Origin of the sequence: Pseudoduganella rhizocola (assembly GCF_045984285.3) — a bacterium.
In the GTDB taxonomy this organism is placed as follows: domain Bacteria; phylum Pseudomonadota; class Gammaproteobacteria; order Burkholderiales; family Burkholderiaceae_D; genus Rugamonas.
Window position 1 is genome coordinate 1 of record NZ_JBJQIK030000016.1, and the last position, 55,803, is coordinate 55,803.

Here is a 55,803-nt window from a genome sequence, read left to right on the forward strand (position 1 = left end):
GCCCGTATGCGGATGCCGGCAAGTTCCAGCCCTTCGAAGGCAGCACCGAGCTGGTGCCCGGCATCAAGGCCAGCTCCAGCTTCGGCCACACACCCGGCCACACCAGCTACGTGGTGGAAAGCAAGGGCCAGAAGCTGGTGCTGATCGGCGACCTGATGCACGTCGCCTCGGTGCAGTTTGACGACCCTTCGGTGACGATCGACTTCGACAGCGACAGCAAGGCCGCGCTCGCGCAACGCAAGGCCGCCTTCGCCGATGCTGCCAAGCAGGGCTACCTGATCGGCGCCGCCCACCTGCCGTTCCCGGCCCTGGGCCACTTGCGCGCCACCGGCAAGTCCTACCAGTTCGTCCCCGTCAACTACAGCATCCCCCGCTAACGGCACACCCTGACACCTTGGGGTCAGGCACCACGTGTCAGTTGCTGCGTATTGCTGCTCGATACTGACACCAGGTGCCTGACCCCATGGTGTCAGGCGAGGGCGGGGTAGTCGGTGTAGCCTTCGGCGCCGCCGCCGTAGAACAGCTCGCTGCGCTGGGGGTTCAGCGCGGCCTTCTGGCGCAGGCGCTCCGGCAGGTCGGGGTTGGCGATGAAGTCCTTGCCCCAGGCGATGGCGTCGGCGCGGCCGTCGGCCAGCGCTTGCTGTGCGCTCTCCAGCGTGAATTTCTCATTGGCGATGTAGACGCCGCCGAATTCTTTCTTCAGCAGCGGGCCCAGGCTGTCCTCGCCAATCGCTTCGCGCGCGGCGATGAAGGCGATCTTGCGCTTGCCCAGCTCGCGCGCCACATAGCCGAAGGTCTCGGCCGGCGTGGAATCGCCCATGTCGTGCGAGTCGCGGCGCGGCGCCAGGTGCATGCCGACACGGTCGGCGCCCCACACCGAAATCACGGCGTCCGTTGCTTCCAGCATCAGGCGGGCGCGGTTCTCGATCGAGCCGCCGTACTGGTCGGTGCGCTGGTTGGTGCTGTCCTGCAGGAACTGGTCGAGCAGGTAGCCGTTGGCGCCGTGCAGCTGCACGCCGTCGAAACCGGCTTTCTTCGCGTTCTCGGCGCCCTTGCGGTAGGCCTCGATCACGCCCGGAATCTCGGACAGCTCCAGCGCGCGCGGCGTGCTGTAGGGACGCACCGGCCGCAGCAGGCTGACATTGCCCTTCGCCGCAATCGCGCTCGGCGCCACCGGCGCGTCGCCATTCAGCAGGCTGGGATCGGAAATACGGCCCACATGCCACAGCTGCAGGAAGATCTTGCCGCCCTTGTCGTGCACAGCCTTCGTCACCAGCTTCCAGCCTTCCACCTGTTCGTCCGACCAGATGCCCGGCGTGTTCTCATAGCCCACGCCCTGCGGCGTAACCGAGGTGGCCTCCGTCAGGATCATGCCGGCCGAAGCGCGCTGCGCATAGTATTCAGCCATCAGCGCGTTCGGCACGCGGCCGCCGCCAATAGCGCGCGAACGGGTGAGGGGCGCCATCACAACGCGGTTTTTCAGGGTCACCGCACCAATGGTGAGCGGGTCGAACAGGTTTGCCATGTCATTTCCTTTGTTTGTGCCAGCTAGAGGCTGGCGTTCATGTGGTCGAGATATGCCCGGATCACTTCTTCATTGCGTTTGAAGAAGGTCCACTGACCGGCCCGCTGCGTCACCACCAGCCCCGCCTTGGATAGCACGGCAAGGTGGCCGGAAACCGTCGACTGCGACAGTCCGCTGCGGCGATCGATCAAGCCCGCACATACCCCCATCGAGAGCGGATGCGTCTGCTCCGAGAAGTAGGCCTCCGGTTCCTTCAGCCAGCTGAGAATCTGCCGGCGTACTGGATTGGCGAGGGCTTTATGGATGGCGTCAAAGTCGATCGTTTCGGTCATATCGGTAACTTCCGATTTATACATTGGGATTCTACGATATAAAAACAAGTCCTGCAGGGGACCACATGAAAAACAGGAAAATCAGGCCAGTTGCAGCAATACCAGGCCCAGCACAGCGGGCAGCGTCTGCACGAAAATGATGCGGCGGCTTACCGTCACGCCGCCCCATATGCCGGCCACGGCCACGCACAGCAGGCCGTATACGGCAAAGGCGCGCGCCACGTCGGGATGGGGATGGAGGAAAAATACGGCCAGCGCCGCCGCCAGGAAGCCGTTATAGCAGCCCTGGTTGGACATGGCCGGCTTCACGACCGCGGCCTTCTCGGCGCTGAGCCCGAACACGCGGCGCCCGCGCGTATCGAACAGCACCGTTTCCAGCAGCACGATGTAGACATGGATCAGCAGGACAATGCCCACCACGATCTGAGCCAGCAAGAGCATGAAGACCTCCGGAGTTGATATGGCAGCAATAATATACCGCTGCCATCGTTCTCAGAAGGAATCGTTAACGCGGGCCAGGTAGTACCACTCATTATTGGCTTTGGCTCCCGTATCCGGGAACAGGATGATGGCATCGAAGGGCGCCAGCACCGGCGTGCCGTCGGCGCGGCGGCCGATCTCCTCGCCGGCGGACACGCGGTCGAAGCTGGCCCACACGCGGCTGAAATGATCGCCGTCGTGCAGCTTGTCGTGCACTTCCATCATGCTCAGGTATTCCATCTCCTCGCGCGCAATCGGCGCCGGCGCCGGCGCATCGATCAGCCCCAGGTGCCCCAGCGTGTTCATGATGGCGCGGTAGGCCACTTCCGGCGCCTGCGGATCCGCATGCTGGCCGCATTCCAGCGTCAGCGCATAGCCGCCGGTGCTGCGCATGAATTCCGTGGTGCCCACGCCATAGCGCAGCACCGTCTGCAGCTCGCTGGTATCGCGCATGCGGCGCTGCACTCCGTCGCCATAGGTACGCAGCCAGCCATCGACAAAACGCTTCACGCCCAGGATGCGGGCCAGGGCGCGCTCTTGTTCTTCATGCTGGAATGGCTCGAGCGGCCCATCGTTATTGCGCGGGCCCACCATCACGAAAGGCTGGCTCTGTGCATTGAAGGAGTGCAGGTCCAGCAGCACATCGTGCGCGGCGAGCAGGGGACACAGCCAGTTGGCGATGCGGTCCTCGAAATCCTTCGGATCGTCCTTCGGGAACAGGTCGCGGTTCAGGTTGCGGTCGCCCGCGCGCTCGCCTTTCGCATACGCCAGCGGATTCGCCACCGGCACAAAGGTCACGCTGCCGTTCAGGATGCGCAGTTCGCCCTTGTCCAGCTGCTCCATCACGCGCACAATGCCCCTGGTGCCCGCCGTTTCATTGCCATGCACGGCGCCCATGATGATCAGGCGCGGTCCCTTGCCCTGGCCGGTGTAATTGACGGATTTGAAATGCAATTCGCTCGCTACGGTCATGCTGGATGTCCTCGGTGAAAAAACGGTGCCGGTATTCTAGCGGTAATCCGCCTGTCCAAAGGTAAAATGGCCGGATGAAGACCCAACGCATCCACGGACTCGATACGCTGCGCGCGCTCGCCATCATGCTGGTGTTCACCAACCACTACATGGGCTTTGTCAGCAACCGTCCGACCTTCGGCGTGGTCAGCGAACTGGGATGGATGGGCGTGGACCTGTTCTTCGCGCTATCCGGCTACCTGATCGGCAACCAGATCTTCGCGGGCCTGCGCCAGGACAGCTTCTCGCTGAAGAATTTCTACGCGCGCCGCCTGCTGCGCACGCTGCCCAACTATTACGTGGTGCTGGCGCTGTATGCTTTCTGGCCCTTGTGGGCGGGCGGCACCCAGCATGCGCCGTGGTGGCAGTACTGGACCTTCACGCTGAACCTGGAACTGATTCCCGGCACGCGCTTCTCGCACGCCTGGTCGCTGTGCGTGGAGGAGCAGTTCTACATGCTGCTGCCCGCCGCCGTGCTGCTGATTGCGGCCTGCCGCGGATCGCTGGCGCTGGGCTGGTGCGCTATCGCAGCCAGCGTCGCTGCGGGCATGGCGTTCCGCGCGCTGGCCTGGCAGGATGTCCAGCCTCCGGCGGGCGGCAACGCGCGTGCCTACACGGAGATATATTACGCCACCTGGTGCCGTTTCGACGAACTGCTGGCCGGCGTGGCGCTGGCCATGGTGAAGAACTATCACGCCGCCTTGTGGGCGCGCCTCACCTCCGCCGGCAACTGGATGCTGGCGGGCGGCCTGCTGCTGTTCAGCGCTTGCGCATGGTTCTTCCTCGACGCGCATTTCGGCTATGCGATCAGTGTGGTGGGCTATCCGCTGCTGGGCGTGGCGTTCGGCATGCTGCTGCTGGCCGCGCTCAGTCCGGGTTCGCTGCTGTCGCGCATGCGGGTACCCGGCGCCGCCAGCATTGCCATCTGGTCCTATGCGATCTACCTGACGCACAAGCAGCTGTGCATCATCCTCGCCAAGGAGCTGCAGGAGCGCTACCGCCTCGGCGCCGAGCATCCGCTGACGATCGCCATCCTGATTGCAGCCTCGCTGCTGGCGGGCTTCCTGCTTTACCTGCTGGTGGAAACGCCGTTCATGAAGCTGCGCGAGCGCTTTGTTCCCGCAAGCCGCGCAGATAATTCAGCGTCCACGTCTCGCGAACAATCGACATCCCCATCCCCGCATCCTGCCGCGCAATGACCGCTTCGTTATGCGCGGCGGCGCGGGCCAGCGGCACCCATTCCGGCGCCATGCCGTTGCTGATCTCGTAGTGCTCCATCTGCGCCTCGCCCAGCTCGCGGCTGGCGCTGCAGCGGTAGATGTAAGAGCGCATGAAGAGGTGGTCGTAGCCCGGCTCGGGGCTGGGCCGGTATTCGTCGATATAGCCGATCGCATCCAGCACCTGCACGTCCTGCGCGCCCGTTTCCTCGGCCAGTTCGCGCTGCAGGCCTGCGATCATGTCTTCGCCCGCATCGAGGCCGCCGCCGGGCAGGCTGTAGTCGTCGTAGCGGCGCGTGTAGAGCAGCAGGATATCGTCACCGTGCATGATGACGGCACGCACCGCATCGCGCCGTAAAGCGCGGCCTTCGGTGGAGTGGACCGTGGGGTGAACCAGTTTGAGCAGCAATTCCATCAGTGGCGCATCTCGATCACATCGAACGGCGATTGCACGCTGTTCAGGAAATCCAGCACGGCCTGGATGCGTACGCCGGCTTCCTCATTGGCGGTATCGGCAATCACATTGCGCAGGCCGGGCATGGCCTCCGGAATATCGCGGCTGGCGTAGGCCTTGATCAGCAGCGCGGCCAGCTGGGCGGCATCGCGCTGGTGGCGGTGGCGCAGGCGCTGCTCGATCACGCCGAACAGGGCGCGCTGCATGCGCGGGGTAGGGTTGCTGATGTGCGCGAACACGAGGGGCGTGTTGGCAATGGCGTCGCAGATGCGGCGCTCAATCTCGTCCGGCTTCACGTCGGAAGCGATATCGAAATATGCGGCATTCCACCGGGTGCGCGCATAGGCGTGCCCCGGCGGGAAGGAATCGACGGTTTCGAAGCCGAGCGCGCGGCTCACGCGCCTGAGCAAATCAATCAGTGGGCTGGTCATCCGCGCATTGTAGCGCGGCCCGCCTTATGCCGTCTGCGCCTCTTCACCCAGCAGGCCGGCGCGGAAGTCGTTCACGGCCTGGAAGATCTCTTCCTGCGTGTTCATCACGAAGGGGCCGTACTGCGCGATCGGCTCGTTCAGGGGCTGGCCTGCGATCAGGATGAAGCGGCTGGCTTCCGCCGCTTCGACCTGCACACCGTCCGCGCCGGCGGTGTTGGCGAGGATCGCCATGCTGCGCGCCGGCACCGCCTTGCCGCCGATGCTCACTTCACCGCGATAGGTGTAGAGGAAGGCGTTGTGCCCGGCCGGCAGCAGCTGGCTGAAGCTGGCGCCCGCCGGCAGCTCCACGTCGATATATACCGGCTCCGTCACCTCGCGCTGCACCGCGCCCGCCACACCGTGGCTGGCGCCCGCTATCACGCGCACCAGCGCGCCGGAAGGCGTGGTGAATGCAGGAATTTCATCGGCCTTGAAGTCCTTGTACCAGGGCTTGCGCATCTTGTCTTTCGCGGGCAGGTTGAGCCACAGCTGGAAGCCTTCCATCAGGCCCGCTTCCTGTTCCGGCATCTCGGAGTGGATCACGCCACGGCCTGCGGTCATCCATTGCACGCCGCCGTTTTCCAGCAGGCCTTCATTGCCCGCACTGTCGCGGTGGCGCATGCGGCCGGTGAGCATATAGGTCACGGTCTCGAAGCCGCGGTGCGGGTGGTCGGGGAAGCCGGCGATGTAGTCGTTGGCTTCGTCCGAACCGAAATTGTCCAGCATCAGGAAAGGATCGAGGCGGCGCTGCAGCGGCTGCGTGAGGACACGGTTGATCTTCACGCCCGCCCCATCCATCACGGCCTGGCCGTGGATGATGCGTTCCACACTACGCGGCGACACGAGCTGTTCGCCGCTTGCTACGCGAGTGATGTTTGCCATGCTGTTCTCCTGTTCCTGATTGGTGCTTACACCAGTACTGCGTTGATCTGTTCTTCCGCTTCGGCGCGCGCTTTCGCAACGGCTTCCGGACCCATGCCGTGGCCTTCCGAGAACACGAACTGTACATCATTGAGGCCGACGAAGTTCAGGAAGGTTTTCAGGTGCGGCAGCTGGGTGTCGCTCGGCGCGTCCTTGTGCAGGCCGCCGCGGGTCACGGCGACATATACTTTTTTGCCGGTCAGCAGGCCAACCGGACCGGTAGGGCCGTATTTGAAGGTGACGCCGGCACGTGCAATCGCGTCGAACCAGCTTTTCAGCTGCACGGTGATGCCGAAGTTGTACATTGGGGCGCCGATCACGATCACGTCCGCCGCTTGCACCTGGGCGATCAGGGCGTCGTCCAGCGCCACGCGGGCCGCCTGTTCGGGAGTGCGCTGGTCTGCCGGAGTGAACAGCGCTTGCAGCGCGGCTTCGTCCAGCACTGGGTGAGGGTTGGCGGCCAAGTCGCGGCGCACTACGGTGGCGCCGGCGCCGATTTTGGCTACGATGGCGTCCGCCAGGCGGGTGGATTCGGAACCGGTGCTGCGGGCGCTGGAGTTGATCTGCAAGATGTTCATGGTATTGCTCCTGTATTGGTTTGGTGTTGCGATGGAGTTACTTTACTCGTTCCAATATCGAAGAAAAAGCCGGTAAAATGGATAGCATTAATCCACTGGTGGAACAATCTCATGCATATTGACCCTTCGGACCTGCTGCTGTTTGCCCGTATCGTGGAGTGCGGCAGCTTCAGCCAGGCGGCGGAGCAGCTGCAGTTGCCGAAATCGACGGTTTCGCGCCGCCTGTCCCTGCTGGAAGCGCAACTGGGCGAACGCCTCCTGCAGCGCACCACGCGCAAGCTGGTGCTGACCGAGCTGGGCGCGAGCCTGCTGGCGCATGCGCGCAAGGTGGCGGAAGAGACGGAGGCCGCGGGCGCGCTGGCCCAGCACCGCCAGCAGGCGCCGAACGGCCTGCTGCGCGTATCGATGCCGGCCGATTACGCAAACCTGGAGCTGGCGGCAATGCTGCCTGCCTTCATGGGCAAGTATCCGAACGTCTCGCTGCAGCTGGACCTGTCGCCGCGCCGCGTGGACATCCTGGCGGAGGGCTTCGACCTGGCCATCCGCATGGGCGCGCTGCCGGACGATGCGGCGCTGGCGGCGCGGCCGGTGGCGCACAGCGTCTGGGCGCTGTTCGCTTCACCCAGCTATATCGCGCGGCGCGGCCTGCCGGAGCATCCGGACGACCTGTTCCGCCATGACCTGCTCGCGCTGGGACGCTCGCATGAAGGGCTGGCCAGCTGGAAGCTGGAGAAGGGCAAAACGGTATGGGAGCGCGATGTGCCGGTGCGCCTCACCGGCAATTCGCCCGAGCTGCTGGCGCGGCTGGCGCAGACCGGCGTCGGCATCGCGAGTTGCACGGACCGTTTCTCGGCGCCGCTGCTGAAAGTGGGGGCGCTGGTGCGGGTGCTGCCGGAGTGGAGTTTCCCGTCCGTGACGGGCTGGGCGGTGTTTCCAGGGCGGCGGCTGATGCCGGCCAAAACGCGGGTATTCCTGGATATGCTGGAAGAGCACTTCGACCGCAGCCGGCCCAAGCCTCAGGGTTTGGGCGCCTGAACCAGCGCGGCGGGGGGAATCACGATGACAATCGGTGCTGGCGCGGCCTGGGCCGTAGCAGCCGGCACGGTGCGTGGCACGGCGTTGTTCATGACGAAAGCTACCAGCGTCACGAACAATGCCAGCGTGGCGGACGCGATGCCGGCCGACCATTTTACGGTTTGCGCAATCGTCTGGTGCAGCTCGGCCTTGAGTTCTGCAAAGCGTGCATCGCTGTATTGCCGTTCGCTCTGGAAGCGGGCATCGATATATTCGCGCATGCCCTCAAAGCGTGCGTCAAAGTATTCGTGATCGGCAGTGGTCATGAAGGCCTCCTTCGATCCAGTGTAGTCCAAAACCGAAGGAGGCGAAGCTGATGTGGATCAGGCGGACTTGAGGCCGGCCATCATCTCGCCCAGCCGCACCGGGCCGGCCGGTTGCCATGCTGGATTGAACTGCAGCGTGTCTTTCGGGAACAGCATCACTACGGTGGAGCCCAGCAGGAAGCGGCCCAGTTCCTCGCCTTTTTTCAGCACGATATTCTGGTCGGCATAAGTCCACTCGGCGATATTCGGCTGGCGCGGCGGGTTCACCACCCCGTGCCATACGGTGGCCATGCTGCCCACGATCGTCGCGCCCACCAGCGTCATCACGAAGGGGCCGGACGCCGTATCGAACACGCACACCACGCGCTCATTGCGCGCAAACAGGCCGGGAATGCCGCGCGCCGTGGTCGGGTTCACGGAGAACAGCTCGCCCGGAATATAGATCATGCGCGTCAGCTTGCCGTCGCAGGGCATGTGGATGCGGTGGTAGTCGCGCGGGCTCAGGTAGAGATTCGCGAAACTGCCATGGCGGAACTGTTCGGCCAGCGCGCGGTCGCCGCCCACCAGCGCGGTGGTGCTGAACTTGTGGCCCTTGGCCTGGAAAATCTGGTCGTCCTCGATGGCGCCGAACTGGCTGATGCGGCCATCCACCGGACAGATGAAGTCCGCATCGGCCAGCGGGCGCACGCCCGGCTTCAGGGCGCGCGTGAAGAATTCGTTGAAGCTGTGGTAGCTGGCGATATCCGGATTCTCGGCCTCGTCCATATTCACATCGTACTTGCCCACGAACCAACGGATCAGGCGGGTGGTCATGGCGCCGCCTTTGTGCCCGGCCACGCGGCCGGCAAAATTGGTCAGCGCTCCCTTGGGAAGCAGGTACTGGGGCAGAACGGCCAAACGAGACACGATATGGTTTTCCTGTTAACACGGCGAACCGGCATTATAGCTGGCGCCATAGGGGAAGGAGGTCTAGAAAATATTTTCTAGAAAAGTGAACAAATTTTCCTGAAAGTAAGGGACAATACCGCTCCCTGACCAACTCATAGAAGTTAGCCATGAACCGCCATACCCTGTTTCGCCTGACGCTCGCCGCAGCCGCGGTGGCCTCGGCATTCCAGTCGCACGCCCAAACGGTAAAGCCCGAAGACACTCCCAAGCCCGAAGCGAAAGCCCCGGCAAAGGAAATACAGAAGGTGGAAATCAAGGGCTCCACCGAAGCTTACGATCCGCGCCGCGATGACACGGCCAGCAAGATCGTCATCACCAACGAAGAGATCCTGCGTTACGGCGACACCTCCGTCAACGATGTGCTCAAGCGCGTGCCCGGCGTGACCGTGGGCGGCGCGGCAGGACGGGGCGGCGGCGAGATCCGCATGCGCGGCCTGGGCAGCGGCTATACGCAGATCCTGCTGAACGGCGAACGCGCGCCGGCCGGCTTCTCCATCGACAGCCTGTCGCCGGATGTCATCGAGCGCATCGAAGTGCTGCGCGCGGCCAGCGCCGAGTTCAGCACGCAATCGATCGCGGGCACCATCAACATCGTGCTCAAGAAAGCGATCAAGACCCAGCAGCGCGAAATCAAGGTCGGTGCAGGCAAGAGCCACGAGCAGTTCACGCCGAACGTCAGCCTGCAGATGTCGGACAAGATGGGCAAGATGTCGTATTCGCTGGGCGCCAATTTCTACCGGGGCATCTTCGAGCGCTCGTCGCCCGTGGTGGAAACTTTCGTGGATGCCGGCGGCGTGCTGCGTTCGCAGCGCAACACGCAGCAGATCGACCACGCCAATCCGGAAGGCTTCAACCTGTCGCCGCGCCTGAACTGGACGCTGGAGAACGGCGATACGCTGACCTCGCAAACCTTCGTCAACCTGAATAAATTCATCGGCAGCGCCGATGCGGATATCGACACGCCGGTCGGCCTGCCGCCGCGCTACCAGATCCGCGACGAGGACTTCAGCAACCACAACTTCTTTGCCCGCACGGACCTGAACTGGGTGCACAAGCTGTCCGGCGGCGGCAAGCTGGATACCAAGATCGGCATCAACGGCCTGCGCAATACCGGCACCTGGCACCAGTTCGGCTATAACCAGAATGTGCTGCAGCGCGATGCCACGGTGCTCAGCAAGACGACGGAGAAGGGCTTCTCCACCACCGGCAAATATTCCTCGCCCCTGATTCCCAACCACGCGCTGGCGATGGGCTGGGACGGCGGCATCAACTGGCGCGAGGATTCGCGCATCGAGCGCGATGTGGACCTGCCGGGCAGCAGCCCCGAAAATACCGACGAAGGCTATGAGGCCAAGGTCAGCCGCATGGCGCTGTATGCCCAGGATGAATGGAACATCACGCCGCGCTGGTCCATGTATGTGGGCCTGCGCTGGGAAGGACTGTTCACGGAAAGCGAAGGCAATACCTTCGACAAGGTGAAGCAGAACAACAGCGTGTGGAGTCCCATCGCGCAAACCCTGTACAAGCTCCCGAACAGCAAGGACCAGCTGCGCCTGGCGCTCACGCGCACCTACAAGGCGCCGCAGGCCAGCAGCCTGATTCCGCGCCGCTTCACCTCCACCAACAACTCGCAGACCGATCCGGACCGCCGCGGCAACCCGGACCTGAAGCCGGAGCTGGCATCCGGCATCGACGCCTCCTATGAACACTACTGGGCCGAGAATGCGCTGTTCAGCGTGGCCGCATCGATGCGCCGCATCAATGGCTACACGCGTCCGGGCGTCTTCCTCGAAAACGGCCGCTGGGTGCTGACGCCGATGAACGATGGCCACGCCACCACGCGCAGCATCGAGCTGGAAACGAAGTTCCCGCTCAGCGCCATCATGAAGGATGCGCCGTCGCTGGACCTGCGTGCGAGCGCCAACCGCAACTGGTCCAAGGTGGATTCGGTGCCCGGTCCGGACAACCGCCTGGACCAGCAGGTGCCATTCTCGGCCACGCTGGGCGCGGACTACAAAACGAAGGACGGCAAGCTGTCGCTGGGCGGCAGCTACGCCTTCAAGACCGGCGGCTACGTGCAGACCACCGTGCAGCAGTCCACCTACCAGACCGTGCGCCGCGACCTCGATGTCTACGCGCTGTGGAAGTTCAATCCCAAGCTGCAGCTGCGGGTGGCGGCATCGAACCTGCTGGCGCAGGAGTTTGTGGCCGATTACGCCTACGCGGACGTCAGCGGCGTGCAGCGCCGGACCACGATCTTCCCCGGTTACGTGACGACGCGGGTAACGCTGGAAATGCGTTACTGATTTCATAACAGGTGATATCATCTGCGCATGAGCCAACATAGTTTCACGCCAGCTGATTCACCGAATGAAGTCCTGAACCAGGCGCTAGCCGAGGTGCGCGATCTGCAGCGCACCGTCGTCGCGCTGCGCGCCGAGCTGGAATCGGTGCATGCCGAACGCCAGCGCATGGCGCAGGACGCGGTATCGGGCGCCCAGTCCGAAATCGTCCAGCTGCGGGAAACCATCGTGGCCCTGCGCGCGGAACTGGAGCGGCTCACGCTGGAGAAGGGCGAAGCCCTGCAGCAGGCCGCAGCCGCCCACCGCGCCGAAAACCTGCAGCTGCACGACACCATCCGCGCCCTGCGCGACGCACTGGAAGCCCAGGCTTCCGCGAAAGCCTGAGACCATGGACGGTATGGCCGATCCTGCCCCACAAGCCCAGAGCCGCCGGCTGCGCCAGGTCGAGCTGCTGCTCGAAGTGTCGCGCCGCATGGCGTCCTACGATACGCTCGACGAAATCCTGAATGCCCTGGTCGAGGTCACGACCGAGCAGCTGGGCGCGGAACGGGGCACGCTGTTCCTGAACGATGCGGAGACCAATGAGCTGTTCTCGCGCGTCGCCCAGGGCAATATCCAGCGCGAGATCCGCTTCCTGAACCATGTGGGTATCGCCGGCCATGTGTTCACCACCGGCGAGCCGCTGCTGATTCCGGACGCCTATGCCGACCCGCGCTTCAACCGTTCGGTGGATGAACAGACCGGCTTCGTTACGCGCAATATCCTGTGCGTGCCGATCCGCACCGTGAAGGGCGAGATCATCGGCGTGGCGCAGACGCTGAACAAGCTCAAGGGCAAGTTCACGAAGGCCGACCTGGAAATGCTGGGCGCGCTGACCACCCAGGGCACGCTGGCGCTGCAAAGCGCGCGCTTCCTGGAGAGCATGAAAAAGGTGCGCCAGCAGGAGATGGAGTTCATCGACGTGGTCTCCGAAGTCACGGCCGACATCAAGCTCGGCTCCCTGCTGCAGCGCGTAATGGGAGAGGCCACGCGCCTGCTGAATGCCGACCGTTCCACGCTGTTCCTGAATGACGAGAAAACGGGCGAGCTGTGGTCGCAGGTGGGGCAGGGGCTGGAGTCCATGCAGATCCGCCTGCCGAATACGGCGGGCATCGCGGGCGCCGTGTTCACCTCCAGCAAAACGATCAATATCCCCTACGCCTACGCGGACCTGCGCTTCAACCCGGCCTTCGACAAGCGCACCGGCTATTTCACGCGCTCCATCCTGTGCGTCCCCATCATCAACAAGAACGGAAAGACCATCGGCGTTACGCAGGTGCTGAACAAGCGCGGCGGCCCGTTCACGGCGGAAGACGAGTCCCGCCTGCGCGCCTTCACCGCGCAGATCTCGATTGCGCTGGAAAACGCCAAGCTGTTCGCGGACGTGCAGCAGATGAAGAACTATAACGAGGCCATGCTGGAGTCCATGTCCAACGGCGTGATCACGATGGACGGCGACGGCAAGATCGTCACCTGCAACGCCGCCGGCCTGCGCATCTTCCGCGCCGGCAGCGCGGACGTGATCGGGCGCAGCGCTGCGGACTTCTTCAACGGCCCCAATGCCTGGCTGCTGGAGCGCATCAAACAGGTGGAAAGCTCGCAGGAGACCGAGCAGCTGATGGATGCGGAACTGATCGTCGGCGAGGACAGGATCTCGGCCAATGTGTCGATGCAGCCCTTGCTGTCGGTGGAGAAGAAGAGCATCGGCTCGATGATCATGATCGAGGACATCTCCAGCGAGAAGCGCCTGCGCGCCACCATGTCGCGCTACATGGATCCCGGCATCGCCAGCCAGATGATTAATGAAGGCGCCGATATGCTGGGCGGGAAGAACGTGCTGGCAACCGTGCTGTTCTCCGATATCCGCAGCTTCACCACCATTACCGAGCAGTTGGGCGCGCAGGGCACGGTGGCCATGCTGAACGAGTACTTCACGCTGATGGTGGACTGCATCCAGCGCGAAGAGGGCATGCTGGACAAGTTCATCGGCGACGCCATCATGGCCGCCTTCGGCATCCCGGTCGGCCATGAAGACGATGCCGACCGCGCCGTGCGTACCTCCATTGCCATGATCCGCGCGCTGCAGGCCTGGAACGCCCAGCGTGCGGGCGAGGGCAAGCCGCCGGTCGATATCGGCATCGGCCTGAATACCGACCAGGTAGTGTCCGGCAATATCGGGTCCAAGAAGCGCATGGACTACACCATCATCGGCGACGGCGTTAACCTTGCCGCGCGCCTGGAGTCGGCCTGCAAGCAGTATGGCGCGCGCATCCTGATCAGTGAATTCACCTACCGCGCCCTGCGCGGCACCTACCGCACCCGCGAACTGGATATCGTGGTGGTGCAGGGCAAGACCAAACCGGTGTCGATTTACGAAGTGCTGGACTTCCACACCGCCGACAGCTATCCGCACCTGGTGGACGCCATGGGCCTGTTCCGCGACGGGCTGGATGCCTACCGCAACCGGCGCTGGATGCAGGCCTGGGAGCTGTTCACGCGTGTGCTGTCGCTGAACCCGAACGACAAGGCTGCCCTCATGTATGTCGAGCGCTGCGACGAGCTTGCCGCGAAGCCGCCGCCCGATGACTGGGACGGCACCTACGTCATGCGCAGCAAATAAGGCCATGAAGATCCCGCGCAGCACGCTCGAGCAATGGCAGGTTCTGCAAGCCATCGTGGAGTGCGGGGGCTACGCGCAGGCGGCGGAGGCGCTGCACCGCAGCCAGTCTTCCGTCAGCTATATGGTGGCCAGGCTGCAGGAGCAGCTGGGCGTGGAGCTGCTGGAAATCGACGGCCGCCGTGCGAAGCTCACCAGCACCGGCGAAACCCTGCTGCGGCGCGCACGCGAACTGCTGGACGACGCCTTTGCGCTGGAAGACCTGGCCGGCCGCCTCAATGCCGGCTGGGAGGCCGAGCTGCGCTTCGCGGTGGACAGCCTGTTCCCCAGCCCCTTGCTGATCGAGATCCTGCGCGAGTTCGAACCACTGGCCCGCCATACCCGCGTCAATATGGAAGAGGTGATCCTGTCCGAAGCGGAGGATGTGCTGATCGGGAAGCGTGCCGATATCGTCATCGCGCACCGGGTGCCGGCCGGCTTCCTCTCCGATCCGCTGCTGGATGTGGAGTTCATCGCCGTGGCGCATCCCGCCCATCCGCTGCATGCCCTGAACCGCAGGCTGGGCGAGGAAGACCTGATGCGCCACCTGCACATGGTGGTGCGCGACACGGGCGTGAACAACCCGCGCGACCTGGGCTGGCTGGGAAGCACGCAGCGCTGGACCGTCACCAGTCCCGCCACCCGCCTTGAAATGATCTGCGGCGGCCTTGGCTTCGGCTGGCTGGCCGCGCACAAGGTGCAGGAGCACCTCGCCTCGGGCAGCCTGAAGGAGCTGCCGCTGGGTTCCGGCGGCCGGCGCCGCGTGCCGCTGCAGCTGGTGGTGGCCAACGCCGAGCGTCCCGGCCCCGCCGCCTGCCAGCTGGTGGCCATCATCCGCGAGGTCGTGGCCCGCCATGCAAGGCCGACGGGCGGCTGTCCCGAGATTTAATATTCCGGCCTTAATGCCCGGATTGTTGCTTTCATATCGCGCCGATAAGAAATTTAATGTGAATTAAGAATATTGGAAAATATCTGGAGTATTTTGGAAATCTTATGGTAAATTGACGTCTTTCTGAATTCTCACACATTCTCACACGCCGTAATACCCATAAAGGATATAAGAGATGACGACCTACCAGGAAATCCAGTCCAAGATCGCTGAACTGCAGAAGCAGGCTGAATCGGCGCGCAAGAATGAAATCACCCAGGCCAAGGAAAAAATTGCGGCCATCATGCGCGAATATAACCTGACGCTGGCCGATCTGGGCCCGGCCGTGAAGAGCGCGAAACCGGTCAAGCCGCGCGCGCCGGTGCCGATGAAATACCGCGACGATAAGACCGGCCAGACCTGGACCGGCCGCGGCCGCGCACCGAAGTGGCTGGAAGGCCGCAACAAGGAAGACTTCCTGATTAAATAAGCAGGCCTTGCGGGACGGGCGGGATATTAGTTCCCGTTGATACTGAGGATATTCCCGTCCGGATCCCGGAACCAGGCGACTTTCATTGTATCCGCCACATGAATGTCGCCTTTCAGTTGTAATCCCGGCAGCTCATAGCGCTCGAATGCCACGCCCCGCGCTTTGAGCGCCGCCACGATTTCCTCTATCTCATCGCCCACACTCCACGTGGCGCTGGTCGCCTTATTGCTGGAGGCGTACTGCGAGCGGTACACGATTATCTGTGAACTGCCGCTCAAATAAGTGACGGCTTCTTCGCCTTCACGCCCATTCTCCTGTAGTCCCAGCGTGCCGCCATAAAAGGCATGCGCCCTGGCCAGGTCGCTGACGGCAATAGTCGCCATGGCTTCGTTATTTGCAAGCATGGAAAGCTCCTGATTAAAAGTGGCTCACCCGCGCAGGCTAACAATGATTTTCTTGCCGCAGCGCCGCTTTGCTCCTTATCATGCCTGCTTGCCAAATAAGAAGGGAGATCAGATGTCCTCATGGATCCGGGCTGCGCTGGCGCTGCTGGCCGCCATCACCACGGCGGCTTCCGCCGAAACCCTGCTGCTGGCGCCGGAGCGCGTGTGGACGGGCGAAGGCAAGCCGCATACCGGCTGGCTGGTGCTGGTCGCCGACGGCAAGATCGAGGCCGCGGGGCCCGCCGCGCAGGTCAGCCCGCCCGCCGGCACGCGCCGCATCGAACTGCCGGGCCGCACCCTGATTCCCGGCCTGATGGACCTGCACTCGCACGTGCTGCTGCATCCCTACAATGAAACCAGCTGGGACGACCAGGTACTGAAGGAATCGGTCGAATACCGCGTGCTGCGGGCCGCGCGCCATGCCCGCGCACAGCTGCAGTCCGGTTTCACCACCTTGCGCGACCTCGGCACCGAAGGCGCCAACTACGCCGACGTCGCCATCAAGCGCGCCATCGAGGAAGGCATTACCGAAGGTCCGCGCCTGTTCGTGGCGACACGGGCCATCGTGGCCAGCAGCAGTTACGGCCCGAACGTGCGCGCCTACCGCCCGGATATGGACCTGCCGGGCGGCGCCCAGGAAGCCACCGGCGTGGACGAGGTGGTGAAAGCGGTGCGCGAACAGTCCTTCCGCGGCGCGGACTGGATCAAGGTCTATTCGGACTACCGCACCGGTCCCGATAACGCCCCGCACGCCACCTTCACGCAGGAGGAGCTGAATGCGCTGGTGCGCACGGCCCACGAATCCGGCCGCAAGGTGGCCGCCCACGCCAGCACGGACGAGGGCATGCGCCGCTCGGTGCTGGCCGGCGTGGACACGATAGAACACGGCTACGGCGGCAGCGAAGCCACCTTCCGCCTGATGGCCGAGCGCAAGGTCGCCTACTTCCCCACGCTGGCGGCTCCCGAAGCGACCAGTGAATACTTCCAGAAGCATGTACGCGGCGGCACGCCGACACCTTCCATGCAGGCTGCCGCGCATGCCTTCCAGCTGGCGCGCAAGCTCGGCGTGCAGATCGGCCTTGGCAGCGACGTAGGCGTGTTTGCCCATGGCGAAAGCGCGCGCGAGGCGGAATGGATGGTGAAGCTGGGCATGACGCCAACCGAGGCGCTGCGCGCCGCCACCGTCGTCAATGCTGCTGTACTGGACCGCGCGGCTTCGCTGGGCCAGGTCAAGCCCGGCTTCCTGGCCGACCTGGTGGCGGTGGAGGGCGACCCGACGGCCGATATCGGGGCCTTGCGCAAGGTGAGCTTCGTGATGAAAGGCGGGGTGGTGTTCCGCCAGCCCTGAGCGGCGGCAGGGCGGCGCGATTCGTGCGAAGATGGGGGCATGGCTACCATCCCGCTCTTCCCGCTGAATACCGTCCTGTTCCCGGACGGGCGCCTGCCGCTGCAGGTGTTCGAGGTGCGCTATCTCGACATGGTGAAGCGCTGTATCGAAGAGGCGGAGGAATTCGGCGTCGTGCCTTTGCTGGAGGGCGATGAGGTGCGCAAGCCCGGCCAGCAGGAGGCCATCGGCACCGTCGGCACGCTGGCGCGCATCGTCGAGTGGAGCGCGCCGATGCCGGGGCTGATGCATATTACCTGCCTGGGCACCCAGCGTTTCCGCCTGCTGTCGGCAGGCCAGACCAAACTTGGGCTATGGGTGGGCGATATCGAGCGCGTGGAGGACGATATGGCCGTGCCGGTGCCCGGCGAACAGCAGGACGTGGCGAACGCGCTGGGCTCCGTCATCCGCGCCTTGCAGCAGCGCCACGTGGCGCCGGACAAAATGCCGCTGCAGCCGCCATACCGCCTGGACGAAAGCGGCTGGGTAGCCAACCGCTGGTGCGAGCTGCTCAACATCGAAACCCCGCAAAAACAGCTGCTGCTGGCCCAGGACAATCCCGTGCTCCGCCTGGAACTGGTGCAGGACATGCTGGCCGATGCCGGCCTGCTCAGCTGACCCTGGCTCCAATTTTCCCGCCAGCGATGGTTCTGTGCCGGAGCCGGCTGCCGCGCTACACTGGACTTTTCAGCCAGCCCGGAGCCGCGCCATGTACCTGCCACCTGCCTTCGCCGAAGACCGCCTTGAGGTCAAGCACGGACTGATCCGCGCTTATCCGCTCGGTGCGCTGATCGTGCATAGCGGCGCGGGCCTGAGTGCGGACAATATTCCCTTCATGCTGTACGAGGATGGCGAACATGGCACCTTGCGTGCCCACGTGGCGCGCGCCAATCCCGTATGGCAGCTGCTGGCGCAGGGCGCCGCCTTCATGCTGCAGTTCCAGGGCCCGGAGGCCTATATCAGCCCGAGCTGGTATGCGGCCAAGCAGGCCGACCACAAGGTGGTGCCGACCTGGAACTACGCCGTGGTACAGGTGCGCGGCACGGCAACGGTGCACAGCGACGCCGCCTGGCTGCGCCGCCTGCTGGATGACCTGACGGCCTTCCATGAAAAGGAACTGCCGCAGCCCTGGGCGCCATCGGACGCGCCGCCCGAATACATCGCCACGCTCTCGAAAGCCATCGTCGGCATCGAAATCCGGATCAGCGAGATCACCGGAAAATGGAAGGTCAGCCAGAACCGCCCGGCGGCCGACCAGAAGCTGGTGGTGCAGGGACTGGAAGGCCGCGCCGACGATATGGCGGCGCTGGTGGGGGCCCGTATCAAGCCGGAGTAAGTTCGTCTTCCAGTGCGTGCACCCGCACCGACCAGGCCACGCCCGTAACCAGCAGCACAATCGCGGCCCATTCCAGCGGCCGTGGCCAGGCCTGCTTGTAGACGAAACCGTACAGCAGCGCAAACAGCGTTTCGAACAGGATAAGCTGGCCGGACAGCGTGACAGGCACGCGCCGGCTGGCGATATTCCACAGCTGGTTGCCGATGACCGACGCGCACAGCGCGAGCAGCACGTTCACGGTCCAGAACAGGCCCCAGTCACGGCCGCTGGCGGCGCCCGCCGTCCCGGTGATGTCCGCATGCCAGACGGCGAAGGCCGCGCCGCCGATCAGCAGGGCGATCACGCCGGTGGACAGGCCATACAGCGCCGACCATTCGGCGCTGGAGAAATGGGGATTGCGTTTCAGGTAGCGCGCATTGTCCACCGCATACCAGCTCCAGCACAGCAGGGCGCCGGTGGCGCACAGCACGCCCACCAGCGTCATGCCCAGCGGCTTGCCGCTGCCCGCCGCGTGCATGAAGGTGTCGATATTGATGCAGGCGATGCCTGCGCCGACCACCAGCAGCGGCAGGGCCAGCTGGCGCAGCGGGACGGAGCCGTGGTCCTTGTGGCCCATCAGCGTGACTACGATGGGCAGCACGCCGATGATCAGCGAAGTGGGCGCCACGCCCGCCAGCTTCACACCGAGCACCAGCAGCATGTAATAGACGATGTTCCCGGCCAGCGCATGGCGCAGCATGGCGGCGAAGTCGCTGCGTTCAAGGCGGCGCAGCAGGCCGCCGAGGCGCGGCGCCATCAGTCCCAGCGCCATGGCGCCATAGGCCGTGTAGCGGCCCACCGCCAGTTCCACCGGCGAGAAGGCCGACAGCCACTCCGGCGCGATAAACACCATGCCCCACATTGCGCCGGCCGCCAGGCCGCACAGCACTCCATTCCACATCGACGTCTTTCCTATGATTAAGCTGCGACAGTGTCGCACGGCTTGCGCTATGGTGTCATCAATGGATTTTACGGAGGGTGTCCCATGGCGGACCAGGCCATCATCAGCGCGCTGCGGCGCGAGGCGCAGCCCCTGGCGGCTGGCGAAGAATTCGATTCCCTGCTGGAGCACATCGGCGACGCATCCATCGTGCTGCTGGGCGAGGCCACCCACGGCACGCGCGAGTTCTACCAGCTGCGCGCGGAAATCAGCAAGCGGCTCATCGTGGAAAAGGGCTTCGATGCGATTGCCGTGGAAGCCGACTGGCCCGATGCGCTGCGCGTAAGCTGCTTCGTGCAGCATGGCGGCAGCGACATGACGGCGGAGCAGGCGCTGTCCGGCTTCAAACGCTTTCCGCAATGGATGTGGCGCAACCACGAGATCGTGGAGCTGGTGAACTGGCTGCGCGCGCACAACACGCATGTGGCCAGTGCGGCGCGCCGTATCGGCTTCTATGGCCTGGATCTATACAGCCTGCAGGCATCCATGCATGCGGTGGTGGCGTATCTGGACAAGGCCGATCCGCAGGCCGCGCAGCGTGCGCGCGAGCGCTACGCCTGCATCGACCACATGGCCGAAGATCCGCAGCGCTATGGCTACGCCACCACCTTCGGCATGAAGGAGGACTGCGAGCAGGAAGTGCTGCGGCAGTTGCTGGAACTTTCGCGCCAGGCGGCCGAGTATGCCGAAGCAAGCGGCGGCACGGTGCCGGACGAACTGTTTTATGCCGAGCAGAACGCGCGCGTGGCGCGCAATGCCGAAATCTACTACCGCGCCATGTTCCAGGGGCGCGACGAGTCCTGGAATGTACGCGACTCGCATATGGCGGAAACGCTGGAGGCATTGCGCGAGCATATCGGCCAGCGCACGGCGCGTCCGGCCAAGGTGGTGGTGTGGGCCCACAACTCCCACCTGGGGGACTGCCGCGCCACCGAGATGGGCGAGCACGGCCAGCTCAACCTGGGGCAACTGGTGCGCGAACGCTACCGCCCGGAAGATACCTTCCTGCTCGGTTTCACCACGCACACCGGCACGGTGACGGCGGCCACGGAATGGGACGGCCCGGCGGAACTCAAGCGCATCGTGCCCTCACGCCAGGGCAGCCTGGAACGGCTGCTGCATGAAGTGGGCATCCCGCGCTTCCTGCTGCCGGTCCGCGGCCGGCAAAGCGTGCTGGCGCAGCTGCACGAGCGCTACCTGGAACGCGCCATCGGCGTGATCTACCGGCCGGATACGGAGCGCATGAGCCACTACTTCCACGCCGATGCGGCGCGCCAGTTCGATGCACTGATCCACGTGGACACCAGCACGGCGCTGCAGCCGCTGGAACGTTCAGCCCTGTGGCCGCAGGATGAAGTGCCCGAGACTTACCCCAGCGGCCTGTAAGCACCACAGCAGGGCCGCCAGCAGCGCGAGGTTCAGCGCCACGGTGGCCCAGAACTTCAGGCGGAACGAGGTTTTGATGGATTTGTGGCGCAGCCATTGCTGCGCAAGCAGGCCGCCCGGCCAGCCGCAGGCCAGTCCAAGCAGCAGGAGCGTGCGCTCCGGGGTGCGGCGCCGGCCCTTGCGGGCGGCGGATTTGTCGATCGCGTAAGCGAAGAAGCAGATGACGCTTGCCGTCCCGTAGACGGCAAGGAGGGCGGCGAGGATCAGAAGTAGCTCAGGCCGAGGGCGGCCTTCACTTCATCCGCGGTGCGGGCCGCCACCTCGCGCGCCCGCGCGGTGCCATCCTTCAGCAGCTGCATCACGTAGCCCTTGTCCTTCGCGTATTCCTCGCGGCGGGCGCGGATCGGCGCCAGCATTTCCTGCAGCACGCCTTCCAGGCGTTTCTTGACGACGGTATCGCCCAGTCCGCCGCGCACATAATGCGCTTTCATCTCTTCCAGCGAGGCCTTGTCGGTGTCGAATGCGTCAAGGTAGATGAAAGCCACATTGCCTTCCAGGTGGCCGGGATCCTGCACACGCAGGTGCAGCGGGTCGGTGTAGACTTTCTTCACGGCGGCGGTGATTTCGTCGGCCGAGGCGCCGAGGTTAATGGTGTTGCCCAGCGACTTGCTCATCTTGGCCTTGCCGTCGGTGCCTGGCAGGCGGCCGATTTCCGGCACCAGGGCGCGGCATTCCACCAGGATGTCGCGGTTGGCGATGCGGTTGAAGCGGCGCACGATCTCGTTGGTCTGCTCGATCATCGGGATCTGGTCTTCGCCCACCGGCACGATGGAGGCCTTGAAGGCCGAGATATCGGCGGCCTGGGACGCGGGGTAGGTAAGGAAGCCAGCCGGAATATCGCGCTCGAAGCCGCGCAGCTGGATTTCAGCCTTCACCGTCGGATTGCGCTCCAGTCGCGCCACCGTCACCATATTCAGGTAATAGAAAGTCAATTCCGCCAGCTCCGGGATCTGGGACTGGATCAGGATGGTGGATTTGGCCGGGTCGATGCCGACTGCGAGGTAATCCAGGGCAACTTCAACAACATTGCGGTGGACTTTCTCGGTGTCGTCCATATTGTCGGTCAGCGCCTGCGAGTCGGCCAGCATGATGAACTGCTTGTATTCATGCTGATAAGCAACACGATTGCGCAAACTGCCGACGAAATGGCCAAGGTGCAGCGGACCGGTAGGACGGTCGCCGGTCAGGATGACGGCAGGGGAGGACGACGGGGACTGGCTCATGAGAATTCCTGGATGACAGCAAAGAGGCGGCGGTATGGTTGCAGTTTGCTGCCTTGCTGTCAAGTTTTGCCCCCGCTGTCCCACCTTGGGGTCAGGCCCCACGGTGGGACAGTGCCGCTTTAGCGGCGGTTCGGATTGTTCGGCGCGTCGTCGTAGCGGTTCGGCACGCCGTCGTTGTCGCGGTCGCGATCCATACGGTTGGGCACGCCGTCATTGTCGCGGTCGCGGTCGTAGCGGTTCGGGATGCCGTCGCGGTCACGGTCGCCACGGCGCCATTCGCCGCGCTGGAATTCCCAGCGGCCGTCCCTTTCCATCCACACCGGTTCGCTCCACGCATAGCCGGCGCGGGCTTTCACATACTTGCCCTTGATCCACACGTAGCGGTGGCCGTTCCAGTTCCAGTAGCCCGGCGTCCACACATAGCCGCGGCGGGCAGGCGGGATGTTTTCATGGCGCGGCTGCGGCGGCGCGGTGCGCACCACGATAACATCGGCGCTGGCGATCATAGGCACAGCCATCGAGCCCACAGAACCGGCAATCATTGCAGCGATCAACAGTTTTTTCATGATGTGTACTCCTTCGTTCTGATGTGTGAGCTCATTATTGCCGAGACCCCTTGTAAGGAATGTGCGCGCACGCTCTTAGCTTGTAAGGAATTGTTCCGTTGCTCCGGAGACATCATCGGAGTAGACTGGGCGGATTGACCAAACCGGAGAACACCCCATGCGCTTGCGGCTTGCATTGTTGACTTGCCTGATCAGTACTTCTGTTTTTGCCCAGACGGCACCGATGGCGCCCGATATTCCGTCGGAGCGCTTCGTGGCGCCCACCGAAGACGCCGACTACATCAAACGCGTGGTGATGGTGCCGATGCGCGACGGGGTCAAGCTGTACACCGTGATCGTGATTCCGAAAGGCGCCAGCAAGGCGCCCATGCTGCTGACCCGCACGCCCTATAATGCGGCAGGCCGTGCGAGCCGTGCCGTCAGCCCCAGCATGCTGGCCATGCTGCCGCAGGGCGACGAAACCTTTGTACAGGAAGGCTACATCCGCGTGTTCCAGGACGTGCGCGGCAAATACGGTTCCGAAGGCGACTATGTGATGACGCGCCCCTTGCGCGGCCCGCTGAACGGCACGAAAACCGATCATGCCACCGATGCCTGGGACACCATTGACTGGCTGGTGAAGAACGTACCGGAATCGAACGGCAAGGTAGGCATGCTCGGTTCCTCCTACGAAGGCTTTACCGTGCTGATGGCGCTTGCCGACCCGCATCCGGCGCTCAAAGCGGCGGTCCCAATGAGCCCGATGGTGGATGGCTGGCGCGGCGATGACTGGTTCCATAACGGCGCCTTCCGCGTCAACACGCTGGCCTACATCGCCAGCCAGACCACGGTGAAAGGCCGCGGCGAAGCCATGGCCACCGGCTGGTATGACGATTACGACGGCATCCTGCGCCAGGGGGCGGTGGCCAGCTACGCGCGCCGCTTCGGCCTCGACAAGCTGAATTTCACGAAGAAGCTGTTCGAGCATCCCGCCTACGACAGCTACTGGCAGGAACAGGCGCTGGACCGCCTGCTCGCCAAACGCAAGCCGACGGTGCCGACCATGACGGTGGTCGGCCAGTGGGACCAGGAGGATATCTACGGCGCCTACGCCGTCTACTCGGCGCTGGAGCCGATGGACAAGGACAACAAGCTGAATTACCTGGTGGTTGGCCCGTGGCGGCATAGCGGCGTAAATTACGACGGCTACAGCCTCGGCGACCTGAAGTTCGAAGGCGACACGGCCCTGCAGTTCCGCCGCGATACCATGCAGCCTTTCCTGAACCAGTACCTGAAAGACGATGCGCCGGTGGCGGACACGCCGCCGGTGCTGTTCTACCAGTCCGGCAGCAACCGCTGGCAGAAACTGAAGCAGTGGCCGCTGGCCTGCGCGTCCGGCTGCCCCGCGGCATCGAAAGCGGTATACCTGAAAGACGGCTTCAAGCTCGATTTCACCGCGCAGAAGGGCGGCGAGGAATTTGACGAATACGTTTCCGATCCGGCCAAGCCGGTGCCCTTCGTACCGCGCCCGGTGCGCATGGGGGATCCCGAAGTGTGGCGCCCATGGCTGGTGAAGGACCAGCGCTTCGTGTCCGACCGTCCGGATGTGCTGAGCTATGTGAGCGAACCGCTGAAGGCGCCGCTCACGCTGTCCGGCGCACCGCAGGTCAAGCTGTTCGCGTCCACCACCGGCAGCGACGCCGACTGGGTGGTGAAGGTGATCGACGTCTATCCGGACCAGGTGCCGGGCCAGCCGGAAATGGGCGGCTTCCAGCTGCCGCTGTCGATGGACATCTTCCGCGGCCGCTACCGCAACAGCATGGAGAAACCGGAAGCGGCCACGCCGGGCAAGGTGGAGCAGTACAGCTTCGCGCTGCCCAACGTGAACCACGTGATCAAGGCCGGCCACCGGGTGATGATCCAGATCCAGTCCAGCTGGTTCCCGCTGTACGACCGCAATCCGCAGAGCTGGGTGCCGAACATCTTCTACGCCAAGCCCGCGGACTACCGCAAAGCCACCCACCGCATCTACCATTCCGGCGCGCACAGCAGCTCGGTGGAACTGCCGATCGTTCCTACTGCACGGTGACGTAGCCGCCGGCTGAATCGCCGCGCTGCTGGGCGAGCAGCTGGCGCATTTCACGCGCTTCTTCGACCGGTGTGCGGCCGAAGAAGCGTTTGAATTCGCGGCTGAACTGGGACGTGCTCTCGTAACCCACCTTGCTGCAGGCCGTGGCGGCGGTAAGCCCGTCCTGCACCATCAGCAGCCGCGCCTTGTGCAGGCGCGTGGTCTTCAGGTACTGGATCGGCGAGGTCGTGGTCACTTCCTTGAAGCTCGCGTGGAAGGCCGCGAGGCTCATGCCCGCCTCGCGCGCCAGCGTGGCCACATCGATCGGCAGGCTGTAGTCGCTGTGGATGCGCCGCAGTGCCTTGCCGATCTTGCCGAAATGGCTCTGGTGGGCCAGCGCCGCCCGCAGCGCCGCGCCCTGCGGCCCGGTGAGCACGCGGTAGATGATTTCGCGCAGCAGGCCGGGACCGATCAGGTCCGCCTCCAGCGGCGATGCCAGGGCTTCCAGCAGCCGCAGCACCGAATCGCATAAGCGCTCGTCCACCGGCGAGGACATGAAGGCGCGCGGCGCCGACGCCATCGGCACGCCCGCCGCATCCAGCGCCATCGCCAGCTCCGCCGTGATCTTGAGATCGACCGGTATCTTGATGGCCAGCATGGGCTCCGCCTCGCTGGCGCTGACCGTCTCGCCTTCAAAGGGCAGGGGAACCGACATCACCAGGAAATGCTGGGCATCGTAATCGAAGCTTTCATCGCCCACATAACCGCGTTTGCAGCCCTGCGCCACGATGACGATGCACGGTTCGTATAGCACCTGCATGCGCTGGGTGCGGCAGTTCGTGCGCATGAATTTCACGCCCTCCAGCCGCGCCAGCGTATAGCCTTCGCGCGGCGCCAGCATGTTGAGCAGCTCCACCATGCGTGCCTTGCGGTTCATGACATCTCCTCCGGTTAAAGCAGATCAGGCACTCATTATGCGCCATTCCGGCGAATTTCCGCCAGTGCGTAGAGGATTAGGCAATAAGTCCGCAGTTTCCAGCAAACCAAATCTGGTCTCGCTCCCTACACTTCTCTCATCGCAGTTTCACCTACAGGAGAGAAAATCATGACGCAGAAAATTGTACTGATCACCGGCGCAAGCAGCGGTATTGGCGAAGCAACTGCCCGTCTGCTGGCCTCCGAAGGCCACCATGTCGTTCTCGGCGCGCGCCGCAAGGAACGCCTGGAAATCCTGGTGGGCGACATCCGCGCCAATGGCGGTTCCGCCGAGTTCAGCGCGCTCGATGTGACCGACGCCGATGATGTGCAGAGCTTTGTGCTGGCCGCGCACAGGAAGCACGGGCGGGTCGACGTGTTGATCAATAACGCCGGCGTCATGCCGCTGTCCCGCCTCGACGCCCTGAAGCTGAAGGAATGGGACCGCATGATCGACGTCAACGTGCGCGGCGTGCTGTACGGGATTGCCGCCGTGCTGCCGCTGATGCAGGGCCAGCGTTCGGGCCAGATCATCAACATCGCATCGATCGGCGCCTATGCCGTGAGCCCGACGGCAGCCGTCTACTGCGCCACCAAGTTCGCAGTGGCGGCGATTTCGGAAGGATTGCGGCAGGAAGTGGGCGGCGATATCCGCGTGACCGTGGTGTCGCCGGGCGTCACCGAGTCCGAGCTGGCCGAGTCCATTTCCGATGAAGGCGGGCGCGCCGAGATGAAGGAGTTCCGCAAGGTGGCCATCGGCGCGGACGCCATCGCGCGCACCATCTCTTTCGCCATGGCGCAGCCGGCAGATGTGGACGTGAGCGAAATCATCGTGCGCCCGACCGCCAGCATCCACTGAGCCGGTCAGCGCGGCCGGATGCTTTCCTTCAGCACCTCGGCCGGGTGGTAGCGGCGGTACGCTTCGAGCACGGTCTCGCTGCGTGCCGCCTTCTCGAATATATCGCGCAGGGCGGCACGGTCTTCGGGCCCAAGCGCCAGTCTGGAGATGTAGACGCCGTCCTGCACCCATGGCAGTTCCGGCAGCGGTTCGATGCGCAGGCGCGCCGCCAATCCAGGCACGCGGTCCGGGAAGGCATGCGCCAGCGCCGAGATAATGGTCGGGCTCATGATGGTCAGCTCGGCCGCACCGGCCTGCATCAGGCGGGCGACGGCCATTGCATCCACCTCGCGGTACAGGCGGCCCTGCTTCTCCAGCGCCTGCAGCAGCTGTTCGTAGGCCTCGCCGTAGTTATAGCCGCGCACCACCACCACGCGCAGCTCCTGCCGTGCCAGCAGTTCGGCGGCATTGGCCAGCGGCGGACGGCTGCCGCCCAGTGAAATGACGGTGGGCCGGTTGCTGATCATCGGCACGAAGATGCCGGCGCGGTCGCGCGCCGGCGTGCGGCTGGCAGGCATCAGCAGGTCCGACTGGCCGTTCTCGAACAGCCATTCCAGCCGGGCGCGCGGCACCGCCTGCATGGCGATATCGCAGCCGGCCTTCGCTGCGCCGCGCAGGATGTCCGGATAGGCGCCGGTGAACACGCCGTCCTTCACGCGCACCGTGGCGCCGGTGGGCGACAGGGGCGCAATGATCTCGCGCGAGCAGCCGGCCCAGGCGCCCTGGGCGGCCAGCAGCGTCGCCGCTGCGGCCAGAATGCGAAGTGGGGCGCTCATTTCAGGTGATGGTCCTTGAAGTAGCGGCGCGCGACGAGGATGGCGATGAACTGCATTGCCGCGGACACGAAGAAGGTGGCGCCGATGCGCCAGTCGCTCGGCGGCAGGTGGCTCACTTCCGCCAGCAGGAAGCCGCCGAACAGCGGCATGACGATAATGCCCACGCTGCTGATCGACTGCAGGGCGCCCATCAGCTCTCCCTGTTCGGTGGCTGGTACGGACTTCGAAATAATGCCCTGCAGCGCAGGCATGGCGCCGAAGGCCAGCAGGTTGCAAAGGATGAAGACGTACATCATCCAGCCCTGCGTGGCCAGGCCGTACAGCATATAGGTAATGCAGCCGGAGCCGAGCCCCAGCAGCGACAGCCGCACTTCGCCGAACAGCTTGATGAATTTGCCCAGCAGGCCGGCCTGCACCACCACCGAGGCGACGCCCACGCAGAACAGGGCCAGTCCGTTCTGCGCCGGTGTCCAGTTGAAGCGGAAGTGCGTGTAGAGCACCCAGGTACTGTGCAGCATCATCTGGGCGCAGGTGGCGAGCGCGAAAACGATCACCAGGCCGCGGATCTCGGTGCGCCGGATCAGGCGGGACAGGGTGCTCAGCGGGTTCACGCGCACCAGCTTGAAGTCGCGGCGCTGGCTTGCGGGCAGCGACTCCGGCACATAGAAATAACCGTAGATGAAATTCAGCGCCGACAGGCCCGCCGCCACGTAGAAGGGCAGGTGCAGGTCGATGCCGCCGAGGATGCCGCCCAGCATGGGCCCGGCGATGAATCCCAGTCCGAAAGCAGCGCCGATCTTGCCGAAGCTCTTGGCGCGGTTCTCGTGCGTGGAAATGTCGGACGCATAGGCCGATGCCACCGACATATTGGCCGATGACGCGCCGCCGATGATGCGGCCGATGAACAGGCAGGCCAGGTTGGGCGCCCAGGCCGTGGTCAGGAAGTTGAGGCCCATGCCGGCCAGGGAATAGAGCAGCACCGGACGGCGTCCCACGCGGTCGCTGATGGCGCCCAGCATGGGCATGAAGATGAACTGCATCAGGCCGAAGGTGGCGCCCAGTATGCCGTACCACATGGTCTGCTGGTCGCGGCTGGGCACGAACTCGCCCACCAGGATCGGCAGCACCGGCACGATCAGGCCCACACCGAGCATGTCGATGAAGATGCAGATGAGGATGAAGTTAAGGTTTCCGCTGGAGGCAGTGGCCGCATTGGCCGGGGTGTCGAGGCTTTGCTGTGTCATGGGGTACCAGGTGTGACGGGCAGGCCCGCCATTTCGGTTTCATTCAATACGAATACCAGCCTGCCGTTCATGGCCTTGCTGATGCGGTTCATTGCAGGGCGCAGCGCAAGATATTCCTGCGGGGAGCACCACGCGCGCGGATTTTCGGAACGCACGCGGCGGTTCAGCCGGTAGCGGTTGCCGTCGCGCGTGTAGTGGGCATCGAAGAAGATGCTGTCCTGCCGGATGCTGAGGTTCTTCGGCACATACAGCACATGCATGGCAGGCGGCAGTTCGATCTCCATTTCATCATCGACGTTGAAGGCTTCGCACAGCGTATCGTTGAGCCGCGCCGGTTCCGTGAAGCGCGATACGATCGCGTTCAGCGGCACCGGCCCGCCCATGCCGGGCATGAAGGACAGCACGCCGGCTTCGGGCTGGCTGACGTAATTGCGGATCCGTTCCACATAGCGCAGGCCCAGCGCATCGGCGCGGGTCTGGGGCAGCAGTTCCAGGTCGCCTTCACCTTCGTAGCCGCCGCTGGCCATGGTGCGGCGCACCCAGTCTTTCTCACCGCCGCGCCCGATGCTGTTGACGAACTGGCGCACCGCCACGGCGCTCTGGCCGTAGCCCGTAATTTCCGTGGTCCGCTCGGCCGAGCCGTCCAGCGCAACCTTGAGCCGCACCTTGCGTTCCACGCGCATGCTGTCCGGCGCGGGAAGGGGAGTGTATTGCACCTGCCTGAAGTCGCGCGTTACCAGCACCGGCTTGCCCGCATCGTTTTCGGGCAGCAGGCCGAAGGTGGTTGGCGTGTCGGTCGAATCGAGGAACAGGCCGAGCGAAGGAATATAGGTGATGGCGTGGTTGAACCACATCACCGGAATTTCCGGCAGCTTGTAGTTCTCGCGGTCGGCCAGCAGCAGCACCTGCGAGGCCGTGATGCCGCGCGCGGCCAGCAGCGCCTCCAGCAGCGCGGCGTGGTCCTTGCAATCGCCGTAGCGGCGCTGCAGGACGGTGATGGCGTCGTTCGGCACCCAGCCGCCGTCGCCCACATAGCTCGCCACATAGCGGATATTCTTGCGCACCCAGTCGTACAGCCGTTCCGCAACCTCGCGCTCGTTGCGGGCGCCTGCGCTGGCCTCCGTCGCCAGCGCGCGGATCTCCGGTGTTACCGCCGCCTTGCCTGCAGCCTGGCGCTGGTAGCCGTCGGCGATGGCCTTCCAGTCCTGGAAGGTGGAGAGCATCAGGTGCGGTGTGCGCTGCCAGCTGTTGGCCACATTCGCTTCCGGCGCCACCGTGTCCTTGCTGCGGTAGGCCCAGCGCATGGTGCGCTGGCCACCGCTGCTGCCTTCTTCCACCAGCTGCAGGTCTTTCATCGCGATCTTGAGCGGCAGGCCTTCCGGATAATGCACGGCGATCTCGCTGTCGTCGCGGATCATGTCACCGCGCAGGAAGCTCTGGTGCGACATGCCGCCCGGCAGGTCGAGCATGCGGTGCACGATGCGGTAGCGCACGTGAATGGCGTCGCCCGCGGCCAGCTTGGGGAAGGTGATCTGCACCAGTTTTTTCTGGGGGAAGGAGATCCCGCCCAGCATGCCGTCCTGGGTCTGGATATCGGATGGCGCCACCTTCACCACCACGCCGCCGGCGGTGATGGTCTCCGCAGCCAGCAGCTCGAAGGTCTGCCGGTCGGCGCTGTAATGCAGGTATTGCTGGCCCAGGGCCGAGGCGCCGGAAGCGTCCACTGCACGCCACAGGTAGTCAACCGTCTCCTCGTAGGTACTATCGGCGTTGAGCCGGATGTCGGTGCGCTCGCGCAGCGCGCGCACATAGCCTTCGCCCGTTGCCATGGCGGCGGGCGCCATCAGCACCAGCAGGAGCAGGGCGGAAAGCAGCGGGGCGAAGAGGCGGCGCATCAGTGGCCGCCCGACCATTCTGCGGCAAAGCTGTCGCGGAAAGCGGTCAGCGCGGCCAGGCGCTGTTCGCCGAGCTTGCGGCCCGCAACCGTTTGCATTGTGGCGGGCAGCGTGGCCAGCTTCACTGCGATGTGGTCCAGCGAATAGGCCTTGTCGTCCAGCGGGCGCCCGGCGCCGAGCGGATCGTCCGGATGGGCGAGGGCGCAGCCCATGCGGCCGGCGGTATAGAACATGCGCGCCAGGCCGACGGCGCCCAGTGCGTCCAGCCGGTCGGCATCCTGCACGATTTTCGCTTCGATGGTTTCCGGCGTGAGCGCGGCGGAGAAGCTGTGCGTTTCAATGGCGTGCGCAACCTCCGCCAGCAGTTCCCCGGGATAGCCCAGCGCCGCCAGTTGTTCGCGCGCCAGCTGCGCCGCCTGGCGCGAGGCGAGGTGGCGTTCGGGATGGTTCTTGGGCAGGTTGACCAGGTCATGCAGGTAGCAGGCGGTGAGCACCACCAGCTGGCTGGCCTCCGGATGGTCGGCCAGCAGCAACTGGGCATTACGCCAGACGCGGTGCAGGTGGCTGGCATCGTGCGCGCCGTCATTGCCGGCGGCAGCACTGGCCATGGCCAGCAGCCTGGGCTGCCAGCTGGCAAGCGTTTCGTTCATGGATAGTTTTCTTGATGAGATTTATCCGATTGTGGCACGCATTGTGGCATGAATGGCAGTCGCGCTCAAATTATCTTGGTGCAATGAAACTTGGTTTGGGGTAATATTTCAGCGTACTTAACCCATCCGCAGGCTTTACTATGTCGAATCTCCAACACAGCGGCGCAGGCGCCGAATACCTCGCATTCACCCTTGGCCAGGAAGAATACGGCATCGATATCCAGAAGGTCAGCGAGATCCGCAACTATGAAGAGCCGACCCGCATCGCCAGCGCGCCGGACTTCGTGAAGGGCGTGATCAACCTGCGCGGCACCATCGTGCCGATCGTGGACATGCGTATCAAATTCCGTTTGGGCAGCGCCGAATATGGCGCTTTCACCGTCGTCATCATTCTCAATATCGGCAACCGCGTGGTGGGCATGGTGGTGGATGCGGTGTCCGACGTTACCACGCTGACGCCGGAACAGATCAAGGCCGCGCCGGACATGGGTTCCTCGATCGACACCGACCATATCACGGGCCTGGGCACCATCGACGACCGCATGCTGATCCTGGTCGATATCGACAAGCTGATGTCCAGCGCCGATATGGGCCTGCTGGAAAAAATGGCTGCCTGATCAGCCGGCTGCCGCGCGCTGCGAGAGGCGGTCGGCCTCCGCATTGCGGTGGCGCGGCACCCAGTACAGCGCCACTTCTCCAACCTGCCGCATCAGCGCCACCGCCTGTGCGCGGTGCGCGGCCAGCGCCGCCGCACTGAATGTCGATTCCATCAGCACATCCTGCACCACCACCTGGCTGTCGCCGGCGACCTGCAATTCCCGCACGCCGTGCTGCACGGCCGCCTCCAGCAGGGCGATCAGCGCCAGGTATTCTGCGTCGCTGCTGCTGCCATGGCCCGCATATGCGCTGATTTCCACCCGTTCGCCCGCCGGTCCGGCCAGCACGGCGCCGATACCGATGCGGCCGGGATTGGGATGCGCCGACCCATCGAAGGCGCCGCGCCAGGCGGTTGCGGAGGGCGGGGGCTTCTGTCTTGACAGTTTTTCGGCACGGGCGAGCGCCTGGCGCAAATGTTGCGGGGATCTGGTCATTGGCATCGTCCGTCGATGGTGACGGCAATTCATCGCCCCGTAAAGGGGTTTCGTCGCAAACCGCACTTTGGCGTCTGCTCTTACGCTAGACTTCTCAAGCAGACATTCTTTTAACATCCTTGATAAAGGAGCTTTTCATGCATCGTGCCGTCCGTCTCACCGTGCTGGCCTTCCTGTTGCAATCCGCTTTTGCCGTCCAACCCGTGCTCGCCGCGCCGGCCGCCAAGGCCAGCGCCAAGGCGCCGAAGAAGTATACGATCGAGCAGTTCATGGCCACCACGTCCATCAGTGGCGCGTCCTTCAGCAACGATGAAAAGAACATCCTCTTCACCAGCAATGAAACCGGCATCTTCAACGCCTACACGATGCCGGTGAGTGGCGGCAAGGCCACGGCGTTGACCAAATCAACGACGGACAGCGTCTACGCCATCGGCTACTTCCGCAATGATGACCGCGTGCTCTTCACCCGCGACCAGGGCGGCAATGAGCAACACCACCTGTATGTGCGTGAACTGGACGGCAGCGAGAAAGACCTGACGCCCGGCGAAAAACTGACGGCGCGTTTCGCCGGCTGGGAACAGGACGGCAATGCTTTCTATGTGCAGAGCAACGAGCGCAATCCCAAATATTTCGATATCTACCGCTACGATGCGAAGACGTATGTGCGCACATTGGTGTACCAGAACGAGGCGGGCATGTTCCCCGGCGAGATCAGCCGCGACGGCAAATGGCTGACACTGGAGAAGATCAACACCACCTCGGACTCCGATATCTATCTGTACAACTTCGCCAGCAAGGAACTGAAGCACATAACGCCGCACAAGGGTTCGGCCAAGTTCAGTGCCGAGAGCTTCGATCCCGAATCGAAGAAGCTTTTCTTCAGCTCCAACGAGAGCGGCGAATTCACGACATTGAGCACCTATGACCTGGCGACCGGCGCGGTGGCGCTGCGCGACAAGGCGGACTGGGACATTGTCGGCACCGGCTTCTCGCGTGACGGCCGCTTCCGCACCATCGTGATCAATGAAGACGGCAGCACGGTGCTGCGTATCCTGGACGCTGCGACTGACAAGCCGCTGGCCTTGCCGAAAGTGCCGGGCGGCGAAATTCGCGGCGCGGTGTTCTCGAAGAGCAGCAAGCTGCTGGCCTTTTACGTCAACGGCGACCGCTCGCCGAACAATCTCTTTGTCTACGACTTCGGCACGAAGCAGGTGAAGCAGCTGACGCAAAGCCTGAACAAGGAAATCGACCCGAACGACCTGGTGGAAGCGGAAGTGGTGCGCTTCAAGTCCTTCGACGGCACGGTGGTGCCGTCCATCTTCTACAAGCCGAAGGGCGCATCGGCGGCGAACAAGGTGCCGGCCGTGGTGTATGTGCACGGCGGTCCTGGCGGCCAGACCCGGCGCGGCTACAGCGCGCAGATCCAGTACCTGGTCAACAACGGCTATGCGGTCCTGGGCATCAACAATCGTGGCAGCAGCGGCTACGGCAAGACCTTCTTCATGGCCGACGACCGCAAACATGGCCGCGAGCCGCTGTGGGACTGCGTGGAAGCGAAAACCTACCTGGCGAGCCTGGGCTATATCGACCATGAGCGCATCGGCATCATGGGCGGCAGCTACGGCGGCTACATGACGCTGGCGGCAATGGCCTTCCGGCCCGAGGCCTTCAAGGCCGGTATCGATATCTTCGGCGTCAGCAACTGGATCCGCACGCTGGAGTCGATTCCGCCGTACTGGGAAGCGCAGCGCACCGCGCTGTACGGCGAGATCGGCGATCCGGTGAAGGACAAGGACTTCCTCACGGCGACCTCGCCGCTGTTCCATGCCGCGAACATCGTGAAGCCGCTGATGGTCATCCAGGGCAAGAACGACCCGCGCGTGATCAAGCCCGAAAGCGACGAGATCGTGGAGGCGGTGAAGAAGAATAATGTGCCGGTCGACTACGTGGTCTTCGACGATGAAGGCCACGGCTTCAGCAAGAAGAAGAACCAGGCCGTCGCCAGCGCAAAGATGGTCGAATTCCTCGACAAGTACCTGAAGAACGCGAAGTAAAAAAAAGACCCTGCGAAGGCAGGGTCTTTTTCTTCCAGGGGCTTAGTGACGGCGAGGATTATCCGGGCGGTCGTCGCGGCGGTTTGGCACGCCGTCGCCATCGCGGTCGCGGTCGTAGCGGTTCGGAATGCCGTCGCGGTCGCGGTCATGGCTGCGGTAATGCTGGCGGCCGTCCGGATTGCGGTCGTATCGGTTCGGGATGCCGTCGCCATCTCGGTCACGGTCGTAGCGGTTGGGAATGCCGTCATGGTCGCGGTCGCGGCGGTCCCAGCGCGAATGCTGGTAGTAATAGCGGCCGCCGCGTTCCACCCATTGCGGCTGGTAATACACATAGCCGGGGCGCGAAGCGATCCAGCTGCCGCCCACCCACACATGGCGGCGGCCGTTCCAGCTCCAGTAACCAGGCGCCCACACATAGCCGTGGCGCGCAGCCGGGACAGGCTCATAAATCGGTGGCGGCGGCGCGGTGCCAATCACCAGGTCCACATTCACCTGTGCGCTGGCGGGCGCCGTCATGGCGGCAGAGCCGGCGGCGATAAGAACGGCTGCGATCAGCGATTTCCTGTTCATGGTGTGCTCCTCTATGAATCGTGGTTTGTTGGATTCAATATAGCAAGCACGATTGCCGCAGCGTAGACCTGATTCAGTTTCTTACAAATCCGGAAGATTTGCTACAGATGGATGTGCGCTGGCGCACATACGCTTACAGGCTCGCCACCGGGGCGGCCTGCTTCTGCTCTTCCACCAGCGAGGCGACCTTCTGTGCAGGCGTCAGGCGCTTGGCGCTGACCACCACAACCGGCATGGTCTTTGCGCTCCCGGCAGCGACCACCGGCGCCTGGGTTTTCGGCGCGGCTGCGTCGTAGGCGACATTGGCTGCGCAGGCGATGCCGAAGGCAACAACGAAGATGGCTTCAAAGTTTTTCAGGATGTTCATGATTGGCTCCGTGGTGTGCGTTGCGTGTTTCGATGATTGCACTGTATCCAAAGCCTCCCCGGGCCGCCATCGGCTTGCGACAGGCGGCCGGTTTGGCGGGCCAGGCTGCAGAATTGCGGACCTTTTCCGTCTCCCTCCACATGGCTGTGCAGTGATGACTAACCCCGCGTGGATGGCATGGCTGGCAAATACACGGCATTTCTGGACGGCTTGCAGCTGGCGTGGCGCAGGCGCCGCCGCGCGGGTGATTTCGGTGCAGGCAGGCGGCTGCCGCTGCATGGCCTCTGGCTGCCCATGCTGGCGGCGTTGAGCGTTGCTGCCGGTGGCGCCATCCTGGCCCTGCATGCGCAGCGGCTGGGAGAGACCAGCGGCAGCACGCAGGAATCCGCAAGCCAGCAGCGCCTTGCGCGCCTGTTCCAGCCGGTGCTGCCGGGCGCCGCCTTCGTCATTGAGGCAGGCGCCCCGGCCGGCGCGCAGATGATTCCCCAGCCCTCCGGCGCCCTGATGATTGCCTACGGCCTGCAGGCGGCGCCGCTGCTGCGTGTTGACCTGTGCACGCAGTTGTCCGGCGAGCGTATCGTGCCGCTGCGGATCGGCTACCGCTTTTCCGACGTCGAGCGCTGGCAGCGGCAGGCCGAAGCAAAGGGGCAGCCGCTCGGCCTGCGGAATATCCTCCTCCTGTCGGATGCATCGGCCAACACGATTCCGCAGCTCGACCTGGCCGGCAAGGCATGGATGGAGGCGCCGCTTTCGCTGCGCTGGCGTGCGAAAGGCGCTGTGGTGCAATGGATCAGCGATGCCAACGGCGCAGCCATCGAGCATGGCGCCGAAGGGCAGAGTACCTTGCGGCGGCAAGGGTGGCTGAGCTGGGGCAGGGGCGCCTTGCGCATCGAGCGCCGCCCAAGCGGCATTTGTCCGCGTGCGGGCGAGCTCGTGCTGCAGATGTACCTGCCGAAGGCAGATGGTGCCGCGTCCGCCCTGGTAGCTGGCATGTCGGTCCAGGGCAGGGCGGCCGCGGCCATGCTGCAGCCCGGCCCTTATCAGGTGCCGGCGGCGGCGCCTGCCGCACTGGAAGACCAGACACTGTTCAGCGGCCTGCTCGCGCATGGCCTGATCCGTACCGGCGCCGGAGGCCTGCTGGAAGCCGCGCCGCCCGACCTTCCCGCATGGCGTTCCGTGCCGGCCAGCGCCCGCGTCGCCGCGCCGGAAGCATGGCAGGGCGCCACCCTTGACGACAAAGGCCGCAAGCTGCTGAAGCGGCTCTACCAGCAGGCGGACGGCGCCTATGTCCGGGAGCAGATCGATATCTACAACAGCGAACGCCAGCTCCTCGCCTGGCGCTTCGCCAGCGCCAGTGCCTCTGCGCTTCGCGCCGCCGCCGGCGATGCTGCTGCGGGCGCGTACCCATTCCGGCCCGCTGAGGCGCGCGATGCCGCAGCCGCGCACCCCGGCAGCACTGCCTCAGCGCCCCTCGCCGGAACCACCGGCAGCGCAGGCCCTGAAGGCCGCCGCAAAGCCATGCCGCTAATTGAGGCCCGCGGCATCAATGGCCCGCTGCCGCAGACCAGCGCCATGCCTGCATCGTCCGCGCGGCTGTTCGAGGACCTGCCGCAGGGCTGGCAGCCGTGGACGCGCGTCGCCCAGTGGCCTGCGAACCAGTCTGCACCCGTGAAGCTGACGGTCAGCCTGCCTCGCCCGTCCAACGGCAGCGAGACGCTGCGCCTGCTGCTGATCGGCCGCATCGATACCAGCCAGGGCGCCTCCGGCGCCATATTGCGCGCCACGCCTGCCTGCACCGGCCGCGCCTGTCCGGACGGAGCAGCGGTGCAGTCCATTGAACTGCGGCCCCAGGCCGGGGTGCGCGAGATCACCTTCACCGCCACGCCGCTGAATGCCGCGGCCAATGAACGCAACGCCGACCGGCGCTACCGTCACCTGGTGAGCACGGAGGGACTCCCCGACTGGCAGCCGCTGGCAAACCTGCCGCCGGCGCGCACCGCTGCGCAAGGGGCGCAGGGCCAGGCCTCACGCATCCTGCTGCATGACCGCAATGGCAGCCTGCTCTGGTCCGCCGGCGCGCCCACAAGGCAGGCGCAGGACGCGGGCCTTGCCACCATGCTGGGCCTGAATACCGAACACGCCAGCAGCATTGCGGGCATGCTGGCCCGCGCCAACAGCGCGGACGGTGCGGCCAGCGCACAACTCACCATCGACCTGCCGCTGCAAGGCCTGAGCCAGAAAATCCTGGATTGCATTGCCATGCGCCGCGGCCACTGGACGGGCAGCAGCTGCGCTGGCGGCGGCATCGTTCCCGAAGACCGCCATGCCGGATTCGTGCTGCTGGACGCCGAAACGGGCGATGTATTGGTGGCGGCAGGCGCAGGCGCGGCCCCGGCGGGCGCCGCCGGCTGGTCCGAACTGCGCGACTTCGACCGTGCCAACCCTGCCCGCAGCCCGCTGCGCCTGCCCGCGCTCCAGCACGACGGCGGCGCCCACCAGAGTCCCGGCTCAACTTTCAAGGTGGTGAGCGCCCTCGGGCTCGAAATCGCCGCACAGTCGGATCGCCAGCTGGACGCCATGCTGGATGGCCTGCCGCTGCAGAAACTGAACGCTGTCGCCCGTGAACGCGGCTTTGCCTTTGAGACCGGTGCGCCGGTCTATCCGGTCACGCCGAAACAGGCGCATATCACCAATTACCGCGAACAGGGTCTCGACCGCCGCGCGCAGGAGGGCAGGCTTGGGGTGTCGCAGGCGCTGACCTACAGCCTGAACACCTGGTTTGCCTGGTCGGCCGAGATGAGCGACCGCAGCCTGTTCGGCCGCGCCTCGGGCGGCCTCCCGGCGCTGCAGCCGCTGGAAGCGGGAGCACTCGATACGGTGCGGCCCATCGTCGCCGCCGCCCGCCTGCTAGGCTTCGAGCAGCCGCTGCGTCTCGACGGCGGCCTGCTGCCGCCCGATTTCCAGTGGTCGGCCTACGATGCGCTGCAAGGCACGCCTGCCCATTTCGACCCGATCCACACCCGCCATGAGCTGCGCCAGATGAGCATCGGCCTGCGCATGCAGGCCACACCGCTGCAGATGGCGCTGGCCTCGGCAGCCATCGGCCAGGGCGCGGTGGTGGCGCCGCGCCTGCTGCTGGTCCTCAACGGCCGGGAAGCCGCCGTAGCGCAGGCGGCGGCGCTGAAAGTGCGCCTCGACCGCATCCGCGCCGGCATGAAAGGTGTGGTGGACCGTGGCACGGCGGCCGGGGCCTTCGGCGGCAAACAGTTCGCCCACCTGCGCCCCGGGCTATACGGCAAAACGGGCACCGCGCCGGTAACAGAGGACGAAGCCACCGTCTGGTTTACCGGCTGGCTGGAGCCCGGCACGCTGCCGGGGCAGCGCCATCGTCTGGCATTTGCGGCCTTCGCCAGCCATTCTGAAGCCAGCGGCGGCGATCATGCCGCGCCGGTGGTTGCCGCGGTGCTGTCGGAGCTGGCGAAGCAGAACGGTGAACAGAAGGGCAAATAGCCTTGTAGTCCGAATAATGAATTGCCCGCGCGCGTGGCATTATTAGCCAGTGAGCGTCGTCGGCCATTCGATCCCCAATGGCCCGGCGTAACACTTCGTCAACAGGGATCGTCATGCGGTTGGCAGGAACCCGCTATCAGGAACACGGCTGGGAACAGGTGCGCAAATTGCTGGGACAGTGCTCGCTGCACGTGTTCCGCCAGTGCACCGGCTTGCGTGCGCCGGATGAGCTGCTCGACTGGTATATGGAGGGAATGGCCATCGCCCTGGGCGCCAACGCGCAGCTGGCGCGTGGCGAGGCAGCCGGCAACAGCTATGGCGACAGCGTGGCCCAGCTTTCAATGAGCCTGCTCTATGAACTGCAGGTGCAGCCTTCGTACTGGGAAGCCTTCATGGCCGCGCTGCAGGCGGATCATGCGAAGCAGGGCGCATTCTGGCTGCATGCTGCCGGCGAGGGCGCTTTGCGCAAGAAAATCAATGACATGTTCGCCACCCTGCGCGACAAGGTCGATTCGGACAACTACCAGGCCGCCACGGGCCGCCCCTGCTCGCCGAACCGCATCTACACCTACCGCATGCTGGACACCGCCTACCACGACGTGGCGCAGATCTTCGCGAACTGGGAGTACAACGCCGCCCAGGTCTCCGCGATCCTCGGCCGCGAGGTGCAGGCGGTGCCGATCGAAGTGCGCCAGATGCGCAGCATTGCGGACTGCCGCGCCGAGTGGATTATCCGGTGGAGCGAATCGCTGGAACGGTTCCGGGGCACACCTGGCCCGCTGCATACCAGATCCAAGCGCTTCGCCAGCCTGAAGAACAATGCCGAAAAAATAGGCGCCATGCTGCGCGAAATCGGCGAATACGAGGCCATTTCGGCCAATCTGGACCTGGAAAGCTGGCAGCAGGACCACGACGAAGCCGCCAACTGGCTGGAAGATTACCTGCGCGTTGCGTCCGAAGCGGTTGAGGGCGAGGCGCTCGACCGTATCCTGCCTCCCGGTGAGGAAGACGAGGCTGAGCAGGAGGACGGGCAGGGCCCCGCCCCCGAGGCGCCGATGAACGCAGAAGCCCGCGCGCTGGCCGAGTCGCGCGCGGCGGCGCTTTCGCTGCCCCTCCGCTATATTGAAATGGCGGCTGCGGCGCAGGAGGCAGGCAGCTGGATAGCGCGGGCGCTGCGGGATGCCAGCTTGCCGGTGCGGCTGGCGGTCTACCAGAAGCTGCTTGGTCCGGCCGACGACAGCTATCCGCAGGAATGGCTGGACCCGGATACCGGCGAGCTGCCCACCGTACAGCAGCTCGCCGCGCTGGATGGCATCTCCGTGCCCACCATGCGCAAACGCCGTAATGAAGCGATCGAGCTGCTGCAGGCAGCCCGGCGCACCTGAATGAAAAGGACTTCAACATGAAATCGCCCGACCAGAAACTGCAAGAGCGCCTGCTGCTGTCGCGCGCCGTGCCGGGCGACAGGCTGATGCTGGCCGACGAGGTGCTGCTCGCGGCGCTGAACGGCGCCCAGCCGCTGTCCGTGGGCGAGCTGGCGGCGCTGCAGGCTTCCCCGCTGACCTTGCGCCGCTTCCGCCACCTGGCGCTGGAATTGCGCCGTGCCGCGCAGCCCGCCGCCGCGAATGACGCTGCGTGGGATGGCAGCCACGGCATGCTGCGTGCAGCCGCCAGCGCCGAAGCGCTGGAGGCGCTGGCAACGGACGACGGCTACTGGACCCTGCATTTCGTGCCCGGCGGCGACAGCTGGCAGCTCATCCTGGCGCTGAATCCGGCGGCGCCGTTTGCCGCGCGCCTGCTGCGCGAACGGCCGGAAGTCCGCGTGACGGACGGCGGCGGCGCCATCCTGCTGCAAGGTCAGCTGGACAGTGACGGAGAGTGCGAACGCAGCTGGGCTTTCCCCTCGGCGCCTGCCGAGCATTTCCAGCAATACGGCGCGCAGTTCAGCGTCGCGCCGGTGGGCGGCTGAGGACCATGGCCCTGTTCAAGCGCTTCCGTAACAGCGCCGCTGCGGGTGACGCAGCGGTGGCGGAACGTCTTGGCAGCGAATGGATCGCGGCGCGGCGCGAAGCCGGCAGCATGGCGCCGGCACAATGCGTGACCGTGGTGTACAGCGAGTCCGGGAGCTCGCGGCGGCTGGTGTCGTTCCGCAGCGATGGCGGCGCGGCGAAGATCGCCTGCATGAAGGGCGAGCGGGCGTGGTGCTTCCATCCCGGTCCGTATGTGGCGGATATCGTACCGTTCGCCGCTGCCCCGGAAATCGGTCTGCGCATGGTGTTCGTGATCGATGCCGCCGATCCGCGCGTAACGCAGCAGCGCTTCGACCTTTTCCTGGTCAGCGAGATGGAGGCGGACCTCGCCCAGCTCACGCTTGAGTCCTTCGGCGGGCAGGCGCAGGCTGCCGTGCGCGCGGCGCTGGAGCAGGGCGTGCTGGATCTGCCGCCCTGTACCTCGCTGGATGAATGGAACCTGTTCCGCGCGGGCCTGAATGAACTGATGTACACGCGCTTCGGCGTGACGGTGGAGGACTGCGTTCCGGTGGATCTTGCGCCGGCCGTCGATTATGCGGCGATGCTCCGCGGCCGCGCGGCGGCGCAAGCGCCTGCCGGTCCCGCAGGGGCCGTCTACAAGGGCGCCGCTGCTTCGGGCTATGCCGATCAGCCGAAATCCCAAGGCCTGCCTTCGCCGCCGCCGGCAACACCCGCCGCCGCTGCGGGGGCGCCGCAGCACGCCGCTTCGCCAGCCTGGCCAACGCCGACCATGGCATCATCCACGCCGAAGCTCCCGGCGAGGGCCATTCCAGTTGCATCGGCGGCACCGAGCCCCACGTCGGCTTCGGCTACGTCCCGCCCGGCAGGCGCAGTCGCGGCCGGCGAGCGACAGCATCCGGCCGGTCCCGCCGTACCTGTCGCCGCCGCGTCGCAGCAGCCCGGCGACCAGGCCGAAGGGGGAGCGCCGAACGCCTCGTCCACACCGGCCCGCCCGGCCGCGCCTGCAGGCGCGCCCTCGTCGCGCGGCCAGGTCGAGCCTCCGATAGCGCACAATGCGGGCGAGCCATTCGCCGCCCCGGGGGCAATGGCAGGCCCGCACATCCCCGTCACGCCGGCGGCCGGCGGCAGCCCGCTGCCGTCCGGCTGGACGGCTGCCCACAGCCCGCGCGCCGCAAAGCGCGACGCGGCGGCCATCCGCCGCCTGTTCCTCGAGCTCCCGGCGATCAGTGCCGCACTGCGTCAGATCGCGCTGCCTGAAGGCCAGAAAACTTTCAAACAGCAGCAGTCCATCCTGCAGCGCCTGTCCCTGCTGGCGCTCGACGCAGGCACCATGCCCTCGCTGGACTGGGCAAGCCCGGACCAGAAAGCGAAGCAGGCCCACCGCACCGAGCGCGCCGACCAGAGCCGCCGCGCCGTCATCGCGCTGGACGAAGCCTGGTCCCTGCTGGCACGCTTCAAACAGGCAGGTCCCGATGACGCAGCCGGCTGCCTGCAGGAAGCCGACCGCATCGCCGCCAACCTCGAATACCACCTGGCCCGCCGCCGCAATGCCGAACCGGTGTCGGAAGACCGCGTGGAGCCCAGGCTATGATCGACCTCTCGCATAGCCCGGTGCGCACCGCGGCCCGTCCCCCGGCCGCTGAATGCCGCAGCCTGCTGCAGGACGGGCGCATCCTCACGGTGACGGCCACGCGCCGCCCGCGTGCCAACCGCGCCGAAGTGAAATGCGTGGCGCCGGGTGCACCGGCGCTATGCGAACGCATGCTAGAAGTCGTCCATCTCGCACGCCTCACCGAATCGCGCTTCGACAGCCGCGAACAGGTCGTCATCAGTATGGATATTGCGCCGGCCGCCACAGACCGCAACTGGGAACTGGCCGTTGTGCTGGCAGACCGCATGGTGCGCGAGCTGTGGACCGCGCCCACGCCGCAGGTATGCGCCATCGGCTGGTCCGACAGCTGGCAGTTCGGCCGCGTCGATGGCGGCCCGCATACCGCGCCACCTCATTGCGGCAGCGAGACCACGCTGATGCTGGGCGGCGCCGGAGAGCTCACGCATCTCGGCGCACTGCACGGCCACGCCGATTCCTCGGCCGCCGTCTCCACGGTAAGAAGCTGGTTCCCCCTGCACAGCGGCGGTGTACACGATGCCCTTTGCTGGGTGGAGGCCAGCGTGTATCCGCTGGATGGCGCTGGATCGGAGGAGGAAACCATCTCGGCGCCGGGACTGGACGCCGCCACCCAGCACGCTGTTCGCCAGACGCTGGCCGAAGCACGCCACTTCGACGGCAACGCGCTGGGACGCTGGCGCACCGTGCTCCGTTTCGAACAGCCACGCTTCCAGGGCAACTCCTGGCAGCTGGCCCTCGTGATGGCCGACCGCCTGGCGCGTGGCCGCGATTTCCTGCCGCGCGGCCGCATGATCGCCACCGGCAGCTCATCCGCGTGGCATGCCGGCCGCGTGGATGCGGTGGAAGGGCGCGTAGCGAAACTGGAATTAATAGAAAGGCAAGCCTTGAAAGGCGACCGCGTGCTGCTGCCTGCGGCATGGGAGGTGGAAGCGGGCGAGGGCTATGCGGCAAGGCTGCGGGCGCGGGGCGTCAGCCTCGCATGGATAGAGCGGATTGGGCTCATCTGAATCGTGCGCAAGACGGGGCAAGGAGCGCCTGCTAGAATCGGCAGGCAGGCGAGTAGATAATAAGCAAGGAGTCTGAGAATGTTGAAAATGTTCGGTTTGGGCGGAAGCAAATGCCCGCGCTGCCATCACCGCAATGCGGAGGCGGCGGGTTACTGCGCGCAATGCGGCCTCTCGCTGGGCGCGCCACGCAACGAACCGGTATTGCAGGACAACCGCTGGGTGCCTGCAAATGATGAACTGGCAGTCTATTTCGGCGTTCGTGAACTGTCCGGCATCTTCACCAAAACCTTGCGCGTGCCCGCCACCACCCGCGCCTACATCCTGCAGCAGGACAAAGCCACCGAGGTGCCGCAGGGCGAATACGAACTGGAAGGCTTCTTCCAGCGCCTGAACAACCTGCTGCGCGACCAGCACGCCGAAATCCTGATCACGCGCACTACGCCGCTGCCGGTGGAATTCAGCTTCAGCGACCTGTATACGTCCGAACACCTGAAGGTGGCGGCCAGCTTCACGGTCGGCATCAAGGTGGAGCAGGTGGCTGCCTTCGCCCAGCACTTCATGACCGTGCCGGGCACCGTCACCACGCTGCACCTGCACGAACTACTGGAATCGTCGGTGCGCCAGATCGCTGCGGAATTCATCGGTGCGCGTTCGATGCGCGAAATGAGCCGCAACGCCGACCTGCGCCTGCAGCTGGACGAACGCCTGCAGTCCGCGCTGCGCATGCGCCTCGCCGAGTTCGGCCTCGCCGCCGCACAGGTGGAAACGCTGTCGCTGCGCCACGATAAATTCGACAACAACCGCGAACGCATCGGCAGCCTGTGGCTGGTGGCGGACGAACGCCATGTGCAGCTGGAACATGTGAAGCAGCTCGATGAACTGTACAACGAAGAGGAATGGCAGGCCATCTGGCGCGAAGAGCAGAAGCAGCGCACGGAATTCCGCCGCGCCGAGCTGCGCCAGGACGCCACGGTGGAGAAGGCCGAACAGGCGCTGAAGGAAGCCGAGCGCCTGCAAGCCATCCGCGCCCGCGAAATCGACCTGTATGCGCGCGTGATCGAAGCGAAAACCCGCAAGGCGGCCTTCGACAACGGCGCGGGCGCCACGGTCGCCGAACTGGAACATGAGCTGGCGAAGAAGAAGCTGGGGCAGACATCGGAAGCCGCCGAATGGGACCATGTGCGCCAGCTGGCGCAGATCCGCATGCGCACAGAGCGCGAAGTGGCGCAGCAGACGGCGCTGGAAGAGCGCGCGCTGGCGCGCCAGCGCTTTACCCATCAGCTCTACATGCAGCAGCTGCGCAACCGCGTGGAACAGGCCCTGGCCATCGAGGATGAATCGCACCGCCATGCCCAGGTGCAGCGCCTGCGCAAGGCCGAAGCGGAAGCCGGGCAGCGCGAAGCGGCCATCGAAGCCGAACACCAGGCAGCACGCCTGCACGGCATCACCATCGCCAACGCGGCGCGCAAGCGCGAGGCGGAGCGCCTGCAGGAATGGGAGGAACAGCAGCACCTGGCGCGCCTGCGCGAGCAAGGGCGCGGCGAGGAGCTGAAGGACGCCGGCGTGCAGGCGAAGCTGGACGAGATGAAGCGCAGCGGCGCCACCGCCGATTCGATCACGCAGTACGAAAAGCTGATGCGCACCATCGAGGCGGACGGCGTGCAGCAGCGGCAGGCCGGCGACATCGCCCACCGTGCCGAGGAACAGAAGCTCTCGCTCAAGCTCCGTGAACATGAAGCCAACTGGCAGCACGAGCTGCGCAAGATGGAAATGGAGCGCGACGAACGCTTCCAGCGTGCGAAGGCCGAATACGACATGATGATTGCGCAGCAGGACCATGCTGCACTGATGGCGCGCATCGATATCGAGCGCATCGATACCATCGGTAATCTGAGCGACACCGGCAAGATCGCGCTTGCAGCAACGCCCAATGCGCAGGCGCTGGCCCAGCTGATGAAAACCCAGACCCAGTCCGGCATGCATGCGGACCAGCTGCAGGCGCTGGCCTCCGTGGTGGCGGCCGAGAACAGTATCAGCCCGGCGGAAGCCATGCGCATGGCGCAGCAAAGCGTGCAGGACGAGCGGGCACACAGCGCTGCCCAGCAGGACAAGGACCGCGCCCACCAGCTGGAACTGCTCAAACTGCAGAACGCCACACACGCCAATGCGCTCGCATCGCAGATGCAGCTTGGCGTAGGTGTGGCGCAGGCGGGGGCGCCGGTGCATCATCATCACGCGCCTGCGCAGGCGGGCGTGCGCTACTGCGTCAACGGGCATCCGGTGCCGGCGGATAAGGCGGATGCGAAATTCTGCGCCGAGTGCGGCGTGCCGTTGCCGCGTTGAGGCCCGGGCAGCAAGAGCACAGAGGGGCAATGCAGACTGCACGAGACAAGATCCGCGAACTACGAGCCTTGCATGAAGACGGCTTGCTGAGCCAGCACGAGTTCGACCGCCGCAAGAATGCCATCCTGGACGCGGAATATTCGCTGCCGGGAGGTGCGGCTGCGCCGCTGCCGGCCAGGCAGGGCACCGAACTGGGCCTGATGGCCAGGCAGGAAATTGGGCCCCAGAACCGGCGCTACCGGCTGGAACGCCTGATCGCCATGGGCGGCGTGGGCCAGGTGTGGCAGGCGACCGATCTGGCCACGCATGCAGAGCTTGGCCACAGCGAAATGGTGGCGCTCAAGATCCTGCCGCCGCAGCTCACGCAGAGCCCCGCCCACGCGCGGCTGCTGATCGAAGAGGCCACGCAGGCGCGGCGCCTGTCGCATGACAATATCGTGCGTGTCTACGAATGGGCGCAGGATCCGGCCACGGCCAGCTACTTCATCATCATGGAATGCCTGGAAGGGCAGGATCTTGATGCCTGGCTGGCGGAACACGGCCCGGTGGACTTCGTGCGCGCCGAGCGCATGCTGCGGCCGATCGCCAATGCCCTGCAATACGCCTGGGACAAGCACCATCTGGTGCACCGCGATATCAAGCCGGGCAATGTATTCCTCACGCGGCGCGGTGAACTCAAGCTGCTGGATTTCGGCATCGCCGCCCGCGCGCGCAGCGAGGATGGCAGCATTGGCGAGATGACGGCGCCCAATGCGGGCACCGCCGGCTACCGCGCGCCAGAAGCGGGCACGCAGAAAGGGCAGCCGCTTCCCCAGCTCGACGTGTACGCAGTGGCCGTTATGATCTACCAGATGCTGGCCGGCGCCATGCCCTTCGGCGAGGCCCGCACGGCAAGCTCGCAGCCCGTGGCGCCGCCGGGCCTCAACGCCCTGCAATGGCAGGTGCTGCAGAAAGGCTTTGCCTTCGCCAGCGAGGAACGCCCGGCCTCTGTGGGCGAGCTGCTGGATGCCTTGCGTGAAGCGGCAGGGCCAACGGAAGACGAGAAGGCGGCGCAGGCCGCCGAAGCCGCACGGCGCGATGCGGAACAGCGGGAGCGCGCGGAGCAGGAGGCGGCCGAACAGCGGCGCCGTTCCGAGCACGAACGCCAGCTGGAAGTGCAGCGCCAGGTGGAACTGGCGGCGCGGCGCAAGGCCGAGGCGCAGGCGGCCGCTGTGGAAAAGGCGCGCCAGGACCAGCAGCGCCGCGAGCTGGAAAAACAGCGCAAGCTGCAGGCCGAGGCCGAAGCGCGCGAGCGCAAGGAAAAACTGCGCCAGCAGTTGCTGGCCCGGCGCGAGGCCGATGCGCTCAAAGCGCGCCAGCTGCAGGAGGAGAAGCAGCGCAAACTGGACCAGCAGCGCGCCGAAACCGCCTACCGCGCCGAACAGGAAAGACACCGCAAGGAACAGGCCGCCCGCCATGCGGCCGAACTGGCGAAACTGATGCCTGCGCCGGGCAGCGCCATCGCCGACCCGAGCGGCGTGCTGCGCGACCGTTTCCTGGATGGCAGCGGCCATGGTCCGGACCTGGTGCTGATTCCCACGGGCCGCTTCCAGATGGGCTCCACGGAGTTCGAGCGCAGCGTGGCCATCAAGGCAGGCTCGCAGAAAGCATGGCTGGACCGCGAAACGCCCGCGCACTGGGTCGGCATCGAGCGCTCCTTTGCGATGGGGCGCTATCCCGTCACTGTCGGCGAGTGGGGCCGCTTCGTGAAGGCCACCGGCTGGGAGCCCATGCTGGATGCCGACTGGGCCGATCCCGGCTTCCAGCAGACGGAGTTGCATCCCGTGGTAGGCGTGAGCTGGGATGACGCGCAGCACTACGTGCAGTGGCTGTCGAAGATGACGGGCCAGAAGTACCGCTTGCCGAGCGAGGCGGAATGGGAATACGCCTGCCGCGCCGGCACGCACACGGCCTTCAGCTTCGGCGATGCCATCACCACCGAGCACGCCAATTACGACGGCAACTTCACCTACAACGACGGCCCGAAGGGCGAGTTCCGCCATGGCACCACCAAGGTTGGCAGCTTTGCGCCGAATCCCTGGGGCCTGTTCGACATGCACGGCAATGTGTGGGAATGGGTGCAGGATGCGGTGCATGAAAACTACGAGGGCGCTCCGGCCGATGGCAGCGCCTGGGAGGAGGGCGGCGACCCGGTGCGGCGCATCCTGCGCGGCGGCGCCTGGCTGTATCAGCCGCGCTACCTGCGCGCGGCCCTGCGCAACGGCTACTCGGCCGTGCTGGCGAACGACGTGGTCGGCTTCCGCGTGGTGAGGGTGATCGATTAGTCCTGCCTTTGGCAGTAGCCAGCATTCGGCAAAACAGTGTAAATTCGCTTATCCGAAATGGCTTTACAAGGAATACCATGCCGATTACCGTAGTCCGCGACAAGACGCTGCCGATGCGTCATATCGTCCACGTCCGCAACCACATTGTTTCCGCCGACGTCTCCGCCGAAGAGGGGGGCAGCGATGCCGGTCCATCGCCGCATGACCTGTACGACGCGGCGCTCAGCGCCTGCAAGGCGCTTACCGTGCTGTGGTACGCGAAACGCAAGGGCATTCCGGTGGATGACGTGCAGGTGACGACCCAGCGCGACGACACCGAAGAACGCAAGGGCATCTATCGCCTGAACGCCACGCTGCACCTGAGCGGAGAGCTGAGCGATGCGCAGCGCGAGGAGCTGCTGTCGGTGGCAGCCAAGTGCCCGGTGCACAAGCTGATGACCTCCGTGAGCACCGAAGTGACCACTGTACTGGGATAAAGCCATGAGTATCGCCAATCTGCTGAAAGGCCACGAAAAAGATCTGGGCGGCGGCTTCATGGTGCGCCGCTACCTGCCGTCCGCCATCAAGCAGGCGGTCGGCCCCTTCATTTTCTTCGATCACTTCGGCCCGGTGGATGTGAAGCCGGAAGACAATCACGACGTCCGTCCGCATCCGCACATCGGCCTCGCCACCGTGACCTATTTGTTCGAAGGCGCGATGGATCACCGCGACAGCATCGGTTCCGTGCAGCGCATCGAGCCCGGCGCCATCAACTGGATGACAGCGGGCCGCGGCATCGTGCATTCCGAACGCACGCCGAAAGACCTGGCGGGCGTGCCGCACCGCACGCACGGCCTGCAGCTGTGGGCCGCCTTGCCGAAGGCGCACGAAGAGGATGAACCGAGTTTCTCGCATACGCCGGCAGCCGATATTCCGGAACTCGAAGTCGATGGCGCGAAGGTGCGTGTGCTGATCGGCTCCGCCTTCGGCCACACGTCCCCGGTGCGCACCTATATGCAGACCCTGTACCTGGACGTATCGCTGCGTGCGGGCCAGGAACTGGCGCTGGCCGGGCTGCCGCAGGAAGCGGCGCTGTATCCCATCAGCGGCGAGCTGGAAATCGATGGCCGGGCGCTGCCGCTGCATACGATGGCGCTGCTGGATACGGCCACGGCGCAGCGCGTGAAGGCGAACAGCGCCGCGCAGTTCGTCATCATCGGCGGCGAACCGCTGGATGGCCACCGCTTCATGATGTGGAACTTCGTTTCCTCCAGCAAGGAGCGCCTGCAGCAGGCGGCCGAGGACTGGGACGCCCAGCGCTTCCCGCACGTTCCCGGCGAAACGGAATGGATCCCATTGCCGAAAAAGCCGGGAACCTGACCGCTTACGCGGTCTGGAAGTCGTGGGCCGCCACGGTGTTGTGATCGACGCCGGTGGTGCGGATGATCCAGTGTTCCGGATAGGCGTCGCTGGCGAAACGGGTCAGCTTCGGCATGCGGCTCAGCTTATCGAGCTGCACGCCAGGCGCCAGCGCGGTCTCCTTGCCGGTGAGCTGGTCCAGGTGCCAGAAGCCGCCGTTATGGTGCATCAGCAGCGGCAGCGCGGCGGCATTCGGCGCCGCCTTGAAGCGCGGCACCGGATAGCCGGGATGGGTTTCCGGCGCCAGCACGTAGAAGCATTCGGCGGAGGCGCCTTCGTCCACACGGTGCAGGATCACGCCGTGCGGCATGATGGCGCTGACCACCAGCGCCGCGATACCCTTGATGCTCGCGCTCAGTTCAATACGCATGCCGAGGCGCAGCGGCACCGGCTTGTTCTTGCCCGGCCAGACGCCGTCCAGCAGCACGCCGTAGCGCGACACGTCCTCGATCTCGAAGCCCTGGGCGCCGCGGCGGATTACCGCATGGCGGCCAGAGAGCCGGCGTGTGAGGCCTGCGCTGTCGGGGCCCAGCGTGGAGTAATGCGTGAGCAGCACATCGGCTTCAGGATCGACCAGCTCGAAGCGGCCGAAGATGCATTCGTCCATCGCGAACAGGCGGATGTGGCGCTGCATGCCGGTTTCCGGCGCCGCGTTCACCATGCTGGCCGAGCGGCTCGGGTGCGGGTGCGTTGCGCCGGCATACGGCGTTTCCAGCTCAATCAGGTCTTCGTCCCACGCGATGGTGGAGAAACCGAGGTCGATCTTGCCTTGCGGGGCGCTCAGGTCCAGGTGGGCGATGCCCGCATTGCGTGCGGTGACGTCGATGTCCATGCTCTCGCCGCCCTGTGCGGAGACGCGGGCGATGGAGGCATCGTCCGCCATTACGCGCACGTTCTTGTGGGTGCTGAGGAAGATGCGGTGGATATCGGTCAGCGACGCGTCCTGGCGCGGCACCAGGATCACGAAGGTGCATTCCCATTTGCGCTCCGGCTGGCCGGCCTGGCGGCTCAGCACTTCCGTGTTGATCTGGTATTGGCCATGCTCCTTGCCGCGCGAGGAAAACTCCACGAACACGGGACGCCAGTCGCCGTCCACCGAACGCACGAACTGCTGGCGCGCGGCGCCGTTCGGAATCAGTTCGGAATTCAACTGGATCGACAGCTGCGGCGCGCAGTCCTGCGGCATGCCGCGCAATTCCATCTTGAGCGTCTGGCGGCCGCCAGCGGCGCGCGGGTCGAATCCGCTGATATGGAGCTGGGGACGCGGCGCACGGATCGCCGTCGCATAAGGGCTGGCCGCTTCCGCAACGGCGCGCGCGGCCGATGGCTGCACAGCACGGGCACCGCGCGCGTCCTTCAGCAGCTCATAGCTGGACGGGAGCGTTGCTGCAGCGGCGGGCTGTTGATGCCCACCTTCGCAGACGTGCTCGTCCGGCATGACCCAGAAGGTGCAATGCGGATGATCGGTGTTACAGCATTTATTCATGGTGTCGGCGCAGAGGAGATGTTGAGACTCTACGCGGCTTCCCACCGCTTGGCAACCTGATGGTCAGGCGAACAGGCCGGTGTTTCGGCCTGTATTCGGCGCCTTGCACGCTATTTCATATTCGGTGCAATATTGATAATTCAATTTTGCTCACTCTCCGCGCCGGCGCAGCCACAGGCTGCTGGCCCAGCCTGTTTGCACTTTGCCATCGGCTGTCGCATGGACCTGCCACCAGTCGCCGCGCTGTTCGCCCGTCGGCGTGACGCTTGCGCCCGCAGGCACGATGGCCAGCCGCGGCGAACTCACGCTGGCCTCGCTGCGCAGGTTCAGGTCGCGGTGCACGCGGTAGGGCTTGCCCGCAAACGGCGCGGCCGGTACAGGCTGCTCATCGGGCAAGCTTGTCACGCTTGCATTGGCGAGCGCGCTGCTGAAGGGAAGTGGCGCGGCCGCCACAAAATGCAGCAGCAGGGCGGCGATGGCCCAGGTGCCGCCGCCCACGATGGCTGCGCCACGTACCGTGGGACGGCGCCACCAGCTGCGCGGCGTGAGGAAGGACGCGAGCACCAGGGTCATGAACAGGGCCGCGGCATAGATGAGCGGCGTCTGGTATTGGTCGAGTGTCATGGCGCTGTTCCTTATGCGTCGTAGCGCAGCACGTAGTGGCCTGCCACCAGGTGATGGCCTGGCGGCAGGACGAACGGCTGCTGCGCATCGGCCGCAGCCACCGCCGCGACGAAGTTCATTTTGGCGTCCAGGTGATACAGGGCCTGGGTGGCGCTCAGCCGCGTGATCGCAAGCCCTTGCGGGCCGGGTTCCGCACTGAAGGCGCTGCGCGACAGGCCAATGCGGTCCGGGCTGGCGGTGCTGCCATCGTCACGCGTGCGCTGCAGGTAGCGCGGCGAATCGAGCACGCGCAGCGCCGCCAGCGACGCCGCCGCACGGCCGAAGGTGCTGCACCGGCCTGCCGCCAGTGGGCTGCTGACAGGATGCGGCAGCGGCAGCAGCGCAGCATAGCGCTCCGCCATGGCCGCCGGAACCGGCTCCAGCCGCAGCGCGCCGTCCGCCAGCACGGCGGGCGCCCTGAGCGGCTGGCTGCCGGATGCGTTCACGGCATGCAGGGTATCCGATGCATCGATACGGATGCTCAGCAGCGGCTCCGCGTCGCCGCCCAGGCGCAGGTCGGCGCCGAAGGGCAGCTCAAGCGCAGCGGCGCCGGTGTCGCGGTAGCGGCTCAGGCGCGGCAGTGCCAGGGCGGCCAATGTGAGCCGCTGCCGCATGCCGGGCGCGAAAGTCACATCGCTCTCGCCGTAGCGCTGCGCAGGCGCTGGCGCAGCGAGAGGCACCGCCGTCAGCTCTTCTTCCGCGCGCGGCGCCGTGCGCGGCTGCCATACCGCGGGCCGCATCGCCGGCGCAGCAGAAGGCATGGCCGGCAGCGGTGCCTCCGCCGCACGCGTGAGCCTGAGCAGCAGGCGCTGTCCCTGCTGCTCCATGCCGCGCTTCGCGGTAATGATGTAATGGCCATGGCGCGCATCGAAGCTGCAATCGAAAGCGTCCTTCGGCCGCATCTGCACGATGGGCGGCGCGTCCGGGCCGTCGTTCACCAGCAGCGCGGCGCCCAGGTCGCCGAAGGGCCAGCCCTGCGCCGCATGGCTGCCGATGCCGTTGCCCACCAGGGCCAGGCGCTGGTTCGGATACACCGGGCATACCGGGTGCCACTGCTTGCCGTCACGCGATACACTCACATTGAAGAGCACCTTTTCGTCGGGCGAGGGCAGGTAGACCGCGTGGCCGAAGCGTACTTCGATCTCACCGGGCGCCAGGTCTTCCGCGCCCACGATGTGGTAGCGCACCTGGTCGCTGCCGAGCAGGTCGCCGAAGTCTTTCTGGTGCAGGGCCGCCAGGCTGTCGGCCAGGTCGCGCGCACGATGGCCGCGCGTGAGGTGGTAGTCGTCATCCACATCTTCCTGCGGCAGGCGCAGGGTGACGTGCGAGAAGCAGCGCGTGGCGGCGCGGCCGCGGTGCTCGCGCGGACAGCGTTCCAGCAGGTCGCGCAGCAGTGGGCGGCGCGAGAACAGCGCGAAGCCCGGCGCCTGCCAGATATCTTCGGCATTGAATACGTCCGGGATGCGGCCCAGGACTTCGTGTTGGACGTAGGTTGGCATGTTCACTCCTCTTCGGTTGACGCGCTGGCGGCACTGATGCCTAGCAGGGGGAGCAGGAAAAACAGCAGGTGGCTGCCCCCGGCGGACAGGAAACTCATGGGCTGGCCCATGATGGGGAAGATCGCCAGGTTGGTTCCCCAGGAAAGCAGCAGGTGGCCCGCCACGAAAGCCGCGCCGCCGCACAGCAGGAAGCTGCGCAGCCGGTACTGCCATGCCAGGCGGAAGTCGCGCAGCGCCGCGGCATGCCGGCCGTTGCGGATGGCCGCGGCCAGCAGGCCGATGATAAAGGCAGCCTGCACGCACCACAGCATGAGCGCCGCCAGCAGGCCGTGGCGGTTGAGCAGGAAGGATGGAGCGAAGTCGTCCTGCACGGCGGGAATGGCGAGCAGTGCGGGCGCGGGCTGGCCCAGCGTGGTTATGCCGAACAGGCCGTCCGCGCCGCGCCAGCCGCCTTCCGCCACGGCGGCGGCGCCCTGCAGCAGCTGCTGTCCGGTGTGGGGATGGCGCGCCGGGTCGAGCCAGACCTGGAAGCGGTCGGCGTAGAAGGAGCCCGGCAGCGCCTCGGCCGTCGCCGGTCCTGCGCTGCGCAGTGCAAACACTGCGGCGGCGCAGGAGATGGCCAGCAGCAGGGGCAAGGCCGCAAGCCAGCGCTTGCGGGCGGCGGCGGCATAGGCCAGCAGCATGGCGGCGCTCCAGATTATCAGCAGGAGCAGCGGGGAATAATCGTCCACCTGCACCAGCGCGAGGCCGAGCAGGGATGCGAACAGCAGCGCGGGCGCCGCCAGGCGCAGCCAGCGCTTCAGGTGGCCCGGTGCGCGCTTCGACTCCGCGCGCCAGCCCAGGCGCAGTGCAAGGCAGTGCGCGGTGAGCGCGGTCAGGGCCAGTTTCGCCAGTTCCACCGGCTGCAGGTCGAACACGCCGGTTTCATCGCCCCACACCACTTGCGCGGCGAGGGCCAGCAGGGCGCCGGCGGCCAGCAGGGCGAACAGCCATTCCGCCCAGCGCTGCGGCATCGCAGGTTTGCGCGCGCTGCGCCAGAGCTGCCAGGCGATGGCGATGCCGGAGCCGATTGCGAACAGGGCGGTGGTCTTCTGGTAGTAGCGCAGCCACGCCGTATCCATGCCCGCCAGCCCGAGCTCCAGCTGGCTCAAGGTGCCTGCGGCGCAGAGCAGCAATGCAGCGCCGCAGGCCAGCGGCAGGCGCGGCACGGCCAGAATCCAGAGCGCGACGGTGCAGGCCAGGAGCAGCAGCGATGCCGACGCTGCCGGTGGCGTGCCGGCGCGCGTCATGAGCATGATTGCCGCGCCGCACAGCGTAATCGCCAGTGCCGCCAGCCACGCGGCGGGTGCGCGCAATGCCTGCATCAGCGCAGCGGCACGTGAACGGGCTCGCCGCACGGCGTCGAGATCGCGTACCACGCCGTCGGCGCTGCGCCAGTGCACGGAGGCCAGCATCGCCAGCCGCACCACGCTGCCGCCGGCCGGGCGGCCGCCAGGCGTTGTCCGCTGCAGCGCGGCGGGCAGCAGGCGCCGCAGCCCGCCCGCACCGGCCGTTCCGCTGCCGGACAGTATGTTGCCGCGCCGTGGAGCAGGAAGCGCGCCGGCGGAAGAGGCGAGCTTGAGCAGCCAGAGCGCCGCCAGCGCGGCTGCAAGCCCGGCCCACAGGCCGCCATGGCCGCCGGTCCACAGCGCGCGCCGCTGCCAGCTCCAGTCCACCTGTTCCGGCAGCCGTGCTTCCGGCGCACCGTACAAGGCTACCCGCCGCTGCGGCATTAGTGTGAGCTCGTTGCCATGCAGCGCGAGCACGTAGCGCGTGCGGCCGAAGGCGAGGGCCTGCACGCCGGCGAGGCTGCGCTCATCGTCGTGCAAGCGGATTGCATCGCCTCCGGCAGGCGATGCGCTGACATCCGTAAGCCCGGCCGCCGCAACGGAGAGACGGAGCTCGCCCCTGGTGCGCGCAATAATGGCGGTACCTGCCGCAACGCCGGACAGGCCGAGGCGGTTTCCGCAATACAGGTTTCCGCCGAAGACCAGCGGACTGGCGATGGTGAGGGCGGCAGGTGCGATGCGGTTCCACAGCGCCGAGGCACGCTGGTGCAGGGCCGTATCGGGGCAGTCGTCCAGCGCTTTGCCATTCAGGCGCAGCGTCGCGCCGTCATAAGACCATGTTTTGTCCGGCGCAGACTGGAAGCGTAGCGCACCGGCGGAAACGGCGCTGCCGAATTGATGTGCGCCAATCCGGAAGCTGCCCAGCGCCGCCGCAGCAATGCTGCCAAGCCGCTCCTCCCCGGCCGCCGATTGCAGCAAGGGCGCGCGTCCGGCGCCTGACCGGCTCACGAACCAGGCGCCCGCTGCATCCCGCCGCAGCACCAGCTGC

At 65.5% G+C, this 55,803-nt stretch carries 52 protein-coding genes (1 of these 52 only partly in view); 25 read left to right on the top strand and 27 right to left on the bottom strand.

The features are described from left to right. The coding region (locus ACJRPG_RS23590; RefSeq protein WP_510183114.1) for an MBL fold metallo-hydrolase at positions 1–377 on the top strand (377 nt) is incomplete at its 5' end. Between the two features lie 92 nt (positions 378–469). Here the strand turns inward: ACJRPG_RS23590 and ACJRPG_RS23595 are convergent. From ACJRPG_RS23595 to ACJRPG_RS23610, 4 genes are all read right to left on the bottom strand, one after another. After that, on the bottom strand, positions 470–1,525 hold the full coding sequence (locus ACJRPG_RS23595) for an alkene reductase (protein WP_408002554.1): 1,056 nt from the start codon (positions 1,523–1,525) through the stop codon (positions 470–472). Positions 1,526–1,548: 23 nt separating this feature from the next. Next, the gene (locus tag ACJRPG_RS23600; protein ID WP_408002555.1) at positions 1,549–1,857 is read right to left on the bottom strand and encodes an ArsR/SmtB family transcription factor; all 309 of its coding nucleotides are present in this window, start codon (positions 1,855–1,857) and stop codon (positions 1,549–1,551) included. A gap of 81 nt (positions 1,858–1,938) precedes the next feature. After that, entirely contained in the window at positions 1,939–2,298 is a 360-nt protein-coding gene (locus ACJRPG_RS23605; RefSeq protein WP_408002556.1) for a DUF1304 domain-containing protein, read from the bottom strand. Positions 2,299–2,349: 51 nt separating this feature from the next. After that, the gene (locus ACJRPG_RS23610) at positions 2,350–3,309 is read right to left on the bottom strand and encodes a M14 family metallopeptidase (RefSeq protein ID WP_408002557.1); all 960 of its coding nucleotides are present in this window, start codon (positions 3,307–3,309) and stop codon (positions 2,350–2,352) included. A 74-nt stretch (positions 3,310–3,383) separates the two neighbouring features. Here ACJRPG_RS23610 and ACJRPG_RS23615 point away from each other — a divergent pair, with 74 nt between their 5' ends. After that, a complete protein-coding gene (locus ACJRPG_RS23615) occupies positions 3,384–4,547 on the top strand; it encodes an acyltransferase family protein (RefSeq protein WP_408002558.1) in 1,164 nt (387 codons plus the stop codon). Here the strand turns inward: ACJRPG_RS23615 and ACJRPG_RS23620 are convergent. From ACJRPG_RS23620 to ACJRPG_RS23635, 4 genes are read right to left on the bottom strand one after another with little or no spacing between them, the layout of a single operon-like run. Then, positions 4,441–4,980, bottom strand: coding sequence for an NUDIX domain-containing protein (locus ACJRPG_RS23620; RefSeq protein ID WP_408002559.1), 540 nt, complete (start codon positions 4,978–4,980; stop codon positions 4,441–4,443). The genes ACJRPG_RS23615 and ACJRPG_RS23620 overlap by 107 nt on opposite strands. After that, positions 4,980–5,450 carry a hypothetical protein gene (locus ACJRPG_RS23625; protein WP_408002560.1) on the bottom strand — a complete coding sequence of 157 codons (471 nt, stop codon included), beginning with the start codon at positions 5,448–5,450 and terminating at the stop codon, positions 4,980–4,982. Before ACJRPG_RS23625 ends, ACJRPG_RS23620 begins: the two co-directional genes overlap by 1 nt. Positions 5,451–5,474: 24 nt before the next feature. Further along, entirely contained in the window at positions 5,475–6,371 is an 897-nt protein-coding gene (locus ACJRPG_RS23630) for a pirin family protein (RefSeq protein WP_408002561.1), read from the bottom strand. A 26-nt stretch (positions 6,372–6,397) separates the two neighbouring features. Beyond that, entirely contained in the window at positions 6,398–6,988 is a 591-nt protein-coding gene (locus ACJRPG_RS23635) for an FMN-dependent NADH-azoreductase (RefSeq protein ID WP_408002562.1), read from the bottom strand. Positions 6,989–7,099: 111 nt separating this feature from the next. Here ACJRPG_RS23635 and ACJRPG_RS23640 point away from each other — a divergent pair, with 111 nt between their 5' ends. After that, positions 7,100–8,023, top strand: a complete 924-nt coding sequence (locus ACJRPG_RS23640) for a LysR family transcriptional regulator (protein WP_408002563.1) — start codon at positions 7,100–7,102, stop codon at positions 8,021–8,023. On the opposite strand, the gene ACJRPG_RS23645 is transcribed toward ACJRPG_RS23640, so the two are convergent. Further along, a complete protein-coding gene (locus tag ACJRPG_RS23645; protein ID WP_408002564.1) occupies positions 8,005–8,328 on the bottom strand; it encodes a hypothetical protein in 324 nt (107 codons plus the stop codon). The two genes, ACJRPG_RS23640 and ACJRPG_RS23645, sit on opposite strands and share 19 nt — an antisense overlap. Before the next feature lie 57 nt (positions 8,329–8,385). After that, positions 8,386–9,237, bottom strand: a complete 852-nt coding sequence (asd, locus tag ACJRPG_RS23650; protein WP_408002622.1) for an archaetidylserine decarboxylase — start codon at positions 9,235–9,237, stop codon at positions 8,386–8,388. A 146-nt stretch (positions 9,238–9,383) separates the two neighbouring features. On the opposite strand from asd, the gene ACJRPG_RS23655 reads away from it, so the two are divergent. The 5 genes from ACJRPG_RS23655 to ACJRPG_RS23675 all read left to right on the top strand — a co-directional run bounded on the left by ACJRPG_RS23655 (position 9,384) and on the right by ACJRPG_RS23675 (position 15,632). Then, a complete protein-coding gene (locus ACJRPG_RS23655; protein ID WP_408002565.1) occupies positions 9,384–11,582 on the top strand; it encodes a TonB-dependent receptor plug domain-containing protein in 2,199 nt (732 codons plus the stop codon). A gap of 27 nt (positions 11,583–11,609) precedes the next feature. Next, entirely contained in the window at positions 11,610–11,963 is a 354-nt protein-coding gene (locus tag ACJRPG_RS23660; protein ID WP_408002566.1) for a hypothetical protein, read from the top strand. Positions 11,964–11,976: 13 nt separating this feature from the next. Continuing rightward, positions 11,977–14,238 carry a GAF domain-containing protein gene (locus ACJRPG_RS23665; RefSeq protein ID WP_408002567.1) on the top strand — a complete coding sequence of 754 codons (2,262 nt, stop codon included), beginning with the start codon at positions 11,977–11,979 and terminating at the stop codon, positions 14,236–14,238. Between the two features lie 4 nt (positions 14,239–14,242). Then, a complete protein-coding gene (locus tag ACJRPG_RS23670; protein ID WP_408002568.1) occupies positions 14,243–15,163 on the top strand; it encodes a LysR family transcriptional regulator in 921 nt (306 codons plus the stop codon). 175 nt (positions 15,164–15,338) lie between these two features. Continuing rightward, on the top strand, positions 15,339–15,632 hold the full coding sequence (locus tag ACJRPG_RS23675) for an H-NS histone family protein (RefSeq protein ID WP_408002569.1): 294 nt from the start codon (positions 15,339–15,341) through the stop codon (positions 15,630–15,632). Between the two features lie 26 nt (positions 15,633–15,658). On the opposite strand, the gene ACJRPG_RS23680 is transcribed toward ACJRPG_RS23675, so the two are convergent. Then, positions 15,659–16,036: a VOC family protein gene (locus ACJRPG_RS23680; RefSeq protein WP_408002570.1), complete on the bottom strand. Its 378-nt coding sequence runs from the start codon at positions 16,034–16,036 to the stop codon at positions 15,659–15,661. A 112-nt stretch (positions 16,037–16,148) separates the two neighbouring features. Between ACJRPG_RS23680 and ACJRPG_RS23685 the strand changes: the two genes are divergently transcribed. From ACJRPG_RS23685 to ACJRPG_RS23695, 3 genes are all read left to right on the top strand, one after another. Next, positions 16,149–17,423, top strand: coding sequence for a metal-dependent hydrolase family protein (locus tag ACJRPG_RS23685; RefSeq protein WP_408002571.1), 1,275 nt, complete (start codon positions 16,149–16,151; stop codon positions 17,421–17,423). A gap of 39 nt (positions 17,424–17,462) precedes the next feature. Beyond that, complete coding sequence (locus tag ACJRPG_RS23690) at positions 17,463–18,077, top strand: LON peptidase substrate-binding domain-containing protein (RefSeq protein WP_408002572.1); 615 nt, start codon at positions 17,463–17,465, stop codon at positions 18,075–18,077. 91 nt (positions 18,078–18,168) lie between these two features. Then, complete coding sequence (locus ACJRPG_RS23695; RefSeq protein ID WP_408002573.1) at positions 18,169–18,795, top strand: FMN-binding negative transcriptional regulator; 627 nt, start codon at positions 18,169–18,171, stop codon at positions 18,793–18,795. Here ACJRPG_RS23695 and ACJRPG_RS23700 read toward each other — a convergent pair. Further along, positions 18,782–19,735, bottom strand: coding sequence for a DMT family transporter (locus tag ACJRPG_RS23700; protein WP_408002574.1), 954 nt, complete (start codon positions 19,733–19,735; stop codon positions 18,782–18,784). The genes ACJRPG_RS23695 and ACJRPG_RS23700 overlap by 14 nt on opposite strands. A gap of 84 nt (positions 19,736–19,819) precedes the next feature. Here ACJRPG_RS23700 and ACJRPG_RS23705 point away from each other — a divergent pair, with 84 nt between their 5' ends. Next, entirely contained in the window at positions 19,820–21,160 is a 1,341-nt protein-coding gene (locus ACJRPG_RS23705; RefSeq protein WP_408002575.1) for an erythromycin esterase family protein, read from the top strand. Here ACJRPG_RS23705 and ACJRPG_RS23710 read toward each other — a convergent pair. The 3 genes from ACJRPG_RS23710 to ACJRPG_RS23720 form a co-directional block, all read right to left on the bottom strand. Further along, on the bottom strand, positions 21,107–21,427 hold the full coding sequence (locus ACJRPG_RS23710; protein WP_408002623.1) for a DUF1294 domain-containing protein: 321 nt from the start codon (positions 21,425–21,427) through the stop codon (positions 21,107–21,109). The two genes, ACJRPG_RS23705 and ACJRPG_RS23710, sit on opposite strands and share 54 nt — an antisense overlap. Beyond that, positions 21,424–22,443: a tryptophan--tRNA ligase gene (gene trpS / locus ACJRPG_RS23715; RefSeq protein WP_408002576.1), complete on the bottom strand. Its 1,020-nt coding sequence runs from the start codon at positions 22,441–22,443 to the stop codon at positions 21,424–21,426. The genes ACJRPG_RS23710 and trpS overlap by 4 nt, the downstream gene beginning before the upstream one ends. Before the next feature lie 119 nt (positions 22,444–22,562). Then, positions 22,563–23,009 carry a hypothetical protein gene (locus tag ACJRPG_RS23720; protein ID WP_408002577.1) on the bottom strand — a complete coding sequence of 149 codons (447 nt, stop codon included), beginning with the start codon at positions 23,007–23,009 and terminating at the stop codon, positions 22,563–22,565. Between the two features lie 223 nt (positions 23,010–23,232). Here ACJRPG_RS23720 and ACJRPG_RS23725 point away from each other — a divergent pair, with 223 nt between their 5' ends. Beyond that, positions 23,233–25,077, top strand: coding sequence for a CocE/NonD family hydrolase (locus ACJRPG_RS23725; RefSeq protein WP_408002578.1), 1,845 nt, complete (start codon positions 23,233–23,235; stop codon positions 25,075–25,077). Here ACJRPG_RS23725 and ACJRPG_RS23730 read toward each other — a convergent pair. Beyond that, positions 25,064–25,993, bottom strand: coding sequence for an AraC family transcriptional regulator (locus ACJRPG_RS23730; protein ID WP_408002579.1), 930 nt, complete (start codon positions 25,991–25,993; stop codon positions 25,064–25,066). The two genes, ACJRPG_RS23725 and ACJRPG_RS23730, sit on opposite strands and share 14 nt — an antisense overlap. 168 nt (positions 25,994–26,161) lie before the next feature. Between ACJRPG_RS23730 and ACJRPG_RS23735 the strand changes: the two genes are divergently transcribed. Next, entirely contained in the window at positions 26,162–26,890 is a 729-nt protein-coding gene (locus ACJRPG_RS23735) for an SDR family oxidoreductase (protein ID WP_408002580.1), read from the top strand. Between the two features lie 5 nt (positions 26,891–26,895). On the opposite strand, the gene ACJRPG_RS23740 is transcribed toward ACJRPG_RS23735, so the two are convergent. Genes ACJRPG_RS23740 through ACJRPG_RS23755 form a run of 4 tightly spaced genes read right to left on the bottom strand, consistent with a single transcriptional unit; the run spans position 26,896 to position 31,494 of the window. After that, positions 26,896–27,705 (bottom strand): substrate-binding periplasmic protein, encoded by an 810-nt coding sequence (locus ACJRPG_RS23740; protein WP_408002581.1) that lies wholly within the window; start codon positions 27,703–27,705, stop codon positions 26,896–26,898. Beyond that, on the bottom strand, positions 27,702–28,949 hold the full coding sequence (locus ACJRPG_RS23745; protein WP_408002582.1) for a TCR/Tet family MFS transporter: 1,248 nt from the start codon (positions 28,947–28,949) through the stop codon (positions 27,702–27,704). The genes ACJRPG_RS23740 and ACJRPG_RS23745 overlap by 4 nt, the downstream gene beginning before the upstream one ends. Further along, positions 28,946–30,844 (bottom strand): DUF3857 domain-containing transglutaminase family protein, encoded by a 1,899-nt coding sequence (locus ACJRPG_RS23750; protein ID WP_408002583.1) that lies wholly within the window; start codon positions 30,842–30,844, stop codon positions 28,946–28,948. Before ACJRPG_RS23750 ends, ACJRPG_RS23745 begins: the two co-directional genes overlap by 4 nt. Beyond that, positions 30,844–31,494, bottom strand: coding sequence for an HD domain-containing protein (locus ACJRPG_RS23755; RefSeq protein ID WP_408002584.1), 651 nt, complete (start codon positions 31,492–31,494; stop codon positions 30,844–30,846). The genes ACJRPG_RS23750 and ACJRPG_RS23755 overlap by 1 nt, the downstream gene beginning before the upstream one ends. Before the next feature lie 140 nt (positions 31,495–31,634). Here ACJRPG_RS23755 and ACJRPG_RS23760 point away from each other — a divergent pair, with 140 nt between their 5' ends. Further along, positions 31,635–32,111, top strand: coding sequence for a chemotaxis protein CheW (locus tag ACJRPG_RS23760; protein ID WP_408002585.1), 477 nt, complete (start codon positions 31,635–31,637; stop codon positions 32,109–32,111). On the opposite strand, the gene ACJRPG_RS23765 is transcribed toward ACJRPG_RS23760, so the two are convergent. Further along, positions 32,112–32,585, bottom strand: a complete 474-nt coding sequence (locus ACJRPG_RS23765) for a reverse transcriptase-like protein (RefSeq protein ID WP_408002586.1) — start codon at positions 32,583–32,585, stop codon at positions 32,112–32,114. Between the two features lie 137 nt (positions 32,586–32,722). Here ACJRPG_RS23765 and ACJRPG_RS23770 point away from each other — a divergent pair, with 137 nt between their 5' ends. Further along, the gene (locus ACJRPG_RS23770) at positions 32,723–34,639 is read left to right on the top strand and encodes a S9 family peptidase (protein ID WP_408002587.1); all 1,917 of its coding nucleotides are present in this window, start codon (positions 32,723–32,725) and stop codon (positions 34,637–34,639) included. 42 nt (positions 34,640–34,681) lie between these two features. Here ACJRPG_RS23770 and ACJRPG_RS23775 read toward each other — a convergent pair whose 3' ends face one another. Further along, complete coding sequence (locus ACJRPG_RS23775) at positions 34,682–35,209, bottom strand: hypothetical protein (RefSeq protein ID WP_408002588.1); 528 nt, start codon at positions 35,207–35,209, stop codon at positions 34,682–34,684. Between the two features lie 133 nt (positions 35,210–35,342). Next, positions 35,343–35,576 carry a hypothetical protein gene (locus ACJRPG_RS23780; protein ID WP_408002589.1) on the bottom strand — a complete coding sequence of 78 codons (234 nt, stop codon included), beginning with the start codon at positions 35,574–35,576 and terminating at the stop codon, positions 35,343–35,345. 177 nt (positions 35,577–35,753) lie between these two features. On the opposite strand from ACJRPG_RS23780, the gene ACJRPG_RS23785 reads away from it, so the two are divergent. The 9 genes from ACJRPG_RS23785 (at position 35,754) to ACJRPG_RS23825 (ending at position 49,740) form a co-directional block, all read left to right on the top strand. Continuing rightward, positions 35,754–39,086, top strand: a complete 3,333-nt coding sequence (locus ACJRPG_RS23785) for a penicillin-binding transpeptidase domain-containing protein (protein ID WP_408002590.1) — start codon at positions 35,754–35,756, stop codon at positions 39,084–39,086. Between the two features lie 113 nt (positions 39,087–39,199). After that, positions 39,200–40,471 (top strand): hypothetical protein, encoded by a 1,272-nt coding sequence (locus ACJRPG_RS23790; protein ID WP_408002591.1) that lies wholly within the window; start codon positions 39,200–39,202, stop codon positions 40,469–40,471. 17 nt (positions 40,472–40,488) lie between these two features. Next, the gene (locus tag ACJRPG_RS23795; protein ID WP_408002592.1) at positions 40,489–41,055 is read left to right on the top strand and encodes a hypothetical protein; all 567 of its coding nucleotides are present in this window, start codon (positions 40,489–40,491) and stop codon (positions 41,053–41,055) included. A gap of 5 nt (positions 41,056–41,060) precedes the next feature. Next, on the top strand, positions 41,061–42,668 hold the full coding sequence (locus ACJRPG_RS23800) for a hypothetical protein (RefSeq protein WP_408002593.1): 1,608 nt from the start codon (positions 41,061–41,063) through the stop codon (positions 42,666–42,668). Beyond that, positions 42,665–43,714, top strand: a complete 1,050-nt coding sequence (locus tag ACJRPG_RS23805; protein ID WP_408002594.1) for a hypothetical protein — start codon at positions 42,665–42,667, stop codon at positions 43,712–43,714. Before ACJRPG_RS23800 ends, ACJRPG_RS23805 begins: the two co-directional genes overlap by 4 nt. A 78-nt stretch (positions 43,715–43,792) precedes the next feature. Next, a complete protein-coding gene (locus ACJRPG_RS23810; RefSeq protein WP_408002595.1) occupies positions 43,793–46,057 on the top strand; it encodes an SPFH domain-containing protein in 2,265 nt (754 codons plus the stop codon). A 29-nt stretch (positions 46,058–46,086) separates the two neighbouring features. Continuing rightward, the gene (locus ACJRPG_RS23815; RefSeq protein ID WP_408002596.1) at positions 46,087–48,381 is read left to right on the top strand and encodes a bifunctional serine/threonine-protein kinase/formylglycine-generating enzyme family protein; all 2,295 of its coding nucleotides are present in this window, start codon (positions 46,087–46,089) and stop codon (positions 48,379–48,381) included. Positions 48,382–48,458: 77 nt separating this feature from the next. Then, positions 48,459–48,857 carry an OsmC family protein gene (locus ACJRPG_RS23820; protein ID WP_408002597.1) on the top strand — a complete coding sequence of 133 codons (399 nt, stop codon included), beginning with the start codon at positions 48,459–48,461 and terminating at the stop codon, positions 48,855–48,857. A 4-nt stretch (positions 48,858–48,861) separates the two neighbouring features. Next, entirely contained in the window at positions 48,862–49,740 is an 879-nt protein-coding gene (locus ACJRPG_RS23825) for a pirin family protein (protein WP_408002598.1), read from the top strand. A gap of 4 nt (positions 49,741–49,744) precedes the next feature. On the opposite strand, the gene ACJRPG_RS23830 is transcribed toward ACJRPG_RS23825, so the two are convergent. The 4 genes from ACJRPG_RS23830 to ACJRPG_RS23845 form a co-directional block, all read right to left on the bottom strand. Next, a complete protein-coding gene (locus tag ACJRPG_RS23830) occupies positions 49,745–51,265 on the bottom strand; it encodes an FHA domain-containing protein (RefSeq protein WP_408002599.1) in 1,521 nt (506 codons plus the stop codon). A 150-nt stretch (positions 51,266–51,415) separates the two neighbouring features. Then, a complete protein-coding gene (locus ACJRPG_RS23835) occupies positions 51,416–51,889 on the bottom strand; it encodes an SH3 domain-containing protein (protein WP_408002600.1) in 474 nt (157 codons plus the stop codon). 11 nt (positions 51,890–51,900) lie between these two features. Next, complete coding sequence (locus tag ACJRPG_RS23840) at positions 51,901–53,427, bottom strand: hypothetical protein (RefSeq protein ID WP_408002601.1); 1,527 nt, start codon at positions 53,425–53,427, stop codon at positions 51,901–51,903. A gap of 2 nt (positions 53,428–53,429) precedes the next feature. Beyond that, positions 53,430–55,803, bottom strand: the 3' portion of a protein-coding gene (locus ACJRPG_RS23845) for an FtsW/RodA/SpoVE family cell cycle protein (protein ID WP_408002602.1). Its footprint extends 197 nt past the window's final position; 2,374 of the gene's 2,571 nt are visible here — the last part of the coding sequence; the start codon falls outside the window, past its right edge; the stop codon is at positions 53,430–53,432.

Coding starts and splice junctions, on each gene's coding strand:
- ACJRPG_RS23800 (WP_408002593.1), top strand. CDS start 41,061: ATGGCCCTGTTCAAGCGCTTCCGTAACAGCGCCGCTGCGGGTGACGCA.
- ACJRPG_RS23755 (WP_408002584.1), bottom strand. CDS start 31,494: ATGAACGAAACGCTTGCCAGCTGGCAGCCCAGGCTGCTGGCCATGGCC.
- ACJRPG_RS23595 (WP_408002554.1), bottom strand. CDS start 1,525: ATGGCAAACCTGTTCGACCCGCTCACCATTGGTGCGGTGACCCTGAAA.
- ACJRPG_RS23805 (WP_408002594.1), top strand. CDS start 42,665: ATGATCGACCTCTCGCATAGCCCGGTGCGCACCGCGGCCCGTCCCCCG.
- trpS (WP_408002576.1), bottom strand. CDS start 22,443: ATGAGCCAGTCCCCGTCGTCCTCCCCTGCCGTCATCCTGACCGGCGAC.
- ACJRPG_RS23680 (WP_408002570.1), bottom strand. CDS start 16,036: ATGCTTGCAAATAACGAAGCCATGGCGACTATTGCCGTCAGCGACCTG.
- ACJRPG_RS23685 (WP_408002571.1), top strand. CDS start 16,149: ATGTCCTCATGGATCCGGGCTGCGCTGGCGCTGCTGGCCGCCATCACC.
- ACJRPG_RS23765 (WP_408002586.1), bottom strand. CDS start 32,585: ATGACCAGATCCCCGCAACATTTGCGCCAGGCGCTCGCCCGTGCCGAA.
- ACJRPG_RS23720 (WP_408002577.1), bottom strand. CDS start 23,009: ATGAAAAAACTGTTGATCGCTGCAATGATTGCCGGTTCTGTGGGCTCG.
- ACJRPG_RS23835 (WP_408002600.1), bottom strand. CDS start 51,889: ATGACACTCGACCAATACCAGACGCCGCTCATCTATGCCGCGGCCCTG.
- ACJRPG_RS23665 (WP_408002567.1), top strand. CDS start 11,977: ATGGCCGATCCTGCCCCACAAGCCCAGAGCCGCCGGCTGCGCCAGGTC.
- ACJRPG_RS23760 (WP_408002585.1), top strand. CDS start 31,635: ATGTCGAATCTCCAACACAGCGGCGCAGGCGCCGAATACCTCGCATTC.
- ACJRPG_RS23790 (WP_408002591.1), top strand. CDS start 39,200: ATGCGGTTGGCAGGAACCCGCTATCAGGAACACGGCTGGGAACAGGTG.
- ACJRPG_RS23645 (WP_408002564.1), bottom strand. CDS start 8,328: ATGACCACTGCCGATCACGAATACTTTGACGCACGCTTTGAGGGCATG.
- ACJRPG_RS23675 (WP_408002569.1), top strand. CDS start 15,339: ATGACGACCTACCAGGAAATCCAGTCCAAGATCGCTGAACTGCAGAAG.
- ACJRPG_RS23815 (WP_408002596.1), top strand. CDS start 46,087: ATGCAGACTGCACGAGACAAGATCCGCGAACTACGAGCCTTGCATGAA.
- ACJRPG_RS23605 (WP_408002556.1), bottom strand. CDS start 2,298: ATGCTCTTGCTGGCTCAGATCGTGGTGGGCATTGTCCTGCTGATCCAT.
- ACJRPG_RS23630 (WP_408002561.1), bottom strand. CDS start 6,371: ATGGCAAACATCACTCGCGTAGCAAGCGGCGAACAGCTCGTGTCGCCG.
- ACJRPG_RS23625 (WP_408002560.1), bottom strand. CDS start 5,450: ATGACCAGCCCACTGATTGATTTGCTCAGGCGCGTGAGCCGCGCGCTC.
- ACJRPG_RS23655 (WP_408002565.1), top strand. CDS start 9,384: ATGAACCGCCATACCCTGTTTCGCCTGACGCTCGCCGCAGCCGCGGTG.
- ACJRPG_RS23725 (WP_408002578.1), top strand. CDS start 23,233: ATGGCGCCCGATATTCCGTCGGAGCGCTTCGTGGCGCCCACCGAAGAC.
- ACJRPG_RS23635 (WP_408002562.1), bottom strand. CDS start 6,988: ATGAACATCTTGCAGATCAACTCCAGCGCCCGCAGCACCGGTTCCGAA.
- ACJRPG_RS23840 (WP_408002601.1), bottom strand. CDS start 53,427: ATGCCAACCTACGTCCAACACGAAGTCCTGGGCCGCATCCCGGACGTA.
- ACJRPG_RS23615 (WP_408002558.1), top strand. CDS start 3,384: ATGAAGACCCAACGCATCCACGGACTCGATACGCTGCGCGCGCTCGCC.
- ACJRPG_RS23745 (WP_408002582.1), bottom strand. CDS start 28,949: ATGACACAGCAAAGCCTCGACACCCCGGCCAATGCGGCCACTGCCTCC.
- ACJRPG_RS23670 (WP_408002568.1), top strand. CDS start 14,243: ATGAAGATCCCGCGCAGCACGCTCGAGCAATGGCAGGTTCTGCAAGCC.
- ACJRPG_RS23600 (WP_408002555.1), bottom strand. CDS start 1,857: ATGACCGAAACGATCGACTTTGACGCCATCCATAAAGCCCTCGCCAAT.
- ACJRPG_RS23810 (WP_408002595.1), top strand. CDS start 43,793: ATGTTGAAAATGTTCGGTTTGGGCGGAAGCAAATGCCCGCGCTGCCAT.
- ACJRPG_RS23740 (WP_408002581.1), bottom strand. CDS start 27,705: ATGAGCGCCCCACTTCGCATTCTGGCCGCAGCGGCGACGCTGCTGGCC.
- ACJRPG_RS23820 (WP_408002597.1), top strand. CDS start 48,459: ATGCCGATTACCGTAGTCCGCGACAAGACGCTGCCGATGCGTCATATC.
- ACJRPG_RS23660 (WP_408002566.1), top strand. CDS start 11,610: ATGAGCCAACATAGTTTCACGCCAGCTGATTCACCGAATGAAGTCCTG.
- ACJRPG_RS23770 (WP_408002587.1), top strand. CDS start 32,723: ATGCATCGTGCCGTCCGTCTCACCGTGCTGGCCTTCCTGTTGCAATCC.
- ACJRPG_RS23735 (WP_408002580.1), top strand. CDS start 26,162: ATGACGCAGAAAATTGTACTGATCACCGGCGCAAGCAGCGGTATTGGC.
- ACJRPG_RS23780 (WP_408002589.1), bottom strand. CDS start 35,576: ATGAACATCCTGAAAAACTTTGAAGCCATCTTCGTTGTTGCCTTCGGC.
- ACJRPG_RS23705 (WP_408002575.1), top strand. CDS start 19,820: ATGGCGGACCAGGCCATCATCAGCGCGCTGCGGCGCGAGGCGCAGCCC.
- ACJRPG_RS23700 (WP_408002574.1), bottom strand. CDS start 19,735: ATGTGGAATGGAGTGCTGTGCGGCCTGGCGGCCGGCGCAATGTGGGGC.
- ACJRPG_RS23640 (WP_408002563.1), top strand. CDS start 7,100: ATGCATATTGACCCTTCGGACCTGCTGCTGTTTGCCCGTATCGTGGAG.
- ACJRPG_RS23795 (WP_408002592.1), top strand. CDS start 40,489: ATGAAATCGCCCGACCAGAAACTGCAAGAGCGCCTGCTGCTGTCGCGC.
- ACJRPG_RS23825 (WP_408002598.1), top strand. CDS start 48,862: ATGAGTATCGCCAATCTGCTGAAAGGCCACGAAAAAGATCTGGGCGGC.
- ACJRPG_RS23610 (WP_408002557.1), bottom strand. CDS start 3,309: ATGACCGTAGCGAGCGAATTGCATTTCAAATCCGTCAATTACACCGGC.
- ACJRPG_RS23750 (WP_408002583.1), bottom strand. CDS start 30,844: ATGCGCCGCCTCTTCGCCCCGCTGCTTTCCGCCCTGCTCCTGCTGGTG.
- ACJRPG_RS23730 (WP_408002579.1), bottom strand. CDS start 25,993: ATGAACCGCAAGGCACGCATGGTGGAGCTGCTCAACATGCTGGCGCCG.
- ACJRPG_RS23775 (WP_408002588.1), bottom strand. CDS start 35,209: ATGAACAGGAAATCGCTGATCGCAGCCGTTCTTATCGCCGCCGGCTCT.
- ACJRPG_RS23690 (WP_408002572.1), top strand. CDS start 17,463: ATGGCTACCATCCCGCTCTTCCCGCTGAATACCGTCCTGTTCCCGGAC.
- ACJRPG_RS23830 (WP_408002599.1), bottom strand. CDS start 51,265: ATGAATAAATGCTGTAACACCGATCATCCGCATTGCACCTTCTGGGTC.
- ACJRPG_RS23785 (WP_408002590.1), top strand. CDS start 35,754: ATGGCTGGCAAATACACGGCATTTCTGGACGGCTTGCAGCTGGCGTGG.
- ACJRPG_RS23620 (WP_408002559.1), bottom strand. CDS start 4,980: ATGGAATTGCTGCTCAAACTGGTTCACCCCACGGTCCACTCCACCGAA.
- ACJRPG_RS23695 (WP_408002573.1), top strand. CDS start 18,169: ATGTACCTGCCACCTGCCTTCGCCGAAGACCGCCTTGAGGTCAAGCAC.